The following is a 57,671-nucleotide window of genomic DNA, read 5'->3' on the forward strand; positions in this document are numbered from 1 at the left end:
GGGTTTTGATGCCCGTTTGCTTGATGCCCGCCTCGGTATAACCTTCGATTACTACCGCAAGAAAACTCGCGACATGCTCTTGCCTGTGCAAATCCCCATCTTCTTGGGTTACGAAAACCCCGACGTTAACGCTGGCGACATGCACACTAACGGCTTCGACCTGGAGCTAAGATGGCGACATAGCATAGGAAAGGTGGACTATTGGGCCGCACTTAACCTCTCTGACTATACCTCGACTATGGGTAACATGCGCGGAACCGAGTTTACCGGCGTGAAAATAAACCGCGAAGGCAGTGAGTTTATGAACTGGTACGGATACGTTTGCGATGGAATTTACCAGACGCAAGAGGAGGTTGACAACTCGCCGAAGCTTAACAACAACGTAACGGTTGGTGATTTGAAGTATCGCGACATATCGGGTCCCGATGGAAAGCCCGACGGAAAGATCTCGGCAGAGTACGACCGCGTACCGCTTAAAGGTTCGTTGCCCCACTTTATCTATGGCCTTAACCTCGGCGCAGCCTATAATGGTTTCGACTTTAACGTAAGTTTCCAAGGCGTGGGCAAACAATGGAGCCGCAAAACGCCTGTGATGGTAGAAGGATTGGTGAACAACTGGACCAACTTCCCCGAACTAATCGACGGCCGTTATTGGAGCAAATACAACACACCAGAGCAAAACGCCGCGGCCGAATATCCTCGATTGACCGACACGAGCCGTGCAAACAACTACACCATGAGCGATTTTTGGCTGTTCAATGGTTGGTATCTGCGTTGCAAGAACATCACGCTGGGCTACACCCTGCCCAAGAACATCACCCAGAAGGCACTGCTTAAGCAAGTGCGCGTGTATCTCTCGGCCAACGACCTCTTTGCTATCAGCAACTATCCAAAGGGCTGGGACCCCGAAGTAACCGACAACGGTTACCCCATCATGCGTTCGCTGATGTTCGGACTTAACGTAAACTTCTAAACAATCGACAGAAAAATGAAACGCAATTTCATCAGAAACATATTCGCGGCAGCACTTATCTTCGCAGCCACCGCTTGCCACGACCTCGATCTTAACCCGCTTTCGTCGGCCGCTTCGGGTAACTGGTATCGCGACCTACAGCAGATTGAGATGGCACTTAACACCTTAGACTCGGCCAAATTCTGGCGAGCCGATGGCGATAACCAAACCGATTGGAGTGACGATGCTGTGTATCGTAACGCGCTTACCGAGATGGAGAACGCCACGCTGACCAGTAGTTATCACCTGGTTCAAACCTATTGGCGACTGAACTATCAGATGATTTCCTACGCCAACACCATCCTTAACCGCTACGAAACGGCTTTGCACAATGGTGCCAACAAGGAAAAGCTGATGCAATATGTGGGCGAGGCACACTTTTATAGGGCTGTTGCCTACGGCCGCTTGCTGTGTAAGTATGGCGATGTGCCGTATGTAACCAACGAAATAAGCATTGACGAAGCCTTGAATAAAACCCGCGACAGTAAGGAAATGGTGCTAAAGCATGCCTACGAAGACTTCGATAAGGCCATCGAATTACTGCCTAACTCGTATTCGGGTCTGCAACGCATCACCAAAGGGGCAGCTCTAGCCCTCAAGGCACGTACTGCACTCTACCTGTCCGACTATAAAACGGCGGCCGAAGCAGCTAAGGCGGTGATGGATCTTGGTGTGTATCAACTGCACCCAAGCTATTCCGACCTCTTCTTGCAGAAGACTCGCACCTCCACGGAGTTCATTTTTACGCTCTCCCGTTCGCTCTCGCTCGATTATAACGTGCTTAAAGGCAACGGCGTTTACCACAGGCTGCCCCGTAATGCAGGAGGTTGGGCTGGTCGCGAACCCTCTTGGCAACTGCTGGCGGCATATACCTGCACCGACGGATTGCCCATAGACAAGTCGCCGTTGTTCAATCCGCGTAAGCCATTCCTCAATCGCGACCCGCGTTGTACGGCCACCATCGTGCCCTTCGACTCTGTTTTCCTGGGCTATGTATATAGTCCTTCGCCTGCCGATTCATTGGTATTGAACGTCGGTACGGGTAAAATGGTGCGCAATCAAGATACGCGCATTGTTGCAACCCATGCTCCTTACAACGGCTTGGTTTGGAAAAAAGGTATCGACGAGAGCTGGATTGCCAACAAATACATCGTTGAAAGTCCACAAATCATTGTGCGCTATGCCGACGTGTTGTTGATGTACGCCGAAGCAAAGATTGAGTTGGGCGAGATAGACCAAAGCGTTGTAGATGCCATGAATGCCGTTAGGGCTCGCGCCTACGGCGTGTCGGCTGCCGAAACAACCAAATATCCCGCCTTTACCATTAAGGGACAAGACGAGATGCGCCTTGACTTGCGCACGGAAAGACGCATGGAATTGGCGGGCGAAGACCTGCGATTTGCCGACCTTGTGCGTTGGAGATTGGCCGAAGTGGCACTCAACCGCAAACAATATGGCATACTCGACCCCGCCAAAGAGTGTCTGGAAAAACTGGTACATGCCAACAAATGGTTCTGGCCCACAACGCCTAAGATAGACCAATATGGACTGCCCGACTTCGCAGAGATGGAAGCCACGGGCTTGATACGCGTGCTTTCGGAACGCAAGTGGGATAACCGACAATACCTTTGGCCGCTTCCCGAGAAGGAAGTGAAGATTGGAAAGGTTACCCAAAACCCTGGATATTAAGCCTAGTTTTAAGTTATTGAGTTTTGAGTAGGTAAGTTATGGAGTTTATGGGTTGGTAAGTTCTTTGGGTTATTGGGTTTATGAGCTTTCGAATGCTTGTGTTCGCATACCGAGTGTATTCATCTCATACAGCCCACAGACCAAAAGTCTACGTCCTGAGATTCAAAGGATGTTAGATGTTTGAAGCGCTTACCAATTCATAAACTTACCAACTCAAAGCTCAATAACTTACCAACTCACAAGCTGATAAGCTCCCCAACTCACAAACTCAATAACTTCCCAACTTATAAACTCCTCAACTCCCCAGCTCGATAACTTATCCACTCATAAACTCAACATACATGAGAGCAACACGATTTCTTGCCCTTGCGCTGCTTGTTGCAGCGTGGTTGGCCAAGCCCCTTGCCGCCGCTAACATTTGGATTGAGGCCGAAAGCTTCGAACAAAAAGGCGGATGGCAGGTAGACCAACAAATGATTGAGGGGATGGGGTCGCCTTATCTCATCGCCCACGGACTGGGAACGCCCGTAAAAGACGCCCTCACGAACGTGAGAATTGATACTGCGGCAACCTACAACGTGTATGTTCGAACCTACAATTGGACTGCGCCATGGCACGCTGCAACGGGTCCTGGCGGGTTCAAAGTGGCCATTAATGGCAAACGCTTGCCTGTAACCGTAGGCCAAACGGGCGACCGATGGCAATGGCAAAAGGCCGGAACGGTGAACCTTAAACGAGGTATGGCCACACTGGCGCTATGCGATCTCACTGGCTTCGATGGTCGGTGCGACGCCATTTGCCTCAGCTCATCACCCGTTGCACCACCTGAGGGGCACGAAGACCTAAGAAGGTACCGCGACAAGATGTTGAAAACAGGCCAACGTATGCGTTCGGCAGGCGTGTTCGACCTCGTTGTTGTGGGTGGCGGAGTCGCAGGGATGAGTGCCGCCGTGGCTGCTGCAAGGCTTGGTTTGAAGGTGGCATTGGTGCAAGATCGCCCTGTTTTGGGCGGCAATAACAGTTCGGAGGTGCGCGTGCATCTTGGCGGACGCATCAACACTGGCAAGTATCCGCGGTTGGGCGACCTGCAAAAAGAGTTCGGTCCCACGCTGGAAGGAAACGCCATGCCTGCCGAAAATTATGCCGACGACCGCAAGTTGAAGTTCGTGAAGGCCGAACCCAACGTCTCGCTTTTCCTCAATCACCATGTCTGTGGTGTCCAAATGCAGGGTCAACACATACCCATGACTAAGCTTTTGCCCGCATTACAGCCCTCGACAATACCGCCCAAGTCTGGTCAAAATGCCTCTTCCATCTCCGATTTTGCCCCAAATGTAACCGAAACTAGCGCAAAATGCGAGGGAGAAATGCAGCCGTTGGCAGCTAACGAAGCCAACAAGCCCGAAGCAAATAGGCTGATTAACCGCGACAACACCATTGCAGCCGTGATCGCGAAGAATGTACTTACGGGCGAAGAACTGCGCTTCGAGGCGCCGCTCTTTGCCGATTGCACGGGTGATGCCACACTTGGTGTGCTGGCAGGGGCGATGTATACCATCGGTCGAGAATCGAAATCGGACTTTGGAGAAGACCTTGCACCGCAGCAAGCAGACGATATGACGATGGGCGTTTCAATGCAATGGTACGCCAAGAAAAAAGATAAGGCCACGACATTCCCCCTCTTCGAATACGGCATTAGCTTTAACGAGCAAACCGCCGAGAAGCGTTTGAAGGGCGAATGGACATGGGAAACGGGACTGAACAGTCGCATCGTGGATAATTTGGAACGTGTGCGCGACTATGGTATGCTGGTGGTTTACTCCAATTGGAGCTTCCTCAAGAACCGTAGTAAAGACCGTCGACGCTACGAACGACAACAACTGGATTGGCTGGCATACGTGGCTGGCAAGCGCGAATCGCGTCGATTGCTGGGCGATTACGTGTTGAGCGAACAAGACATCGTGAAGAATATGCCCCACGAAGATGCTACCTTCACCACCACTTGGAGCATAGACCTGCACTATCCCGATACGATTAACGCTCGAAACTTCGCTACTGGTCCTTTCAAAGCCATCTCGCGACAGCGCGTAATCTATCCTTACGCCGTGCCATACCGCTGTCTTTACTCGCGCAATGTAAGCAACCTCTTCATGGCTGGACGAAATATCAGCGTTACACATGTGGCTCTTGGTTCGGTGCGCGTTATGCGAACAACGGGCATGATGGGCGAAGTGGTGGGTATGGCAGCTTCTGTTTGCCATGTCAACAGGGCTTACCCGCGTCAGGTTTACACCCATTTCTTGCCCCAACTGCAAGCCCTCATGGAGCGCGGAGTGGGTAATGCCAACCTGCCCAACAACCAAAACTACAACGAAGGATGGGTGCTTGAACAACCGCCACGGATCGAAAGCAAACACGTAGACCAAGAACAGGATGAATAAAGCCTCACCCCCCAGCCCCTCTCCAAGAGGCGAGGGGAGTGATGTGTCTTGTGAATTTGATGCCAAACAACCAGCTGAAAAAGTGGAAGGGTGAAAGAATGGAAAGGTGAAAAGATGGCCAAGGCTGGCCAACTTGTAAACTCGTGAACTTGGAAAAAGGTGAAACGTCTGTTTTCCTTTCTTCACGTGTTTCCCCTTTAAAAGCCTGTTCTTCTGTCAAAGAGCTCAATATAAATTATATAATGCAATGAAAAAACTAGTTATTGCCCTGCTGCTGGCCGCCTTTGCCTGCACGGCCACAGCACAAAAGACTGCGCAAAGCGCAACAAAGCGGGCCGTTCAGTTCACCGTTCTGCAATGGAATATCTGGCAGGAAGGCACGCTCATACCAGGCGGTTTTGAAGCCATCGTGAACGAATTGGCACATTTGCAGCCCGATTTCGTTACGCTTAGCGAGGTGCGCAACTACAATGATGTGGACTTTACGCACATGCTGTGTCAGGCATTGAAAGAGAAAGGTCTCACCTATTATTCGTTCCGCAGCAAGGATTCGGGACTGCTTAGCAAGCATCCCATCATCGATTGGACACCCGTTTTCCCCGAAAACCGCGACCATGGAAGCATCTATAAGCTCGTGTCGAAGGTTCAAGGCGTTGAAGTGGCCGTATATACGGGTCACCTAGACTATCTTGACTGTGCCTATTATAACGTGCGTGGCTACGACGGCAACACCTTTAAGGAGACCAAGAAGCCCGAAACCATCGAAGAGGTGTTGCGCCTTAACGACCTGTCTTGGCGCGATAACGCCGTGCAGATATTCCTTAACGAGGCTCGCCACGATATTGCAGCAGGACGCTGCGTGGTGTTTGGTGGCGACTTCAACGAACCCTCGCACCTCGATTGGATACATGCCACGGCCAATCTTTACGACCACAACGGCATGGCCATTCCTTGGACGGTGTCGACTATGCTGCACAGAGAGGGCTTTAAGGATAGCTATCGAGAACTATACCCCAACCCCGTAACCCATCCAGGCTTCACCTATCCTTGCTTTAACATAGCGGCCGACATCTCAAAGCTTACTTGGGCGCCCAAGGCAGACGAACGTGAGCGCATAGACCTTATATATTTTAAGGGCAATGGCATGCAAGTAGACCAAGCACAGGTATTCGGTCCCAACGTCTGCGTATGCCGCTCGCAACCCGTTCAAGACAAATGGGACGACCCCATCTTGCTTCCCAAAGGCGGAACATGGCCCACCGACCACCGCGGATTATTGGTTAAGTTTGTGGTGCAATAGGCTCGTCAATGAAGTTTGATGGCTAGCATGAGTACGTGTAAATAATTTTGTATATTGTGCTACTACGTGTTCGTGCTGCACACCATCATCTAATCATATCCCTTCGGCTGCCATCCTGCAACTGTTTTAGCAACAAAGGGCAGGCAGTAGGAAGCCTAGTGTTTATAAAGTGGCATCATTATGTATGATGCCACTTCTTTTTTTATGTTACGCGAGTTCGGGATAAGAGCCACTTGTTATGCCAACTACCGCGTAGCGGTTGGTCCGTTGGTAGGGCAGCGTTGGGAGCAATAGCGACCTACACTGCCTAAGCCGTACGTGGGAAAAGCTAGGCCGAAGGCCTTGGTCTTTTTACATTTGGACTATCTGTTTAGTGAAACCAATGGATAAAACAATGCCCTTTGTCAATAGCATTTACCCCTATATATCCGTATATCGACTAGACCATAGATGCGGTAAACGTAAAAAAGACCAAGACCTACGGCCTTGAAGGATTAAATGCACCGCTTAGGCAGGGTAGCTTACTTCGTTCGCAACCTTGCCCTACCAACGGACCAACCGCTACGCGGTAGTTGGTGAGATAGTCATTCGTTTTTTATCTAATCTTGTTTAAAAAGCATCGTGTCTTATCCCGAACTCGCGTTATGTTGTAGTTTCTCTGCATGCCTGACGGTAGAACCACTTGAATGACTTGAGGAGTGTGGTTAGGCATACTGTGCTTTGGCGTTAATCGGCATGAAAGAAAATACGCGAGTTTGGGATAAGACACAATCGTTATGTCTGCTATAGCGTGGCGTTAGCTGGCGAGATAGCTATTTTGTTACTAGTTGATTCTTGTTTAAAAGGCATGGTCTTTTATCCCGCACTCGGCAATTAACCATTCCGTCGTTCGCATTTTCATCATTCAGGAAATGCGCTTGCTATGCCCTGATAATGCATTATTACATTAACCGCCGTGCTATATCTGTTTTGGACGGTTGTTCCATGTCATCTGGACGGCTGTTCCATTTCAACTGGAACCCCGTTCCAGCTTATCTGGAACAGGCTTCCATCTTAGCTGTAACAATGTGGGATGTTAAAAACCTCACTTCAAAGGCTTATAGGGTAGGGAACGAAAGGTGACATTTGGAGAGCGGAAGGGTGGGTGGTTGGTGGTGATAGGCTGTGGAACGAACCATCTAGATGGTGTCAAGCTAGTGTCAAACGTTACGCGAATTCGGGATAAGGCACGATGCTTTCTTGAGCAAGATTAGAGAAAAAACGAATGGTTATCATACCAACTGGCGCCACCCGATACGCCACATAACGATTGTGTTTTATCCTGAACTTGCGTAAGAAAATATAAGTTGGTGCGCTACAAGCCTTTTGTAGTGTGGCTACAATTGGTTGGTAGTGGCACTACCGATGAGTTGTAGTGTGACTACAAGCGACTTGTAGTGGCCCTACAAAGGGTTTTGTACTGACCAGTTGATGATAAAATGGGTGTTTTGTTTTGATTGATGGGTGTGCGATGGGGGGCTTTTCACGCGGCCTTATGCCAAGAAAAACATCACCATCATTTGCACGATAATCACGCGGAGGAACATTCCTAGGGGGTAAACAGTGGCATAGGTAACGGCGGGCGTATCGCCTTCGAGCGTCTCGCTGGCGTAAGTGAGGGCCATGGGGTTGGCCATCGACCCGCAAAGAATGCCACAAATAGACCCGAAATCGAGTCGTTTGGTGCGCAGGGCGATGTAACCTACCAGCAAAACGGGTACAACTGTGAGTACGAAACCTAATCCAACCCAGAGCAATCCCTCGGGGCGTATCACCGTTTCGAAGAAGTCTTGACCCGCATCTAGTCCTAAACAGGCTAGATAGAGCGACAAGCCCAACTGTCGGAGCATGAGTGATGCGCTGCGTGTGGTGTATGAAACAAGGCGGAAACGCGGTCCAATGCTGCCCACAAGTATGCCCATCACGATGGGACCTCCTGCCAATCCCATGCGCACAGGACCACTCATGCCAGGCAGCATGATGGGAATTGTGCCGATGGCAAGACCTAGAAGCATGCCTAGGAAGATGGCACCAAGGTTAGGTTCGTTAAGCGTTTGTACAGCGTTACCCAAGTATTGCTCCACGTTTTCCAAAGCATCGTGCTCGCCAACCACCGTAACGCGGTCGCCGTATTGTAGGCGTAAGTCGTTTGTTCCTAGAAGTTTGGTGTCGCCACGGGTAACACGACTGACGTTCACTCCGTATGTATTGCGCAGCTGTAGGCTGCCAAGCTTCTTGCCATTGAGCATCGGACGGGTGATAACCACCACCTTCGATTCCACCGTCTTGTCGATGTGGTTCCAGTCTATCTTGTCTTTGTTCCAGTCTTTATCCACCTTTTTGCCCAGAAGTAGCTCCATTCCACCCACCTCGTCATCGGTAGTGACCACCAGAACATTATCTCCTAGTTTTAGTTTGGTGGTAGAAATGGGCACGATAACCTGCTCGTTGCGCCATATTCGCGAAACGATGAAGCGAATATGAGCCATCTGTGAGATTTCGGCCAGTGTTTTGCCGTCGATAGCCTGATTAACGACTTCGTATTGCGCCACGTAAGTGTGGTCTTCGTCTTGTGGTGAACGTGGTATTAGGTCTTCGGGTTTTACAAATAACTTGCGGAGTAATATCATGGCGAAAATAACGCCTAAAACGCCAAGGGGATAAGCCACGGCGCAGCCAAGTGCCGCACTGCGGGTGGAGAATCCGAAGTTTTCGAGGGCCTGTTGGGCGGCTCCGAGGGCGGGCGTGTTGGTAACGGCACCGCAAAGAATACCCACCATGGTTTGCAATGGCACGCTGGTGAGTTGCGAAAGTGCAAGGGCAAGGATGGTGCCCACGGCGATAACGGCAAATCCCCAAAGGTTGAGTGAGATGCCTTCTTTACGCAACGACCCGAAGAAGTTTGGTCCGACGTGCAACCCCAGTGTGTAAACGAAGAGCACAAGACCGAAGGTTTCGGCGTATTCAAGCACCTTTGGGTCGATGTCTAGTCCCCAATGGCCTGCGATGATGCCTATAAAGAATACGAATGCCACGCCAAGCGAAATGCCCTTGACGCGTATCTTACCCAGAATTAGGCCTAAATAGCATATCAGCGACAGCACTACTACGGTCTGTATGGCTGAATGCACCGTGAATAGGCCGTTAATCCAATCCATTGTTTATATTTATTTTGATATTCTTTGCAAAGGTAGTGCAAAGACGGGGAATGGCAAAATGTTGAGAGAGAAAAAGGTGGAAAGGGTGAAAAGGTGAAAGAGTGAAAAGGTGAAAAGATGGCTTCGCCTTTGGAAAGGTGAAAAAGTGAAAGGGTGAAGGGATGGATAAAGCCAATTAAAGGGGAAAAAGTGAAAAGGGGAAAGGGTGAAAAGATGGCTTCGCCTATTAACTTAGATGCTTAGTTGTATTAGGTAATTGGTTATTTTAGGTAATCCTGGCTTTCTAGATAAAATAGGCTTTATAGATTAACTAGGTTTTCTTGCTTAACCGCTCATCCCTTTACAACTTCCTACTTTACTCCTTACTACCTCCTACTTACGACTTTACTACCTCCTACTAACCATCCTACTATTCCCTACTTTACTCCTTACTACTTCCTACTTACTACCTAACTCCTTCCTACTTACTCCTTCCTACCCAACTCCTTACTCCTCACTTCTAGGCCTTTTGCTTACCTAAACCCTTCTTCTGTCAGTATGCTTTCAAGTTCTTCTGCCGAAAGGCGCAGGCGGAATTTACCTTCGATGGCCACCGATATGTTACCCGTCTCCTCGGAAACGATAACGGCCATGGCGTCGCTACTCTGACTTATGCCCATGGCGGCACGGTGGCGAAGGCCCAGAGAACGAGGAATGTCTTGGTTATGAGATACGGGAAGGATGCAGCCCGCAGCCTTAATGCGTTTTTTGGAAATAACCATTGCGCCATCGTGAAGGGGCGAATTCTTGAAGAAAATATTCTCGATGAGGCGCTGGTTGATACGTGCGTCGATGAGGTCGCCCGTGTCTACGATGTCGTCTAGCGGTTCGCCGCGCTCGATAACGATGAGTGCGCCCACCTTTCCGCGTGCCATCGACATACAAGCCATTACGATCGGGATGATGGTTTCTTTGTCTTCCTTGTCCTTGTTGTCGTTCTTATAGAAGAAATTCATCACGCCACGCACACGCTGATGTGCCCCTAGGGAATAGAGAAACTTGCGTATCTCTTCTTGAAAGAGGATGATGAGGGTTATCACGCCCACGCTAATCAACTTGTCGAGAATACCGCCAAGGAGACGCATCTCGAACACTTGGCTCACCATCAGCCATATCAGCACGAAGAACATGATGCCGATGAAGATGTTGAGCGAACGCGACTCTTTCATCAAACGATAGAGATAATAGAGCATCAGTGCCACGAGCACGATGTCGATGATGTCTTTTATTCCGAAGTTGAAGAACATAATGGCTTGTTATAAAAAGGCCCGAATGCTAGTGATACATGGCGTTCGGGCTGTGGGGTGAATGTTTATGGAGTTGTTGAGGACATTGTTCGGGTGAAAAGCGTAACCGCTTCCACTGCCTCTTTCACGTCGTGCACGCGCAGGATGTTAGCTCCTTTCATCAGTGCCATGGTGTGTAGCACGGTTGTTCCGTTGAGAGCGGTGTCGGCATTGCCACCAATGGTTTTGTATATCATCGACTTTCGCGACACGCCCACCAGCGTAGGGAGGTCTAGCACCTGCATTTTCTCCATCTCGTTAAGCAGCAGGAAGTTTTGTTCTACGGTCTTCCCAAAGCCGTATCCGGGGTCTAAGATGATGTCTTTAACGCCCAGCGTGCGCAGCTGCGACACCTTTCGGGCAAATCCCAACAACACTTCGCGCAGCGTTGGTTGTACCGACATGAGGATGTAAGGCACCCCCAAGCGCGCCACCGTGTGAAAGATTTGGGGCAGTTCGCCCGTTTCGGGCTCGAGCGGAACATTGGCCACGCCCGTCAGTCCACCCTCCGACACGTCGTTAATGATGTCTGCCCCATATTCTTCTACGCACATCTGTGCCACTTCGGGGCGAAAGGTATCTACCGAAATCACCACGTCGGGCAGTTCTTTTCGCACCACGGTCAAAGCCTTGCGCAGGCGTTTCATCTCTTCGCTTTGGCTCACTTGCTCGGCACCTGGTCGTGTAGAGAATGCCCCCACGTCTATCATCGTGGCTCCTTCTTCTATTATTTGGTTGGCGCGACGCGCTATTTCTTTTTCTGTTCGCGCACGACTACCTGTGTAAAACGAATCGGGTGTGGCGTTGAGAATGCCCATCACGCGAGGTGTGGAGAGGTCGAAAAGTTTTTGTTTGACTGTGATTGAGAACGACATGTGTTAAGGGTTTATGCTTGTTCGTGGCGTTTTTGGCAAGCCCTATGCCTGTGGCGTGAGGGCATGGGGGATGAGTTGTTGAACTTGCCAAACGTGTTTCCAAGCCTCCGACTTATTGGGGAGAGGACTTGAAAACACGTGGTTTTGCGGCTTGAGGCATGGGGTGGGGCGTGCGTCGTTTGCTTTAAGTGGTTTGCTATACCACCAACCTTGGCCCGTTCGCTATGTTTTTTCGCTGGGGTAGAGGCTTATTTGCCTTTACCGAATAGCTCGTCGAGCAGGGTATAGAAGGCCGGATCTTCGCCAACGATGGTTTTAATGATCTTACCATCAGGACCAACGATGATCTTCGTGGGGAACCCTTGGATGGCATAATCTGACAAAACCTTGCTCTCGCGTGGGTTATACACGTTCAGCCAAGGCAGTTCGTGCTTCTTAACGGCAGCCTTCCACTTCTCGGGAGTGTCGTTGCAGTCAACGCCTAGAATTTCAAACTTACCCTTATACTTTTGATAATATTCCTTCATTTTTGGGAAACCCTTGATGCACCAGCCACACCACGAACCCCAGAAGTCGAGTACCACGTACTTGCCTTTAAGGCTCGACATCTTAAATGGCTTGCCATTGATGTTGTTTAGCGTGAAGTCGGGAGCCACAACGCCAGCTGCTTGCATCTTGGCAGCTTTCTCTCTGATTTCTTTTTCGGCTTTCTGTTGGTTGATGCTAGCCATGTAGAAGTCTTTCATACGTCCTTCCCTAACGGCGGGCGACATCATGTTGGCGGCTTCTTCCATTTCTTCCAGCGTTTCGAGGCTGGTTACGATAATGGCGTTAGCTTCGTAATCGGGGTGCGCCTTGATAAAATCCTTGTATGCCACACTGGCCTTAGCTTGTAAGGCAGGTGCTTTTTCTTGATACTCTTTCATCAAGTCTTCTTGCTTTTCGCCCTTTTCCATGCGTTCGTTCAGCGACTTAATGTAGGCCTGCAGTTCGGCTTGACTGTTCTCAAGAGCATTTTTCATCTCGGCGAACTCTTTGTAAAACTTGGTTCCTCCGTAGGTGTATTTGTTGTCTGTTTCGGCATTCAGTTCGATCGTTTCACCAGGAACGCCCACGAAAGCCACGTATTGCTGCGATTTTCCTCTTGCTGCTTCGGGTGTAGCCAACGTCACTTCAGCCACCTTTGGCAGCTTAATTTCGAAATCGAAGGCACCGTTTTTCAGCACGATGGTGTTTTGAACGTTGGGCCTTTGTCCAGGTTCAGCAACGTAAACCAGTAGCGAGTCGCCGAAGTTTTTCAGCATACCCTTCACTTTCAGCACGCCTTCCGCGGGGTTGGCAGCATTGGCAGATAACATGACAGCCGTTGCCAAGACGGTAAAAAGTATTCTTCTCATTGTTTTAATATGTGTATTTGGTGTCTATTTAATACGCAAAAATACATTAAGAAAATGGTTTTTCACCGCATTTTACATTTTTTATCGCTATTAAAGGGTGTTTTTTATGTTGTCGGAGGTGTGAAGTGGGTATTTTTTAGCGAGTTCCATCAGTTAAATTCCGTCTTAAACGGATGGAATTTTCTACGAAATGGCTAACTTTGCACATTATTATAATAATATAAACGAACAGAAATGATTAATTCGCAAGAAATCAAGATTGGCACATGCATCCGTCTTGACAACCAAATTTTCACTTGTATCGACTTCCAGCATGTAAAGCCGGGTAAGGGAAACACCGTGATGCGCACCAAGTTGAAGAACGTTACCACGGGTCGTGTGCTCGACCGTACGTTCCAGGTGGGCTTCAAATTGGAAGACGTTCGCATTGAGCGTCGCCCCTACCAGTACCTTTATCAGGATGGTGGCGAATATATCTTCATGAACCAAGAAACATTCGAGCAAGCCCCCATAGCCAAAGAGGCCATCACTGGTGTTGAGTTTATGAAGGAGAACGACGTGGTGGAAGTGGTTACAGATACCACCGACGGCACCGTGTTGTTTGCCGAAATGCCCGTGAAGACGGTGCTACGCATCACCCATAGCGAACCCGGCATCAAGGGCGATACCGCTACCAACGCCACAAAACCTGCCACTTTGGAAACGGGTGTGGTTGTACGCGTGCCCCTCTTCATCAACGAAGGCGAACTGATTCAGGTTGACACGCGCGACGGGTCGTACCTGCAAAGAGTGAAAGAATAAAACAACGAGGACCAGCTTCCACCTCCAACACTTCCTTGGAGGTGGGCTCGGTCCCTTCGCCCTTTCGCTACGAACGCTCTAAAAACCTACTTCGCACCACGACTAAAACATGCAACCGGATGAAATACTCGTTCATCGTACCCGTTTATAACCGTCCTGATGAGGTGGACGAACTGCTGGAAAGCCTAACCCGACAAGCCATAACCGACTTTGAAGTGATAGTGGTTGAAGATGGGTCGGCCATTCCTTGCCACGACGTATGCGAGAAATACCGCGGCTTGCTCAACCTACATTATTTTTATAAGGAAAACTCTGGCCCAGGACAGAGCCGTAATTACGGTGTGGAAAGGGCCAAGGGCGACTACGTTTTGATACTGGATAGCGACGTGGTGGTGCCTCCTGGCTACCTGCAAGCCGTTGAAGACGAGCTGAACGCTCATGAAGCCGACGCCTTTGGCGGGCCAGATGCAGCCCATCCTTCGTTTACGCCCAAGCAAAAAGCCATTTCTTACTCGATGACAGCTTTCCTTACCACGGGCGGAATACGTGGTGGAAAGAAGAAAATGGATAAGTTTTACCCGCGCTCGTTTAACATGGGCGTGCGACGTAGCGTGTATTCGCAGCTAGGCGGCTTCTCAAAGATGCGCTTTGGCGAAGATATCGACTTTTCGATACGTATATTTAAGGCACAACTTAGATGCCGACTGTTCCCCGAGGCATGGGTGTGGCACAAGCGTCGAACCGATTTTCGCAAGTTCTTCCGTCAGGTATATAACAGCGGTATCGCCCGAATTAACCTCTATAAGAAGTATCCCGAATCGCTAAAACTGGTGCATCTGCTACCCATGGTGTTCACCCTTGGGGTGCTTTTGCTTGGTGCAGTGGCTTTGGCAGGTGTCGTAGCCATGTTGTTAGGCTGTATGGCATTGGGTCAATGCCTTGTTATTGCAGGTGTTGCGCCCTTGTTGCTCTACTCGTTAGCTCTCTTCGTGCATGCGCTCACTATGTTTGGCAGTTTGCATATCGCCTTGCTTAGTGTGGCTGCAGCCTTTACCCAACTGATGGGTTATGGCTTCGGATTCCTTCAAGCATGGTGGCGACGTTGCGTAAAAGGTAAAGATGAATTCAGCGCCTTTGAGAAAACGTTTTATAAGTAAGGAGTAAGTAGAGGAGTAGTAAGGAGTAAGTAGGGGAGTAGTAAGGAGTAAGTAGGGGAGTAGTAAGGAGTAAGTGGGTGAGTAGTAAGGAGTAAGTAGGAAGTAGTAGGATGGTAAGTAGGAGGTAATAAGGAGTAAAGTAGGAAGTAGCAAAGGGATGAGCGGTTAAACAAGAAAACCTAGTTAATTTATAAAGCCTATTTTATCTAGAAAGCTAGGATTACCTAAAATAACCAGTTACCTAATACAACTAAGCATCCAAGCTAATAGGCGAAGCCATCTTTTCACCCCTTCACCTTTTCACTTTTCCACCTTTTCACTTTTAAACACTTTGACCATGAAAATCATTGATTGGGCGGAAGAAGACCGTCCACGAGAAAAGATGGCGCGCATTGGCGCCGAAAACCTCACCAACGCCGAACTCTTGGCCATCCTTATTGGGTCGGGTTCGGTAAACGAAACAGCCGTCGACTTGATGAAACGCATGCTTAACGACTGCGGCAACAGTCTTAAAAGTCTTGGCCGACGCTCGTTTAACGAGCTGATGGCTTATCGCGGAATAGGCGAAGCCAAGGCCATTACCATCATGGCAGCATGCGAATTGGGCAAACGTAGGCAGCAAGAACAAGCCGAAGAACGACAAGACCTAGGTTCGGCAACGGCCATCTACAACTTTATGCACGCCCGAATGCAAGACCTTGACGTGGAAGAGGCGTGGGCTTTGCTGATGAATCAGAACTACAAGTTGATAAAGGCCTTTCGCGTTTCGCATGGCGGCATCAGCGAAACGGCCGTCGACGTACGCGTAATTATGCGCGAAGCGCTGCTCAACAACACTACCATTTTGGCCCTTTGTCATAACCATCCCAGCAACAACGCTTCGCCTAGCGCAGCCGACGACCGACTAACCCAAACCGTAAAGAACGCTTGCGAAACCATGCGCATCCACTTCTTAGACCACATCATCGTTACCGATGGCAGCTATTATAGCTACCACGAGGCGGGCAGACTTACTTTGCGCATGGAATAAAGAATGCAAAACACGCCCCGTCGTGTTAAACTCAGCCTTATCCCCACTGGATACGCTAACACCGTAGGCAATGTTTTCTCGCCTACGGCATGTATCTCTAAGCTTTAAAAGTTCGAAAAGCAACTTTAAACAATCCACCCTTCGTGCCGTTGTCAGCGATAAAATGCGGCTCGATTATTTCGAGGTTAAGCACTGAGTTTTTCAAAGGTTGTGTGCCTTTCCATATCGACTGTTGCAGGATTATACCATTTTTTCGCCTCGCATTCATCGCCGTTCGATATTTTTCATTAACTTTGTTGGAAGAACAATAAAGGACATAGCTATGACACAAGAAGAGAAATTGAAGATAGAAGAACGGATTATTGATGTGCTAAAAACGGTTTACGACCCCGAAATACCCGTTAATATATACGACTTAGGACTGATTTACAAGGTTGACTTGCAAGAAGACGGCACGCTAGACCTTGATATGACCTTCACTGCACCTGCCTGTCCGGCTGCCGATTTCATTCTCGAAGACGTGCGCACAAAGGTGGAAAGCATCGAGGGGGTTACCTCTTCGAACATCGAATTGGTGTTCGAACCCGCTTGGGACCAAAGCATGATGAGCTACGAGGCCCGCGTGGAACTGGGATTTGAATAAGCAAAGACCTCTAAAACCCTTGGTTATGAAGAATGTTTATTTCCTTTCAGACGCGCATCTGGGCTCGCTGGCCATCGAACATGGCCGTATGCACGAGCGGAGAATTGTGCGTTTCTTGGACAGCATCAAGCACAAGGCCGAGGCAATATATTTGCTTGGCGACCTCTTCGACTTCTGGAACGAGTACAAGATGGTTGTGCCCAAGGGCTATACGCGCTTCTTAGGTAAGCTGTCTGAACTGACGGACATGGGCGTTGAGGTGCATTTCTTTGTGGGAAACCACGACCTTTGGACATACGGATATCTTGAAGAGGAGTGCGGACTGATAGTTCATAAGAAGCCACTTACCACCGAGATATACGGAAAAGTGTTTTACCTAGCGCACGGTGATGGACTGGGCGACCCCAACAATTCGTTCAAGCTGTTGCGAAAGGTGTTTCACAACCGCTTCTGCCAAGTGCTTTTCAATGCCCTTCACCCTCGTTGGGGTATGGCTTTTGGACTTAATTGGGCCAAGCATAGCCGTATGAAGCGAGCCGAAGGCAAAGAGCCGCCATACATGGGCGAAGATAAAGAATATCTTGTGCTGTACACCAAGGCTTATATGAAAGACCATGACAACATCGATTTCTTTCTATATGGGCATCGCCACATAGAACTCGACCTGATGTTGTCGAAGAAAACGCGCATGATGATTTTAGGCGATTGGATATGGCAATTTACATACGCCGTGTTCGATGGTGAGCACATGTTTATGGAACAATATGTGGAGGGCGAATCGCAGCCCTAACATCACAAAGCATAAAGGGAGAACCTTCACCCCATACACGTCCTTTTTTGGTCGTGTGGGGTGAAGGTTTTTTGGTTTAAGTCAGGTTCTAAAAGTTTCTTTTAATGTGCCTGTTTGGGATAGAAACAAGTAGTATGGGCTTGCGAATAGATGCAAGGTGTTAGCGCCAACTACTATGTAGCGGTTTACACAATATAAATCTCTTACATTTTGTATTGCTCGTTGTGGATGCCGTTTTGCCCAAGTTCACTAAGAAAACTTATTCTTCTACCCGCTATTGGTCATCAATCACTCAAGGGCTTTTTAGTATTTGGAGTACCTTTGATGAGGTTTTAAACTGAGCCTTTATAGCTGATGCCGTGTTATTAATGGTTTGTACTCTTGTTCCATGTTAGCTGGAATCCTGTTCCATATCAACTGGAATGCTGTTCCATGTTACATGGAATTGTGTTCCAGTTGATATGGAACACTACGGGAGCTTTAAAAGCTTATTGTAAGAGCTTATGGATTAAGGGGGTAAAGGTGAAAAAGTGGAAGGTTGAAAGAGTGAAAAGATGGCTTCGCCTTTGTGAAGTTGAAAAGTTGAAAAGATGAAAAGGTGGTTGAGCTTGTTAGTTTGTAAATGGGTAAACTTGTAAATTCGTCTACTGGTAGACAGGTAAACTACGCGAGTTTGGGATAAGATAAGGCTCGTTATGTCAACAACCGCTACGCGGTAGTTGGTGAGACAGGTATTCGTTTTTTATCCAATCTTTCTAAAAATGCGCAGTATATTATCCCGAATTCACATTAAACTCGTTAACCAGTCTACTTGTTAACGAGTTTGTTGAAGACTCTTTTAATAACTTCACCCCATCTTTCTCTCGGTAGGGAGGAAGATGGGGTGAGGCCTAATGTTTGCACAATAAGTGCGTTTTATAAGTTAGCGGCTTGGTGGCAGCCTGATTTAATCGTTCAATCAGCACTACCTGCCCAACCATGTTTCGGGGTTGAGCTTCGCCGTCTCTTTGCGCAACTGGAATTGGAGAATGTTGTCGGCGCCAACCGTGCCAAGCGTTTGACGGGTGCTTACACGCTGACCGCGTGTTACGCTGGCAGAACGGAGGTTGGCATAAACGGAGATATAGGCGCCGTGGCGCACCATAACGACCATCGAACCGCCGTAACCGAACACGGCGCTAACCTCTCCATCGTAGATGCTTCGGGCCTGACAGCCGCTGCTACCCAAGATATTGATACCCTTGTTGTCGAGTTTCACATTCTTAAGTCCTTCTACATTATACTGGCCAAAGTGGCTCACGATGCGGTAGGTGCCTGTGATGGGCATGGGTAAACGGCCTTTGTTGGCTTCGAAACCACCGCTCACCATGCGGTCTACTGTGCTAAGCTTGCGCGTTTCCTCCACTTCCTTCTTGCTTTCGGCAATCGCCTTTTCGCTCCTTGCTCGTTCGGCTTCGGCCTTTCGCTCAGCAGCCCTGCGCGCAGCCTCAGCTTCACGCGCCGCTTGTTGAACTCTGGCTTGCCTTTCAGCCGACTCTCGTGCGGCCTGATCTGCTCTAGCCTTGCGTTCGGCAGCTTCTCTTGCCTCGCGTTCGGCACGTGCTTTCTTGTCGGCCGTTTCTCTTTCAGCTTGTGCCCTGCGTTCTTCGGCTTCGCGTGCAGCCTTCTCAGCCTCTATGCGTCTTGCCCTTTCGGCCTCCTCGGCCACTCTGGCTTCGGCCCTAAGTCGTTCTTCGCGCGCCTTAGCTTCAGCAATACGACGTTGGTTTTCACGTGCAGCCGCTTCAGCTTCAGCCTTCTTTCGTGCTAGTTCTTCGGCCTTACGCTTGGCAGCTTCAGCCGCTTCGGCCTTTCGTTTAGCCTCGGCAATGGCCCTTTGTCTGGCCTTTTCCACTTCGATAGCTATAAGGCGGTCTATCTCGGCATTTAAGGCAGCATCTTTCTTCTTCTGCTCGGTAATGATATCTTGTATCGTTTTCTGTTGCCGTTGCAGTCCGTCTACCGCCTTTTGCTGCTCTCCTTGTTTGGTTTGCAATGCGGCATGCTCTTTTCGTCCCTTATATAATAAGGAGTTTTTTTGGCCCTTCACCTCCTCCAATTGGATGTGCTTCTCGGTCACTTGTTGCTGTTTGGCCCTTACGAGTTCGCCTTGCGCCTTTTGATATGAGGCATATTCGCGCACAAATCGCAAGCGGCGATAAACCTGCGCTAAGCTTTTGGCCGAGAAAACGAACATGAGATTATCCTGTGCAGAACGATGACGCGCCATATAACGCACCGAACGGATGTACTTGGCTTTGCGATCGGCCAACTGTTCTTCAAGTGTGGTGAGCTGCGAGTTAAGTATGCCGATGTTGCCGTTGATGTGCTTGATGTCTTTTTGTATGTCGTCGATGTTCTTCTGACGTTCGTCAATCTCACTATTGATGACCATCAGCTCTTGCAACCTTTTCTTCACGTCGGCCTGATTGGCTTTAAGGGCAGCCTCTTGTTGCTCTATCTTCTTCTTTAAAGCCTCCCTTTGGCCCTGCAAACCCTTAATGGCCTTGTCGGTTGCAGCCTGCGTGCTTTTGCCGCGCGCAGTGCTCCCGCGTTTGGTTGTGGCCTTTGCGCCCTTCTTGGGAGCGGGCTTTACTACTTTCTTAGCTGGTGCCTTCGTGGCCTTTACACCTTTTTTGGCAGGCTGTTCAGCCTTGGCTTTAGCGGTGCTTTTAGGCTTAGCTTGCGTACGTTTTTGTGTGGTGGCGGCTGGATGCGACTTCTTTGCGGAACGCTTTTTCTGCGCACCGAGCGGGAAAGCCACCATAAGGGCAAGGAGGATGGTGAGAACCTGTTTCATTTACATGTCGAGTATTTTGTTGAAGACGTCTTGTGCCTTCACGCGCTTATATTTGGGCGACACCGTTGTTTGTGTTTCCCAATTGTCGTCGGTTTTTATCTCGTTCATCTTGATGGTCACTTGCATGGTTTGACCGCCTTTAACGGCCGACGAACTCATGCTGAACACCTGCGATGCAGGGAACATCTTGACACCGACACTCTTGAAATCGCCGTACTTCCATATAAGTCTCGACGTGCCCTGTGAGGGCGATTGATAGCTGATATCGGTTTGGCGAATACGTCCGTTGTCGGCATCGGCGAGCCAAGAGTAGATGAAATTGCCTGCCGAATAGGTTACGGGGTTGCTAGAACCACCCTTAAAGGTGACGCTAAACTGGTTGAGGTCGCTCTCGGTGATGCGTGGACGGTCGGGTAGGAGCAGTTGGTTCCAGAACAAAGCTTGAAGACTGTAGAAGTTAAGTCCGTTCTTTCTTAGGAAATCCATCTGGTTATAGTCGGCCTTGATGTATTCTTTATGAATGCGGTCGATCACCAACACGTAGTCGGGAGTGAACTCCACGCGCCCCACTTCGGTGCCAAGCAGTGGCACAAAGGCTTGCAGACGTATCACCACGTCTTTGCGCATGCGCAGCTGTCCTGGTACGGTGACGTCTTTTCCTGCACCTCTCACGTTGAGCGAGATGTTTCCTACGATGTTCTTAGCGTACACTTGGTTGTCGTTTACGCGTTGCATGAAGGCCAATTGGTTGTTGGCCAGCACCTCGCGGTCGCGTGCAGCCTTATGTTTAGGCGTCGATTCACTCGACACCACAGACGATTTGGTTTTGCAAGAGGTCCATATCAGTGGTGTAAGTGTTACCGCGAGAGCCAAGCTCACCATCCTTACAGTCGATTTCAGACCTGTTATGCGTTGCAACCCGTTGAGGGCGCATGCGATTGTTGTTCTTTTCTTTTTCATCATAACTGTATGTTTTTTGGTGGTAAATGCAGTGATAATTGAGGGTGTTGATGAGTTGACGAGCGATCAAGACTTACTAAAGGTGAAAAGGAGAAAGGTTGAAAGGGCGAAAAGATGGTTTTGGATGGTGTCGAATGAGCCATGTGTTTCGTAGCTTTGCCGTAAAGCACGCGACTTAATTTCTTAACTCCTTTTTCCCTTTACTTCTAACTTCTTTTCTCTTTTACTGCTTACTCTTCTTCTCGTTACTCCTCGCCTCTTCTTAGAAAGGCTTTTTAAGCTTTATCTTCCTGTTAATAACCGCCTTGTCGGCACCCTCTTTCAAGGCCATCTTCCAATACTCAATAGCCTTTTCGGCATTGCCGTTCATGGCGTGGATGTCGCCTGCATGCTCTAACACCACCTTGCTTTTAAGACTTGTTGAGTCGTTTTTGAGGGCTTGGTCGATGTAGACCTGCGCCTCGGCATAGCGCTTTTTGAGGAAGAGCAGCCAAGCGTAGGTGTCGAGATAGGTGCCGTTGTTGGGCTGATCTTTAATTACGCGGTAGCTCATTGCCTCAGCCTTGTCGAGGTCTTTACCCTGTTCGCCCAAGTAATAGGCATAGTTGTTGAGGCACCCAATATTATCGGGCTTCCATTGCAGACAACTGTCGTAAGCGGCGAAAGCCTCGTTTACGCGCCCCTTTTGGTAGAGAATCTCGCCCATCAACTCGTAAAAATCAGACACGATATCCTTGTTGCTGTTGGCGTTTATTTGCGTTACGCCCCTTCGGAAGGCGTCGAGGGCCTGGTCTTTTTGGTCTTTCTGATAGCAAGCGATACCTTCGAAGTAGTAAAACACCATCTCTTCGGGGTTGTAAGCTTGTGCGGGCTTGCTAAGCGCTAAGATATCGTCCCAGCGTTGTTGCTTCCACAGGTTCTGAATGAGCTGCAATCGCGCGCCGGTATTGTCGGGTGCGATGTCGATAACTCGTCTCAGGGCGTTGTTGATAAGGCTGTCGGGCATCTTTTTCACCGACATATAGGCTGCTTTTAGTTCGGCCATGTCGGCGTCGTTAGGGTTGGCTGTCGTTATTCTGTCGAAAAGTGCGAGCACCTTTGTACTGTCGCCGCCCTCGCGTTCGTTGTCTTGCACCACCTGTCGCATAATAGATAGCTTCGTTTCGGCCTCTGTCTTGGGGCTGATAAGCATCTTGTCGCGCACTTGGATGGCCATAGCCTCATCGTTTTTGGCACGGTAATAGTCGTAGAGAGATGCTTGTGCGAAGCTGTTGTCAGGGTCTTCGGCCAGCACTTCGGTAAAAATCTTGTGTGCTGCGCTTTCCTTTTGGTTCTGCATGAGCCAGTTTCCGAGCATCAGACGATAGTTCACGTCGTTGGGATGGTCGTCGCTGAGTTGCTTCAAGGCCTTATATGCAGCGTTTTTATTGTCTAGCATCTCGTAGGCACGTACCTTCGAGAGGGTTGTTTCTTCTGTAACGCCGTTGATTTGTTCCAATCGCTCGAGCGTTCGAAGCACACCGTGAAAGTCTTTCTTCCTATTATATAGCTGTCCGAGGATGTTCAGGGCATCGTCGTTATCTCTGTCTTTGCTGTTCGACGTGAGCCTTTCGTAGGTCTCGATAGCCTTGTCGAAGTTGCCACTATTGATGTAAAATTGCCCTAGGCGTTCGGTAAATGTGGCGTTGTCGGGCCGTAACGAGGCTGCCTTTTGAAGGCAAGCGAGTGCCAGCGAGTCGTTTTTGAGCTGTGCATAGTAAGGCGCCTGCATGTAATACACCTCTGCCGCGTTGGGGTTTATTTCAAGACAGTGGTTCATAAGGGCAAGTGCCGAGGCGTAACGGCCAGCGTTTTCTTGCTTAACGGCTTCGAGAAAGAAGTAGTCGAAGCGACGTTGGTCGTTGTAAGATAAGGTCGATGCGGGCGCAATATGGGTTTGTTGCACCTTTTTCTTTGCCCAAAGCGTGGGCGTGACCATGGCGAACGCCACGATGCAAGTGACCATCGCGGCTGTGGTGTGTATCAGATTTCGTTTCATCAGTTGTGTTATTTCAGTCCCGTATGTCCGTATCCGCCCGTTCCCCTTTCAGTCTCGTCGAGCGTATCTACCAGCTCAAAGTCTACCTTTTCGTGCTTGGCGATAACCATTTGGGCAATTCGTTCGCCGTCTTTCACGGTGAACGGCTCGTTGGAGAAGTTCACCAACAGCACCATTATCTCGCCACGATAGTCGGCGTCCACGGTTCCTGGGGTATTAAGCACGGTGATTCCGTGTTTCAAAGCCAGTCCGCTGCGTGGCCTAATCTGTGCTTCATAGCCTTCGGGCAGTGCAATGTGCAATCCCGTTGGCACCAGTTGGCGTTGCAAGGGCAGAAGTGTGATATCTTCTTCGATGTTGGCTCGCAGGTCCATTCCTGCGCTAAGAGCCGTGGCGTATGTGGGTAGCGGTTGCCGTCCACGGTTGTTTATCTTTACTTTGAGCATCTCTTTATCTTTTAGTTGCGCATCGCGCATCACCTGCAAAAATACGGAATTATCTTGATATAAGGGCAAAACGCTTACTTAAAATACACAAAAATGGACAAATAGAGGGTAATGTGGGGATGAAAAAGACGAAAAAGGGGAGGCGAAAGTGCCGATTATGAACCAAAGGTTAGATAGAGAGGCTTGAGTATGTTCTGTTTAAGGCGTGTGTTAAAATCACCAACTATGGACGCAAGCCCTATTTTATTGATAAGCTCTTCAATGGTTGGTGACGTGCAGAAGTGGAGGTTTCCTAGTGCCTATTTCGTTCTAATACATGGTTAAACAAACTTATTTTGCTACTTTCAAATTAAGGCACGCCTTGTAAACAATCCCTTAAGAGGCAGGTGCCCTTTACCTTTTGTCCTTCGATCGCTTATGGTTATCAGGAAGTATCTTTTGCCTACTCCTCGCATTCGGGATTGTCTGCTGTAGCCGCTATAAGCAGGTAGAAGATACTTTGCTAAAACAAGAGAGATCTAAATTGGTAACCTATGGTCTTAGTCTTATTTGGAAAACTCTTCAAGGAATTGTAAGTACAAAGGCACGCTTTGTTCAATCCATTCAGGAGTGCTGTTCAGTTCGATGCCGTAGTAAGCAAAGAAGGGTTGATAGTCGGCATGAATGTATTCGAAAGTAAGTTCAAAAGGCCGCAGCAGCTCCTTAAGAGTATATTTATACTTCTCGTTATGTGCATATTCGCGTTCGTCAATGCCTGCAGAAACAGCAAGTGTCACTTTCTTTCCACCTACTTTATAGCCACTCTTACTTCCGTAAGCCCAACCATAGGTAAGAACTTCGTCCTGCCATTTCTTTAGGAGCGGTGGACAGGCGAACCAATACAAAGGGAACTGAAACACAATGTGGTCGTGTCGTTCAATTAATTGTTGTTCTGCCAGGACATCAATTTGTTCATCAGGGTACACCTTGTGCAACTGGTGTACGGTGTATTGTTCCGGGAATTTCTCAAGCTCTTCAATCCAGCGTTTATTGATGAGCGAATCCTCGATGTGAGGATGTGTGACAATAATTAACGTTCTCATATCTATTTGTAATAATTAAAATCTTGATGAAAGTGAAAGTAAATGGCTCGGTTTTGTCTGTCACTCCGCTGCTTTTAGCAACACTGTTGCGTTTGTCATGAATATGACGTGATGTTGATTATGAGCCATCTACACCATAATGAGGTGTCTTTCTGTTATCCTTTTTTATAATGTTAAATGCTATACCATGTTGTCGATGCCTACGCAAAATTATTTGTGGACACAAAACAGGGCAAATGGGAGGTGTGGTAAGAGGCGTGGATTTGCCTATGAAGGAGGTGTTTTGCTTATCCTTTCTATAACTTCGAAGATCGTGTTACGAACGAAATCGGGGACGCAAGGCAATCTGCCCGCGCCCCCGAAAGAATACAGAAGAATGTTATTTTTTCGCCTTAGGCTGCGTTGCCTTTGGTTGTGGCTTCAGCAAGTCGGTATATCTCTTGGTGTCTGCCAGCAGCTTGAGGGCTTCTTTCATTTGCTTGTCGTTTACGAGCGAATGCCTGATGCGCCCCTTTTGAAAGTAGTATGAGGGGATGATACCATCAATGATAAGCCTTTTTACTGCCTCCTTGTGTATGTCGAGGTCTTTGGCGATGTTATGGCTTAGTTTCTTTTCCAGTGCCTCGAACTCGGTTTTGGCATCGTCGTAATAGCCTTCGAACTTAGACAGCTTAACCAATTCTTTCAAGAACTTTTCGCTTTCGCGGTCGTAAGTGAACTTCGAGTTGAGCACGCGCTGCTTAAATTCGGCATAATCGGCATCGGTAAGGTCGAAGTCTTCGGGCTGGGCGATGGTGGGATGCTTGGCGATATAGTCCAATTGATAGTTTAGCAACAGCTCGTTAGAGTCTCTTACGCCAGCGAGATAGAAAGCGATGTTGGGTAGCGAGTCGGCTTTTACCTCTACGTCGGGCATAATTCCGCCACCGTCGCGCACAGGTCTACCGTTGGCGGTATGGAACAATTTGGTGAGCGAATCAGGTACAAGCTCTTTCGTTCCACCATTGCCGTGCTTGTAGTTGATGGCTTGGATGCATCGGCCACTAGGTATATAGTATTTGGCAGTTGTGAGTTTGAGGGCCGTGTTGTAAGGTAGGTCCATCGTCATTTGCACCAAACCCTTGCCAAAAGTTCGTGTTCCCAGCACCACGGCACGGTCCAGGTCTTGCAGCGCACCACTGGTGATCTCACTTGCACTGGCCGAATTGCCGTCTACCAGTACCACAATGGGCATCACCGTATCAATAGGCTCAACCGTTGTGCGGTATTCGTGGTTGGAGCGTTGCATCTTTCCGCGGTTCGAAACAATGAGTTTACCCTTCGGTACGAACATGTTGACGATGCTGACGGCCTCTGATTCCGAGCCGCCACCATTGCCGCGAAGGTCGAAAACGAGGCTTTTTATACCCTTTTGTTTAAGGTCGAGGAAAGCACGACGCACTTCGCGCGAACAGTTTTCGGTAAATCCGGAGAGGTTGATGTAACCCACGCCATTGGGCTGCATGCCATAATAGGGAACGGCAGGCGACTGAATGGCCTTTCTTACAATCTTAAACTTCATGGTTTTGCCCGTTGATGGACGTTTAATTTGCAAGATAAAGCTTGTTGCGGGGTCTCCTCTGAGGTGGTCGCTTACGTATGCTTGGTCTTTCTTGGTCATGTCTTCGTTGTCGATGGCCAAGATAATGTCACCCTTTTTCAGTCCCACTTCGGCAGCGGGCATGTTTTCGTAAGGCTCTTCAATCGTTACGCGCTTCAGTTGGCTGTTGTATTTGATGAGCGCGCCAATACCTCCGTATTTGCCCGTAATCATGAATTTAAGGTCTTTCACCTTATCTTCGGGGTAGTAAACGGTGTAAGGGTCAAGTGCCTTGAGCATGGCATTGACGCCAGTTCCTACGGTTTGGTTAGCGTCTAGCGTGTCAACGTACATCATGTCAAGGTTCTTGTAGATAGCGTTAAAAATGTTAAGGTTCTTGGCCACATTGAAATTGTGGTCGCCTTCTTTTTGGGCCGCTGCCGTGTAGGTAAAGGCGGCAAAGCATAATGCGATGAATGTCTTCCTCATTGTAAATAGGTTTGTTCTGTTTCACAAAATTACGACATAAAGATTAGCTAGCGTTCACTTTGTCTTTATTTTATTATAAAATCACGTAAAATCGATTTTTTTTGCCAAAACATTTGGTTGTTTCACCAAAACGATATACCTTTGCAACCGCAAACAAGCAAAAATGCTTCAATAGCTCAGTTGGTTAGAGCACCTGACTGTTAATCAGGGGGTCGTTGGTTCAAGCCCATCTTGAAGCGCAAAGGGGATTACTTCGGTAGTCCCCTTTTTTCATGCCCATTGCTGAAAGCGTGCTATGGGCGGGGTTTAAGGCCCTGCGAACGGAGAGAAAACGGAACGCATGTGATGGGCAAGAGATGTTGGGCGAATGCGTTTTTTGTCTATCTATTGGTTAGGTAATGGCTATAACTTTCTGCATAAGCTACGCGAGTTTGGAATAAAACACAATCGTTATGCCAACCATCGCGTGGGGCTAGCTGGCGAGATAGCTATTTCTTTACCTGCTTTGTCTTGTTCAAAATGACATGTTATCTTATCCCGAATGGGCCAATTAACCCCTCTCTCGTTCGCATTTTCATAGTTCCGAAAATGCGCCATCTAAGCCCCGATGATGCATTATTACTTTAACCGCCGTGTTATATACGTTTTGGACGGTTGTTCCATGTCATCCGGAATGCTGTTCCAGTTGAATTGGAACCCTGTTCCAACTTAGCTGGAACAAGGTTCCATCTAAGCTGTAACAAGGCGGGAACTTTAAAAGCCCGCTACAAACGCTTATAGGGTGAGGAGTGTATGATGGCGTTTGGAGGTGGGAAGGGTCAGTTGTTGGTGGTGATAGGCTGTGGGATGAATGGCCTAGAACGTTCCAAGCTCGTGCCGAATGTTCTGTGAATTCGGGATAAGATATGGTGCTTTTTTGAGCAAGATTAGATAAAAAACGAATGGTTATCTCACCAACTAGGTCCCACGCGATGGTTGACATAACGATTATGTTTTATCCCAAACTCGCGTATAAGCTAGAAAAACGGTTGCCTTATCAACCCAAAAGCTTGTGTGTAAATCCTCGCTTTGTCAGCAAATAACCTACGTTCTGGAAACAACAACGCACCTACGAGCAAAGACCCGAGGTGCGATAGAAGTTTTAAAAGGTAGAATTTAAAGGGCCGCGACACCGTCAGGGTGCGATGGGAGCTTCTTAATAGTAAAAAGAAACGAGGTTGTCCCATGCGTGGCCTTTGTGCCGCGCCCCTTCTTCAAACAACAGTATGTAACACTAAATTAGTTGCGACAGTCTATCATGATTGTACCGGCATAACACCGATACACTTGCTTCACTCGTCCATCTTCGGAGTAGTGAGAAGCCAAGGCTTGTCGCAATTGCTCGTAGTCGTCGTCGGAGGCCATGCTGTCGATTTTCACATTGATGAGCCTTCCCATGGGAAAAACTTGGTAAAGCCCATCTCTAGTGTATCGAATCTTGTCTACGCCCCCAAGTAGACCGTAGCTCTGGTAGTCCGTTTCAAGGCTTGAGACGAACTCGTCAGCCAAGCTTAGTACTTCTCTGTACTTCACCTGTCCGCACGCCCATAGCTGCAGTAACATAAAAACAAACAATACTACCTTCTTCATACAACATCAGTTTAGATTATTTACATATACATATCAGGTTTTCCGCACACTCTGCGGTACATTGAGAGGTATTAGCAATTGAGAAAAACGTCGTTCGTGGTATTGCATGAAAGGAAAAGGGAAAGGGGCAACCCTTACGAAACAGGGCTTCGATGGTTGTTCGACCACTCGAAGTGGATCGTTTTCAGGTCGTTTTCTCTAATCCTTCATTTGAATAGTTGTTGAACTGACGCTACTCTTCTTCTGGTGTCTACGATATCGCCAAACGCTTTTTGGCGGGTGTTAGGGTGAGGCGTGATACCCTACATGATGATTCGCGATTGTTAAGAACGCGAACTGCAAGTTAATCTTACGTTTCTATTCGCAAAGATTACTAAGTACTTCGCAAAGATAGACATTTAACAAATAACTTCCAAATGTTTTCTCCTTTTTTTTTCGTAAAATATGAAAATAGTTTGTCCAACAACATAAAAGAAGTGTAAATATCAAATAAATATGTCAAAATTTCCTACAGGCGAGGATGAATAATGCTGCCAATGAGAGCGATAGCACAAGTAGATAAAATGGGATAGGGGTGAAGAATGTAGACAAATTTCTGTTTGATAAAATACCGTTTATTGTGTTTGTTGTCATTTTGATGGAATTAATGATGCCCATTTTACCCTTATCCTCGCCTTCGCCCTACCTAAAACAAGGTATTTTGACTTATCGGTCGCATTTGTTACTTTTACTTATTGCTCGCCAATTTAACTTTGCGCACAAAATAAGATATACATGGAAACCCGTTTGAAGGTTGGTTTGGCACTTTGGTTTACTGTGGTTGGCATAACGGCAAAGCCCTTATGCGGGTCCTGTTACACCCTGCCAGAACCTACCGATAACGATAGTGTGCAGGCGCAGAAAGGACGAAACACTCTGCCACGTGTGATAAACCTCAAAGAGGTGAATGTGCTTGCGCCTCGACAGCTCACACAACCAACCATGGCACAAGCCCTAAACGAGCAGCGACTTGTGGCAGGAAGCACCTCGTTGGTTCAGATGTCGCCCCTTCGCCAACGGCTTTCTACTCTCAAAGATGCGCTGGCCATGCAGCCAGGCGTTATTATTCAAGAGTTCTTCGGACTGAACGACCAACCTCGCCTAAATATTCGTGGCTCGGGCATACAAAGCAACCCGCAACGTCGAGGCGTTTATCTGCTGCAAGACGGTATACCCGTGAACTTCGCGGACGGCTCTTATATAATAGGAGTGATGGACCCTATGACTGCACATTATGTTGAAGTGTTCAAGGGGGCAAATGCCCTAACCTTTGGAGCAAGCACCCTTGGTGGGGCCATCAACTTTGTTTCGCCAACGGCCGACAAGCAACAAGGGGTGGGAATGCTTATAAAGGCCGAGGGCGGAAGTTATGGTTATAGGGCCGTGGCGGCTAATATGGCCTATCGCTGGCAGACGAGCGACGCCCATGTAAGCCTTTCGTACAGCGCACAAGACGGCTATCGGCTTTACAATCGTAACACCCGATGGAGCATTGGGGCCAACTATGGACTGCAAAACCACAGCGGAAGTCTTGCCAATCGCACTTACCTGCACTTCACTTGGCTGAAATTCCAGTTCCCTGGACCGCTAAATATGCAGCAGTTGATGGACAATCCCAAACAAGTGAATGCTGGTGTAGACCTGCCTTTTAGCATGGGGCCTAACGTTTTGCGCGATAAGCCACGCCGTTTTGCACGTATGTTGCGCGTGGCCAATCGCACGGGCATTCGTATAAGCGCCAATAGCGACCTTGTGGCTGCGGTGTATTACCAATACGCCGACGATCAATTTGTGTTCCCCATCACCATTTCGATCCCTCATTCGTACCACCACGATGGCGGATTAACCCTCAACTACCGCCTCGCCACAGGCAATCATCGCCTTCGCGGAGGACTCGTGGCCTCGGTAGGGCAGATAGATCGCCGTACTTACATCAACAAAGATGGGTTGGAATCGTTTATGTTTGCCCACGACGACTTGCAAGCGCGCAACCTAACTCTCTTTGCCGAAGACCTGATTAGGCTGTCGTCGAAACTTAATCTCGTTGTCGATGCCCACTTAGTATATAATGAACGCAACAGCCATGACCGCTTTCCGCAGCCCGACCTTCGTCCTTGGTACAGTCATATGTCGAAAAAGTACCGCTATTTTCGCTCGCAAAGCACGTCGCTCAACCAGCATTTTTCAGCCTTTAACCCGCGTGTTGGGCTGATATATAGTCCCTTTAAAGGTGAAGACGTGCAGTTGTTTGGTAACCTAAGCCGAAGTTATGAGCCGCCAACCTTCGACGAACTGGTAGGCACAGAGGTAACGACAAACATCAATACCAGTCCCAAGCGCCTCTTCGCCATTACCTTAGATAAGCAAACGGCTACCACGCTAGAAGTGGGGAGCAAAGGTCGCCTGGCGCGCTTTTCGTGGAACGTGGCTGCATATCGTTCTTGGGTGCGCAACGAGATACTTGAAGTGAAAGACTATGTTCGTGGCATTAAGCGTACCGAAAACTATCCGCAAACCCTACATCAAGGTGTGGAAGTAGGACTGAACGCCGTTGTGGCCGATCGTCCTTGGGGCATCAACGTCGGCAAACTTACCCTTGGTGGGGTATATAATTATAGCGACTTTCGTTTTAGTGGTGGCAAATACGAGGGCAAACGCCTTGCGGGTATTCCCCAACATTACGTCAACGCCTCGGCCGAATTCGAACATCCGTGCGGTCTTAGTCTTGCAGCGCAATTGGAATGGAAACCTGGCGACACGCCCATCGACCATACCAACACCATGTTTCAACCTGCTTATCGCGTGTGGAACCTACGTGCCGCCTACGCCCTAAGCAAGAAGCTGAACCTGTATGTAGAGATGAAGAATGTAGCCAACAGTCGTTACGCCTCCAGTTATGTCATTAGCGATGAGATACATAATCCGCCCATACCTTTCCCCAACTTCTCTGCCAGGCAGATGGCGTTCTTTATTCCCGCCCAGCCACGCTGTGTTTTTGGGGGTATAACGTGGCAATTATGATGTTCTCAACTCAAGATACAACATTCTTTCAACACCGTTAAACTTAAAATATAACCATTATGACAGAGAAAAGAATGAACATGGAGCAAGGCCATTGGGTGCTTGCCAAGCTGGGAAAACGGGTGCTTAGGCCCGGTGGAATGGAACTAACCACCCAAATGTTGGATGCAATGAACATCAGTCAGGCTGACGACGTGGTTGAATTCGCTCCGGGATTGGGACAGACGGCACGACTAACCGTAGCCCATAAGCCCCATTCGTACACCGCCGTAGAACTGAACGAAGAGGCGGCCGAACGTGTTCGGCGCAACGTGAACTATCCCGGCATGCGCGTGGTGGCTGCCGACGCTGCGCGAACGGGCCTTCCCGACGCTTGCGCAACAAAGGTTTACGGTGAAGCGATGTTAACGATGCAGAGCGCGCAACAAAAGAATGCCATTGTGAAAGAGGCTGCACGATTGCTAAGAACAGGTGGATTGTATGCCATCCACGAGATAGTGATTTGTCCAGACAATGCTGACAGCGAGTTGCAACGTGCCATTGAGAAAGACCTTGCATATAGCATCAAGACCAATGTACGCCCCCTTACGCTCTCGGCATGGCGTGCTGTGCTCGAAGAAAACGGTTTTGAAGTGGTGTGGACAATGCAAAACCCCATGCATCTGCTGGAATGGCGCCGTGTGGTAGCCGATGAGGGGTGGGGTGGTTTCCTACGAATTGTATGGCGTATGCTACGCAACCCCACAGCTCGAAAGCGTGTATTGCAGATGCGCAGCATATTTAGGAAGCACGCCGATAACATCAACGCCATCTCGATTGTGGCGCAGAAAAGGGCTTAGTCATGACAGTGCGCAACATCTTTCGCCTACGTGGGGTGGCTGTTTGGGCGGCACTTGGCTTCCTTGCTGCTACTTTTGTGGGAGCGTGTAGCGACGATATGCGCTCGCCCGACCAAGAGCGGGCTGCCCAATTGCTGCCCAACCGCAACGAATATGCCGACTCCAACCTGCATACCCATGAACAGGCACGACTCGTTGCTGGTAAATACGCCTCGCGGCTCGACCTCATTTACTACGATGCCGACCGTACAACGCCTCGCCTTTACTTTACGGGTGGCGATGCAATAGTGCCTCTTACCACTAACACTAACGGCTCGTTGCAGCTTCGCGTGGTAGATTTTCACACCCAGTTTATGCCTCTCTACATGACGATAGACATGAACCTGTTGCTCACCGATACCCCTAACGACACCATTCGCTTAGCGGGTAAAGACGGATCGGTGCACACTAGTGACCATGGAGAAACCATCGGACTGCCTCTTCCCGAAAGTGACGATGCCGAAATGGAGGGCTTTTACGTCAAGTCGAAAGGTGAAATATACGCTGTTATCGACTTGATGCTACCCGTTCCGATGAAAATCAGGTGGCACGGTAAGAAGCAAATACCAACGCCATAACCTCTTATCGGCGCACGGAAAACGGCTGTGCCTACGCCGAAAACACGTGGCAAACAATATGTTTGTCCATACGTCAGCCAATATTATTCACCTTGCTCCATCTTATGTTGGGGCTAAAAACCTATAGATAAATGAGAATTACAAGTTTAAGAAATCTTTCTGCGCTGTTCATCATGTTCGCCCTGGCCATGAGTTTAACCACAGCTTGTAGCAAATCAGACGACAATGAAGGTGTAAGCGAAGCAGTTGTCAATAGCATGGCAGGTACATACAAGGCCACCATAGCTCCCACAATGGGTAACAAGAAAATGGCCGAAGGTACACACACCATATATATAGAGCGTGTGGCAGGTACGCAACAAGTGCGCATGCACTACGAGAACTTCAACGCGCCTTTCCTTGATGGAAATGGCAAACCTAGCGAAACGGCACGCATGCCTTTCGACATGACCGTCGATTTTACTTTCGTTGCCACCCCAGGAGAGAACGGAGCTGTTGCACTTAAGTCGATAAAGGGGTATTTTAAGGCTGCGCCTCACAACGGGAATTCGGTAGATCCAAAGCAGTTGCCTGGTGGAATAGCCATACCAAACCCCAATGGGTTTGAGACCGACAAAGCTACTGCCGAAGGAACATGGAAGGACAATAAGCTTGTTCTACGTATCCTGCCCAACATCTTGCCCGTGGTGGTAAACGTTGAAGCGGCAAAATGAATGACGAGCAGACAAGTAGTTGAGTAGGGAAAACGTCTTCCGACATGCCTAAGTCCCAATGCTTAACATCTTAACGCTTTGGGATGCCATGGTAAAGGATACTTGTTTTTGGAGCGATTTGCCTTTAAGTCATGAAGCCTATGATGGTGCACGCGTCAGTACTAACGGCTAGTAGCCACGCTACCGACCATTTGTAGTCGCACTACTGATGGTTTGTAGTCACACTACTAACGGCTTGTAGTGGCTGTACCAGGGCCTTAGTACTGCTCCATTGATGATAAAGTGATGTTGAAAGACAAAGTTAGAAGGAGTTATGGAGCAAGAAATCAGAGGAGTAAGACTGCATGCTTTATGGCCATATTCACTTGCTTGCAAGCCTTGTCAGTCTGTTAACAGGTTAACTTGTTCGCTTGTTAACTTGTCAACCAGTCCGCTTGTCTACTCGTCTACTTGTTAACTCGTCCACAATATTCTCATAAACTAAATCAACAAAAGAACAACCATGTCAAATTTAAAGAATGCTATCACCCTGCGCTTACGTTGGTTTACCCTCACGTTTGCTGCATTTTTCGCTTTCTTCCTTGTGGGTTGCACCACGTCGGAGCTAGACGAAAGCGAACGCGCACTTGTGGCTAAGCAGCAGTTGGCCGATAAGTTCGACCGCCTTTTCAACCTGGCCTTCGAGTCGCCACAGCAAGCCGAAGAACAGTTTAACCAACTTGTGTTCAGCGATCTCGTTACCGACGACCACAACCTACTGGCCGACGACGATGTGCGAGCTTTCCAAACGTTGGTGCAAATTGCCGTTAGGCTCAACCGCGACATACGCGATGTGCCTTCAAAGATGAACCAAAGTACGCTGTTCGATATGTACATTGCTCGCAACCAGTTGCTTATCTCGAGTGGGAGCACACTCTACGAGTTGCCTTATCGCCTTCGTAGTGGCGAGAGATACGAGCGACTTAAAGCCCTTGTGGCACAGGTAGACAAAGAAACACAAAAGTATGTAGACCAATTGAGCAGCAAAACGCAAGCTCCACCCAAAGACATCACCGGCACACAATGGACCTGGACGTTCGACATAGACAGCATTCGCGAAGATGTTGCCGACCTGAACGAGGGCGTGTACAAGTCGATGAAAGAATTCGCCTTCGACTTTACGCTTAATGCCGACAATACTGTGAAGGCTCATCGCTTCTTTCTTTTGCCTGCCGTTGAGGAATACAGCAAACGCTTCAACGGCGATGGCGACTGGCTCGAAGCTAACATGAGCGAAACGCCCATGCGCTACGCCACCTACGGCAACAAGATATTCTTCCGCATCCCAATGAAGAATACTTCCAACTTCTCTGATGGGTATGGTGATGTGAAGCGCGAATGGTACTACGAGTTTACCTACCAACGTAATGGCAGGAACCTCGTTTTGAGCCAGCCCCGCATCGGGTTGTTCGTTCAAATCAAGCAATTCCTAACCTCGTATGCCGACAAAACGTTCGACACAAGCTATCCCGAGCCCTTTAAGCAAATAACCCTAACCCCGAAAGAATGAGCCCTATGCCACACTTTAAGTTGCTAGCCATATTGCTCTCGCTATTGTTTTCTCTTTCGGGGTGCATCGGTCGGGAGCTAGACGACAACGACACTTTCCAACAGGCGCAACCCTCTGAGATGGATGCCGACAACGCTTTGCTGCTTTCGAAGATATTCGTGATAGACGAAAGCAACACCTACCTGTGGTTCGACCTGCACAACGAGGTGGCCAATTTCTCACAACCCGAACTGCTCCTGCCCACAGACAACGGTGGGACGGAGGGCACTTTGCGCATTCCCCTGCGCGGTCTGCTTTACGAATACCGCGCCAATGAGCACACGCTAACGTTTAAGCGCGTGCCGCCAAGGTTCCTAAATTGGGGCGAAACAACGGTTTCGTTCGTCTTCAACCTCACGCAAACCGATGGCGGCAGCATATTGTTGCCCGGTGGAAAAACGCAGAAAGGGTCGAAACCCACGTTCGAACTTGCCCTCAAGTCTATCCTCATAGACGGCGCGCAAGCACCCATAGCGGTGGGAACGCCTTTCAATGCCGACGGGAGAACCATCAAGATGAAGCCCTACACCAAGAAACTAACGCTGATAAACGGATGAAAAGACATTCACATACAACTGCCGATGCCCTTAGTGGGCAAACCATCCGCGCCGCGTTGGCGCACCGCGAGCTGGGCCTTTGGGTTGTGTTACCACTCTTGTTTGCGTGCTTCATGCCCGCAACAATCTGCGCGCAAGCCGTTGTTAACGACACCACACGTGCGCACAACATTAAGGAAGTGGTGGTGAAAGCCAATCGCGGAGCGCGTGCCGTGGGTATGATTAAGCAAACGGCAGAACAGCTTAAGGTGGAAATGCCTGCCGACATGACCGACCTTGTGCGCTACATGCCCTCCGTGGGCGTGTCGATATCGGGGTCGCGCGGCGGCATGCGGGGCTTCGCCATGCGCGGTGTAGAGGCCAACAGGGTGGCAATAAGCGTAGACGGGATATTACAACCCGACATCCAAGACAATGTCGTGTTCAGCTCGTATGGCCTTTCCAACGCCTCGCGGATAGACTTCGACCCCTATCTGGCCTCATCGGTAGAGATACAAAGGGGTGCAAACTCGTTCGTATCTGGCAACGGTGCGCTGGGCGGAACGGTGAACTACAACACCAAAAACGCACGCGACCTGATAACGAAAGGCCAATGGGGAGGGTTCGCCCACGCAGGCTATAACGGCAAAGACAACCTACGGACGTTCATCGGAGGGGCAGCAGCTCTGTGGAAACAATGGGAAGCGTTGCTCATGGTTACCCGCCGCGACGGCAACGAGTTGCGAAACTTCGCCCACGGAGCGCGAACCCGCAACATCACCTCTACCCAAACAGACCCCACCTCCTTTGCACAACACGCCTGGTTGGCCAAACTTGCCTATGCGCCCAACGAGCACCACCGCATTGATGCGGCCTTCTACGCGATGAACCGAAAGGCAGATGCCGAGGTTTGGACACTCGAACCCATAGACGCTTTCACGGCAGAAGGCAAGCCTTATTATTATTCGCACGACCAATCGCTCACCCGACAGGCTTCTGCCGGCTACCGCTTCACGTCAGACGAAGCACTGGTTAAGAAGTTCGCTGTCAGGCTACACTATCAGGTTTCGTATCTCGACGCCACTACGTGGACAGATTATTACCGTCCAAACTTCGACAAGCACAACGGCAACATGACCCTGTTGCACGAGGGCAAGCGCGACAAATACCGCGCACAAGAGATTGGCGACGCCCTGTTACGCCTCTCGGCCGACACCCGTAAGCTGCCCCTTGGCGCGCTAGGCCAACACAGCCTAAACCTAACTGCCACCACTTTGCTGCGCAATTACAACTCGCGCAACGTGGATGTGGAAAATCCCGTAGCCGCAAACAACGTAGACGGCTACACCGTTAGGCACGGAAAGGTGTACCTTTTGGGCGAGAACATGGGCACCACGGCCGAAGCTTACGCCTTTGTAAACCCCATCAAGCGGTTCAACTTGGCCCTGTCGCTGCTAGACGAAGCCACGCTTTCGCCCGTGCTGAACCTTAAACTGGGCGTGCGTTACGACTTTTTCCGCACAACCGACGATGCCGATACGCAGGCGCGCAACACGGGCTACATTGCCTACCTGCTGCAAAACGTGCAGGGAGCGAACATGGATTTCAGTCCGATACGCAACACCCAGGGTGGCTTTTCGGCACTGGCCGTGCTGGCATACACGCCCAAGCCGTGGATCAACTTGGCCTACAAGTTCTCCACTGGCTATCGAGTACCCAACATCGAAGAGCAATATTTCCAGTTCTATAGCACGTGGCCATCGTTCCTTGTGATGGCAAACCGCGACCTGAAGCCCGAAAAATCCATCAATCACGAGTTGGAAATAACAGGCAAAACCAATGCCCTGGGCTACATGTTCAGTGCCTATTACAACCATTACTCCGACTTTATCGAGCTTCGGCAAGGCCTGCTCACGGTGAGCCAGCCACTTATGCCGCAAGAAAAACGCCTGGCCTACGTAACCAACGTTAACCGCGACCGCGCCCATCTTGTAGGTTTCGATGCCGCACTGCAACTGTATCCAGATGCTTGGTGGCCCGTCTTGCGTGGCATTTCGCTGTCGTCGGCGTGGAGTTACGCACAGGGCGAGTCGTCCTCGGGCATGAGCATGCTCAGCGTTCAGCCGCTTGCCGGAAACCTTGGGCTAGCCTACACCAGTGCAAATAAGCGTTGGGAGGTTAACGCCAAGATGAATTTCCACTTCGCCAAGCCCATTTCGCAAACCACATTCTGGGACCGCGACGCCTCCGGACGCGACATCATTCGCCGTTTTCCTGCCGCATTTTTAGAGAACGCATACACCTTCGACCTCTATGCCTATTATAAAATAGGTGGCCACATCACGCTGAGGGCGGGCGTGTACAATCTCTTCGACACCCAATATCACCGTTGGGACGACCTGCGGCAGCTCACCAACCCCGCCCTGCTGGGCAACATCAACCTCTTCTTTAAAGACGGGCGCAAGTCGCTCGCACGCTTCACACAGCCTCGCCGTTATCTATCGGCGGCCATAGAAATTAACATTTAAAACCCCGCATATAATGAAACACATCGTTTTGGCGGCCTTGTCGCTCGCCACTTTGTTCGCAGCATGCGACCAACGCAACATTATAGACGTACACCAAGAGGCCGCCGTGCCCGACCTGAACAACCCCGTGGTGCAGAAACTCACCTCCACCACATGGTTTAAAGACGTGAACATGAACATTCCCAACGAGTCGTGGAGCAGCACCAACTTCGGCAATAAGGCCTCTGCCCCATTCGAAGGCATGCTCTACTCGATGGCATGGCTGGGTATGGAGCTGCAAAGAGACGGCACCTCCACGCTCATCTTCTATCCACCGCTTACGAAATACCAATTCCTTCTTTGCAGGGGCAAGTGGAAAACATCGCCAACCGACCCCAACACCGTTATCATCGACACCAAAACACCCGTGGGATATGCCACCTTACGCGTGAAGGTGATGGACCTGCAAACCAAAGACAACGTGGCCATGATACGCACATACGTTGACGTAGGCGACCGCGTGATGATGATTGACTTCTTTAACGGAGGCTCGGTGCTCGAAGGCGGCTCGCCAACAGAGTTTCCCGACCTGCGCAACATGGGGCAAGCATGGTTCGACGGCATGCAAGTTAGCCGACAACCCATAGACAAAGGCCTGTTCAACAACACCGCTTGGGAGATGTCGCCCTATTCAAGCGAATCGGAAAGTAAATTCGAAATACCCCAATTGGCCATCCGAACAACTTTCGTTAACGACTTCCTCACCAAGACACCATCTCTTGTTTACGGGGCGAAATTCAACTTCGCACAAGACGGCAACGTGTACATAGACATCCCCTCGGTGGTAAAACAAACGGCGTTTCGCCCTTGGGCATCGCAGGTTGAAGACAAGAACATCATGGTAAAAGGCACTTGGCGCACGCAAGGCAACCGCATTATCGTCGAAACAAACGAGCTTCCGTTCATCAGTGTGGGCGAAGCACTCTTCCGTGTTCCAACAGACCAACGCCCGCTCGACGTGCTACTCAGCAACGACAACGGCGATGCCGTGAAGGTTTGGAAAAACTATTACTACATCATCGAGTACATCAAGCCCACAAACACGGGCGCATGGTTCCGCATTTCATCGCCACAAGAAACCTATTATCTCTTCATGCTCAAGCAGCCCATCGCCACTTTAACCGATGTTAAAGGCGTTAGAGAAACCGCAAAAACGTTGAAACAACCCTAACACAAAGCTACAATGAACAAAACATATATCACACTGGCCGCCACAACGGCCCTGGCACTTGCCCTGAACTCGTGCCAAAAGGGCGACTTGCTCAACGTCGTTCAAGACGATGTAGAGCTGAACGAGAACACCGCCCAATACCAGGATTTCATCAAAGAGCGCGTTACCGACTACGCCCGAGCTTACCGCTTTGAGCAGGCCCGCGCCAATTTGCCCAAGCTTACCGACGAGGCTAACCGCAAAGAGGGCGAACGCATCATCAACTTCTACCACGCAAAAGCCCTCAAAGACGGCTTCGCATACCTTTTGCCCAACGGCGACTCGCTCTTCTTAAAGATGAAAAACGAAGAGAACCTGCCGCCGGAAAAGATAGAGTATATCTCGCTATCCAACCAGTATGCCGAGTTTAAAGGCCTGGGACAAGACGTTACGTTGTGGGGAGCGGCCAACTTTCCAAACACGAAAGGCATTTACATAGACGAGGCGCAAATAACAAAAATGCTCGACCTAGACAAGCTTACAAAGCTAGAAGAGGTGCGACTAATCTTTGAAGCCGGCAACTTCGATTACACGCTTTGGTTTCCCAACCGCCCCTTTAAGCGCATAGACGTAAGCGGATACGACTTCTCGAAGAACGACAAGATAACATGGATGGAGTTTAAGAATTGCGATCTCACGGCAATAAAAGCGCCCACAAACGTGTTCCCTATGTTTAAAGCAAGTTATTGCGAATACAACGCAAACACCATCAACACCCCGAGGGCGCGCAAAATGCAGTTCGAGGATTGCAACATCCTAGAACCCGACATAAAAGTTACCAATCCCCACGTGCGCAGTTTAACCATCACTGCCTATCCTGATGCAAACAACAGGGGTTTACGCACGTTCGACATTAGTGCTAGCCGCATTAACTATTTCTCTATTTATCAGCCAGACAGCAAGCAACATGAAGTAGAGGAGGTTAAGCTCAATCAGTATCTAGACACCCTCGAGATACTGTCCCTGGGCAATAGGCAGAAAAAAGCGAAAATAGTGGGCCTAGACAAGATTAACAAGCTGAAACGACTGGCATACAACTTTAACACGTGGCCCATGTTGCCCCAAGACATACCCTGCGCCGTTACGTCTCTGAGCCTGCCTGCCAGCAGCCCGCCAGACATCAAGGTAGGAACGCAGATAGACTATACCAAAGTGCAAGGCCTGCGAGAGCTAGAAGTCCAACAATTCATAACAGACAACACCATTTACCCCGAAAACTTGGACTCGCTTGTTCTCAAACCCCACAGCTATATCGACCCCGTTAAGACGTTAGACCTTAGCCGTACCAAGCTAAAAAGGTGTGAGTTGTATTTTGGATGGACAAGAGGCATGGAAGAAAGTAGGCCGGACATGCCCCGAATTAAACTTATAAAGATGCCAACCACGATAGAAAAGCTAGATTTAAGCTCGATAGAAACCGATGTTCTAGACCTTACGGGCTTAGACAATCTTAGGTTTTTAAGGATAAATGATGATCTTGTCAACCCAATTAAGCGGATTATCTTCCCCAAGAACCTTAAACGAAGCAACTTTAAGGGCGAATTCGACTTCTTTCTAAGTGTGGATAAAACCAAAACAGAATTGGTAAACTACCCCAAATGGGTTAAAACAAACGAGAATGGCTATGAAGTTGCGAGGTAAAATCGAATATATTCTGGCGAAATGGTAATAAAACGAACAAGATAACCACTCCCTTCCCCGCTCTCCCACCAAGGGAGGGGGGCGAAGGGGCTTGTGGAACGAGGGGGAAGTAAGCCAACTGTAAGCTGACATGCCAACGCACTGGCAAGCAAACAAGCAGCCAAACAAACCCATTTCTGCACAAACCCACATCTTCGTAACCCCGTAAAACCACGTTCGTACAAAGCCACAAACCCATATCCTCATCAACACATAAACTCATAAACTCACAAACTAAAATCTCATAAACCAACACAACATTATGCAGAAAAAAGCAATTCGCTCCCTACTATGGATGCAGGCGCTACTTTGCGCCATGTTATTATTCGCGTGTTCTAACGACGACGACAACAGCAACGCCCCCCTACCAAAACCCGACCCCAAGGAGTTGAAGGTGCAAGTGGCCGCAGACACCAAGACCAACACCGCCACCGTAAACGTGGCCAACGCCCCAGCCGAGGCCTCGCTAAGCCTGGTTTTAGACGTTGAAAGGGGTAAAGCACTAGACCAAGCCACAGCAGACAAGAACGGTACACATACCTTTAAGCTGCCCCTGCTGGCCGGCTATGAACAAAAACTGAAACTGATAGTGAAAAGCGGAGCCACCAGTGCCGAGGTGAACAACCTGACTTTACCCGCTGCCGAAGAGCAATACTCCGACGAACAAATTGCACAGGGCTTGCAAAAACACAAGTGGCTGTCTGACCAAGAGCGTTCGCGCATCATCGTAGACCACACTAGCTCAAACCCCTACCACATGTTTGTCAACAAGGCCGTAAAGCATTTCGAGTTCCTGCCCAACTCCAAGTTCACCTTTACGGTAACCTCCCCGATGTCGATGACCTTCCCCGACGGCAAGTGGAGCGTTAAAAACAAGCGCGTAGACATAGACACCCGAATACCCCTAGGCCCGATGCTCCTACGCAACTCGCGCATACAAACCCTCACAGAGAAAGAGATGGTGATGCTAACCGAGGTAGACGGCGGTCTCTTCCTCCTTACTTTCGAAGCCCAATAACGACATAGGCCTAGGCACACCATATTATAATAAGTTTAAGTTACTGAGTTAGTGAGTTCATTCGTTAATGACTTTTTGGCTCTCCAAACCATTCACAAACAGCATGTTCGTTAGCCTTTGGGTTGGGGCAGCATGTCATAAACTTCATAAATAACGAAACTCAAAAACTCAAGAACTGCCATAACAAGATGTTTGCCAAGGCAAGATGCCCGCCCTTTGGTATTTAAAAGGTAAGTAAAAACAAGACGTACACGATAAAATGACCATCATAACGCGCTGGCGTTAAGGTCGTTTTATCGTGTACGTCTTTATTTTTAAAGGTCTTGGCATCGTGATTCAAAGTTGTGTTCTCTTGTACATATCTCCTTAAACATTATCCCTACGTTCCGCGTTTTCTCATCTCCTAAATCACGAAAAAAGAGCTTTAAAGGTGTGCTTTTACAATTCCCGTTCTGTTCCAGCTAAGATGGAATACTGTTCCAAGTCACATGGAACAGTGTTCCAGTTGATATGGAACAAGGTTCCAGTTAACCTGGAACAGCAGTACCAAATGTTGGGAGCACAACGCGTACCATGAAAACGTTGCTTGATACTTTGTCAAACGCATTCTGAACACATAAAGATATTACACGAGTTCGGGACAAGAGAAACTCTTTATGCCAACTACCGCTACGCTGTAGTTGGCGAGATTGCCATTCGTTTTTATCTAATCTTGCTCTAAAAGCATCGTCTTTTATCCTGAACTCACGTAAAGATATTAGGCGGTTGACGATAAATCACGAATAGAAGAACGGGGAAACATTGCGATGAACTTTAATGGTTGTGTGTCTAACAAGAAACTTAATCTTATCGATTGCTACGCCCTATATATATAAGGTGTGCATTTATACCTTATGGTTAACAAGTAGACGAGTTGACAAGTAGGCGAGTTAACGAGTAAACGTGTTGATAAGGTTACGCGTTTACAAGTTAACAAATTAACAAGCGAAACCCTCTTTTCATCCTTTCACCTTTTCGCTTGCTCACCTTTTCTAAGGCGAAGCTGTCTTTTCTCTTTTTCCCTTCCACCCGCGCAAAGGTTTAATCACCATCAATATGTGTTTATAAATATTAAAAGAAAACGTGGTTATTACGCAATATTCCAAATAGTTTATAAATTTACAATCACTTTTTGACAATTAAATTCTAACTTTAAATAAAACATCAGTAATATGAAAGTACGCCATGAAGTAAAGTACTGTCTGTCTGCATTGTTTTTAGCAAGCAGTGCTGGGCTGTGTTTGCCTCTTCGTGCAAGTGCCGAAAGCCACGTTGTGGCCACTTCGAAGCAACTTGCGCCAGTGCAAACCATCGACGTTACGGGTTATGTTCACGATGCCAACGGCGAGCCCGTCATTGGCGCCGGTGTTCAGGTGGTGGGTTCGAAGCTGGCCACCGTAACCGACATCAACGGCCAATTCTCGCTCACGGTACCAGTGGGCAGTAGTCTAACCATCTCGTACATTGGTTTCACATCCCAAGAAGTGAAGGCCAAAGCTACGCTCGACATCACCCTAAGCGAAGATAGTCGTTCGCTAGACGAGGTTGTTGTGGTGGGCTATGGCAAGATGAAGAAGCGCGATCTGACGGGTGCCATCTCCTCGGTAAAGGGTTCTGATGTGGCCTTGGCTGGCGTTGCGTCGGCCGCTCACGCCCTAGCGGGTAAGGCAGCAGGACTATATGTGCGCCAAAATTCGGCTCAACCCGGTGGCGGACTTGACATCTTGGTGCGCGGAGCAGGATCGGTGAATGCCAAAAACGACCCACTTTACATCGTAGACGGTTTTCCTATTGCGAAGATAGACCAACCTAGAGGCGTTAACGACCGTATGGATCCAGGTACGCAAGGCGTGCTCAACTTCCTTAATCCCAACGACATTGAACGCGTTGAGGTATTGAAAGACGCCTCGGCCACAGCCATATATGGAGCCCGCGCTGCAAACGGCGTGGTTATCGTAACCACTAAACGCGGTGCAGAGGGTAAGCCACAGGTAGACTATTCGTATAATTACTCCTTCCAAAAGTATTCTGACAACTACGACATGCTTTCGCTAAAAGAGTGGATGGTAGAAAAGAATAAGTCGACTTGGGAGAACTGGGTGTGGGAGAATGGTGTGGGTCCGTGGGGCGGAAAAACGCTTGAAGAGGCGCTAAAATCACCCAAAAACGGATTGGCTTATACGCAACCGTTCACCGAAGCACAAATTGCAGCGGCAGGCGAAGGCACCGATTGGCTGGGACTTATCACCCGCAACGGCCAAGTGCAGGAGCATAACCTAAGCGTGCGCGGTGGTTCGAAAGGCACGCAATACATGCTTTCGCTCAACTACTTTGACAACCAAGGTATCATTCGCAATTCGGGAATGACGCGTTACACCCTTAAAACCAACATCGACCAAAAGTTCCTCGATATCTTTAAGCTTGGTCTTAACCTCACACTGACGCGTATCGACAACGCCAACACGCAGCTTGGCGGCGAGCGATGGGAAAAATCGGGTATGATAAGGGCAGCTGTACAGATGGGGCCGCACATCAAAGCGTTCGACCCCGCTACGGGAACGTACCCCATTAACCCGCTTCTTGGAACGCAACCCAACCCCTATTCGCTGCTCAACAACACCGATGAGGCACGCACCGACCGTCTGCTGGGCAACATCTTCCTTGAAGCCAACCCCTTGGAAGGTCTTACCTTGAAGCTAAACGCAGGTATCGACCGCGCCAATATCTTCCGTGGCACTTACGAACCCAAAACAACACTTGCAGGAAGAAACGCTAATGGCAACGCCGACGTTTACAACAACGACAACAACCAGTATCTGCTTGAAGCCACGGCAAACTACACCCGCACTTTCAACGACGTGCACAAGCTGTCGTTGTTGGCAGGAACATCGTACGAACAGTTTGAATTGAAAACCTCGAGAGCAGGCAACAACGACTTCCTTACCGATGCCTTTGGCTATCACAACCTAGATGCGGGCACGGGACAGAAGCGCGTTGGTTCGGGATATAGCAAAAACAAGATGGAGAGCTACTTCTTCCGCGCCAGCTATATATTGAAAGACCGCTACTATCTAACGGCTACGATGCGCGCGGATGGTGCTAGCGTGTTTGCCCGCAACCACAAATGGGGTTACTTCCCATCAGTAGCCTTGGGCTGGACCATGAGCGAAGAGCCTTTCATGAAGAGTGCTGAGTGGATCAGCATGCTGAAATGGCGATTGAGTTGGGGACAAACGGGTAACTCGGACATCGGTACTAATGCCTTCGCCACCTATGCAACGCAGGCCGCTTTCAACAAGGAGAACAACTCGCAGGTGATGGGCGTGTATCGGTCGCGCCTTGAAAATCCCGACCTGAAATGGGAAACAACCACCGAATGGAACGTCGGTTTGGATATGGGATTCCTGAACAACCGCATTCTTGCCAGTGTGGAATTCTATCATAAGGTGATTTCCGACCTGCTGAACTATAAGCCCCTGAACGTATATCAAGAGATAACGAGCGTGATGGCCAATGTGGGCAAGACCCAAAGCACGGGTGTAGAGGTGACCATCAACACCAAAAACATCGACACACGCGACTTTAAGTGGAGCACCGACTTTACTTTCACCGCCTATAAGGACCGTTGGAAGGAGCGCACACCCGACTGGAAGCCTGGCATTTACGAGCGCGTGGACGACCCGATAAGGCCAATCTATGCACGTTTGGCCGACCACATCATGCAGATTGGCGAAAAAGCGCCCAAGGCGCAGCCCGACTTGCGCCCTGGAGAAATCGTCATCAAGGACATCAACGGCTACGCACGCGACAAGAACAATCAGCCCATCGTAGATGAAAACGGACGATTTGTACTCACAGGAGAGCCCGATGGCATCATCGATGACGCCGATAACGTGCTGTTGGGTTCGCAAGATCCAGGTTGGTTGGCAGGTATCACCAATACCCTGCGTTATAAAGACTTCGACCTGAGCATACAGTTTAACGGCATGTTCGACCGCCGTATGCAAGACCCCACAGAGATGGCGTACGGTCTTGGTGGAGGAGATTTGGCGCGTTATGGCTACAATGCCTTGCGAAAGATTAAGGACCGCTGGACTTGGGACAATCCCTCGACCACGCAACCCACATCGTTTAACGGATGGAACAACAACTACACTTCGGGCGACTGGTATTACCAAAAGGCTTGGTTTATTCGTCTAACCAACATCAGCCTTGGCTGGACGCTGCCTCGCACGTTGATTTCGCGCACCAAGGTGCTGTCGCGCGTGCGCCTATCGCTCAGCGCCAGCAACCTGTTCTGCATCACTCCGTATAAAGGATTGGACCCCGAAACCGACTATTATGCGGCTGCTTATCCCAACGCCCGTACTTACAGCATGGGCATAAACGTAACATTCTAACCGCTAAATCCCTGAAATGATGAAAAGAATTAAAAGCTTATCCATACTGTTGGGCACGGCTTTGTTCGGCCTCGTGTCTGCCTGCTCGGACCTAACGCCCATAGACTATTCGGAGATTAATCCCAACAACTTCCCCAAGAACGAGGAAGACGTGCAAGCTTTGGTGATGAACTGCTATCGCCCACTGCGTGGCAACTGGTGGGATGGTATCTTTACGCCCTCCGAAAAGGGTGTGATGTTTGTCAACGATTGCACCACGGGCATTATCACTGGCGATTTTGGCGTGCAGAAAATGGCCTCCGAACTCAACTTTTTCCCAACGAGCACAGAGATAACTTGGTTTTATTATACCCGCCCTAATAGTGATTACAGCGATGGCTACTTAAATAAGATCAGCACTTGCACGCTTACACTCGACGATATAGCCAATGCACCCATCGCCGAAAGCAAAAAACAGGCTTACGAAGCCGAAGTGCGTTGCGCCCGAGCATTTCTCGCCTACACACTCTACGACATGTATGGCCCGCTGGTTATTGCTCCATTAGACGTGTTGAAGAATCCTTTGAAAGAACGACCTTTGGGTAGACTCACGCGAGAAGAGCAAGTGAAGTTCATAGAAGACGACCTGCTGTTTGCCGCCGAGCATCTACCCATGCCCGATAAGGCTGAATATGGTCGATTCAGCAAGGGCTTTGCCAAGATGCTGCTCATACGTTTGTACCTGCACGAAACACCTATAAGCAAAGACTATTTTAATAAGGTGGAGACGCTGGCACGCGAATTGATGGCCCCGCAGTATGGTTATCAGTTGCAAAGAGACTATGTGAAGATGTTCGAATTGGGTGGACAGGGTTCGGCCAATAAGGAAATCATCTACGCTTTGCCGTGTTCGTACGAAGGACCGAGTATCAACCAGTGGCACATGATGGTGCTTCCCACCGATTTTGAACAAGGCGACATGACTGGCGGATGGGGAACCGTTACCAGCACATGGGCCTTTTACGACTCGTTCGATGCGAAAGACGTGCGCCGAACAAAGCTTCTGACTACTTATAAAAGCTCTACGGGCGTAGTGAAAGACCGTACCACGCCCGATTCGAAGCTTGCAGTTGGTCCTATAGCACTGAAAATGGGCTACGATCCACGTGTGAAAGCGTCGAGCGGAGCATCTGATATCGATCTCATTCTCTATCGTTACGCCGACGTTTACTTGTCGTTGGCCGAGGCTTTGTCGCAAAAGACAGGCGCAACGGGCAACGATTTGAAGGAAGCAGTTGACCTTATCAACGTTGTTAGGCATCGTGCCGGCATCAATAACCTTTCTGCCGCCGCGCTTGATACACCCGAAAAGGTTCTCGACGCTATACTAACCGAACGTTGGCACGAGTTCTGGTGCGAGAACGGACAGTTCCGTGCCGACCTTATTCGTCATCATAAGTTCATCCCTTGGGTAAAGAAAATCTACAATTCACCATACGCCGAGGAGTATAAAGAGGTGTATCCATTGCCCCTTTCGGCCATCAACGACGGCAAGGGAGCAGTGAAACAGAACCCTGGTTATCAATAAAAACATGCTTGGCCGAGGCTTTTGGTGCTTCGGCCAAGCCCAAAATATCAATACGACATGAAGAAAATACATTGTACTTTGCTTGCGGCCTTGGCACTTTTGGCCGTAGCTTGCGGGAGTGACACCAATGGGAACAACCCCGATAACGGACCGAAGAAAGACCCTGAGACAGGTTTGAAAACCGTAACATATCAACTAAGCAACGACGAAATAGCCAATCCTGAACGTGGATTGTTCACCCAATACGAATCCAACGCTAAGGACTATGTGGCCCTAAGCTACCTCAGGAAGCTAAGGAGTGAGGGTAAAACGTTGGTGCAATTGATGTATTACCTGGACGATTACCGCGACAAAGACCTCCCCGAAGGCTTTGCAACGAAGTTGGAAGTGGACTTAGACCAAGTGCGTGAAGCGGGAATGAAGGCCATTTTGCGTTTCGCCTACACCGCTAAGCAAGATGGAGCCGATGCCCCCATGCACATCATCAAGCGTCATCTCGACCAAATAAAACCTACATTGCACAAGCAAGTGGGTGTAATTGCTTGTGTTCAGGCAGGCTTTATCGGTGCATGGGGCGAGTGGTATTACTCTACCAACGGGCTAAAAAACGCTACGGCTTATCGCGAGTTGTTGAATAAATGGCTCGAAGTGTTGCCTGCCGAGCGATGCATACAGGTTCGTACGCCCAAATATAAGCAAGATTTCGTGGGTAACGCCACACCTCTTAACGACAATACGGCCTTTAAAAATACGCCTGCCGCACGTATCGCCCATCACAACGACGCCTTTATGACAGACAGAACGAACATGGGCACGTATGTGGATATTGATAAAGACAAGAGCTATATTGCGCAAGATGCACTGTATGTGCCACTTGGAGGAGAGACAGCAGTTCCGCCATCGGGCGTGAAATGGGCAACTGGCGAAGAGGCATGGAACGAAGTTAGCTACCTGCATTGGTCGTTCTTGAACGACGCTTACTACAAGGAACTACTCAAAACGTGGAATACAGGTGGCTATTTCAATAAAATCAAGAAGTTCCTTGGCTATCGCTTAGCATTGACAAAGGTCGAATATTCGGAGCAAAACGCACCTGGAAGCGATCTAACGGTTAACCTTTTGGTAAACAATTACGGTACGGCTTGCATGTACAATCCCCGTTTGGCCATCCTTGTTCTTAGTCCTGCAGACGGTGGCAGAGAGTATATTGTCTCTACGGGATTGGATTTCCGCATGGTAAAACCTGGTAAACCCACCAACATGCAGACAAAGCTAAAGCTTCCTGAAAACATGCCTGAGGGTAAGTATAAGCTTTTATTGTGGCTTCCCGACAAAGATAAGAAGTTGCAAGAAAATCCTAAATACGCTGTACAACTTGCCAACACCACGACCTGGGGAGAACTAACGGGTTACAACGACCTAAATATCACCCTGAATGTGGCCAAAGACAAGAATGCCAAACCTGGTACTTCATTTCTTGTCTTCTCAAAGAAGGAAAGGCCGTAGTAGACCTTTGAGCAATCGTATGAAGCGAGAAAACCTCTTTTCAACACAATAAGTATAATCCTCAAACAGGCAAATGACTTATCCAACCACACCTTTTAATGGTGCACCATCGCCTCAAAACGGCAGTGGCGAACAAGCCCAACCCACACCTACACCTACCCATGGAACTGCTGGTGCTGCAAAACCAACGCGCCTATTGTCGCTCGACCTCTTGCGCGGAATGGACTTGGCCTTCCTTGTTCTTTTCCAACCAGTGGTATATCAGTGGTTAGAGGCCTGCCAGCCCGCAGCTGGCACGTTCGGCGCAGCCGTTTATGGTCAGATAACCCATGTGCCTTGGCAGGGCTTTTGCTTCTGGGACATCATCATGCCCTTATTCATGTTCATGTCGGGAATTACCATTCCCTTCTCCATGGCCAAGTATCAGCGTGGTGAAAGCAAGGCAGGCGTGGGGTTCTTGCTCCGTCTGCTCAAGCGATTTGTGGTACTTTGGGTACTTGGTATGGTGGTTCAGGGCAACCTGCTTGCCCTTGATGCACGCCAACTTCACCTTTACAGCAACACGTTGCAGAGCATTGCCGTGGGCTATGTGGTGGTTGCCTTGCTTTTCATTTACACCTCTTGGCGCACTCAGTTGGCTGTTGTGGCGAGCTGTATGGTGGCTTATGTGGCCGTGTTTGCCATTTGGGGGCAGATGGATTTTACCATCGACGCTAACATTTGTGAAGAGATAGATCGGCAGGTGTTGGGTCGTTGGCGCGATGGAGTTATATGGAACGGCGACCAATGGCAATGGGATGCCACCTATCACTACACTTGGATACTCTCGTCGCTCAACTTCGTGGGCACCGTTTACCTGGGTTACTTGGCAGGTGTGGTGCTACGCACGAGCCAATCGGGAACAAGCAAGCTGCGCATCCTACTGCTTTCGGGTGTCGGCCTCATTGTTTTGGCCTTCGCGTTAAGTCCTATTGTTCCTATTATCAAGCACATTTGGTCTACCTCGATGACCTTCCTTGCAGGCGGAATCTGTTTCCTGCTCATGGCTACAGCATATTATTGGGTTGACCTCAAAGGTCATACGCGCGGTCTAATGTGGCTACGCTTCTACGGAACCAACTCGCTCGTGGCCTATGTGCTAGGCGAATACGTGAACTTCTCTTCGCTCACCGACTCGCTCTTCTATGGTTTCAAACCCCTGCTTGGCGTCTTCTATCCCGTGCTAGGCGCAACCATGCAGGGTATTTTCGTACTCCTCGTGTTACGATGGATGTACAAGTCAAACATATTCGTAAAAGCCTAACTTAAATTATAACATTATGTTCAAACCTATCTATTGTGCATTCGTGCTGCCATTGGCCTTCGCGCTGGTGGGATGTAGCGATAACGACAACGCTATAAGCATGGAGAAAAACGGTCCGAAACCTGCCATGGAACTACAAGTGACGCCCCAAGACGGACTGTTGTATGGCGATAAGGTAAACGTTTCGGGACTGATGACCGACGAACGCAACCTGGAACAATACGTGATGACCATCACCAACGGCGCTGGCGACACCCTCGTGCGCAAGCAACAAAGTCTGTTGGGCGATACGTTTCACGTAAATACCGACCTGCTTGTGGCCTTGCCCAAGAACGCTAAGACCGAAAATCTGAAGCTGCAAGTGCGTCTGGACAATACACGCAACGGCGAATTGGTGCAGACTTTCGACCTAACCAACGTCTCTGCGCCCGTGTTCACCAACCTATACCTTTTCCTTTCTACGGGTGAAATGTATCCCCTGACGAAGAACGGAGATGAATTTTCGGTGGCCGACGATATATTCTTCCCCGCTAATACCAAAGGTATCGTGGCAGCAACGCCCGATAATTCGGGTATCTACTGGGGCATGAAAGACGGCGAAATCACTACGATGGCCAAAGATTCGATTGTGATTGGCGCCGACGTTGACGCATCGTTTAAGGTGTCTTTCAACCCCGTTACCTTCGAGTTGACCAAGGGCGAGAAGCATTTCTGGGCACCATTGGGCGACGCCGAGAACTATTACATCCTCGGAACGATATCCGGCCACTGGAAAGATGGCGAGATAAAAGAACCTAAAGCCAAGATGGGCATGAAGGGATTTGGCTACGAAGGTGCACAATACTTTACGTGGACGGCTCCCGAAGGCGAAGATCCCGAAGTGGGAATGTGGGGTAGCACCGCGCCTGGAGCATTCCGTTTGAAGCAGCCCTCCACAGGAAACTACATCCTTTGGGACGGTAAGAATATCGTGATGAGCAAGACCGACGATAAGAATAAGAGCTTCCCCGTTACCGATAAGGGCCACTTTACCATCCGCGCCGAGTTCGAAAAGGGCGTCTGCATCATGGTGAAGATAAGTGGCGATGGTAAGTCGCTCACTTTCGCCAACGGCAAAGTAACGGTCAATGGACAAGAGATGCAGTCCACGATCACCCTCAATGGTCAGAAGCTCAACATCAAATCGGGTAACAGCTACGTTTACGAGGGTGTACTCGACATGAAGAAGGGTCAAACCATCTCGGCTCCATTCAGTCTTGCTTCCTTTAAAGGCAGCACCGACTTGTTTGATGGCGTGGGTAACGACACATGGACATTGAAGACCGCTAGCGATAAATACTACACACGTATTGATCTCTTTAACGGTGAATTCTACGCCTGTCCAACCTCCGCTTATCCCCAATTCATCTATATGGATGGTTGGAGTTTGGCTCCGAGAGAAGATGCAACCGACATCGTTTGGAATGCCGAGAAGGTGATACCTTTGGCTCGCACAGACAAGGGAACATACGAAGGCACGTTCTATAACTTTGGTTGGGGTGGCGATGTGGCCTTCTACGTAACCTATCCACGTAGTGGAAAATCACTGCGATTGCCTAGCGCAGCCTTCAATACCACGTATGCCAACACCGGAAATGGGCCTGGTAGCTTCAACATTCCCAAAGAAGCGGGATATTATAAGGTGGTAATCGACCTGAAAGACGGTATCGAAATAACGCCAAAAGACGAGGTTGTGCGCAAGGGATCAACGCCCTTCACCCTCGAATATGTAACGAAGTAGAAGATAAAGCCTCAACCTCTCGCCCACAATCGGCCTCACCCCCAGCCCCTCTCCAAGGGGAGAGTGGAGTGAGATGCCTTGTGAGTTTATAGATAAAGCCTCACCCCCAAACCCCTCTCTAAGGGGAGAGGGGAGTGAGATGCTTTGTGAATTATGAGACTAAAAAGCAAAAGAAACCCCAACGTCTTCAAAGCATTTAGCTTAACTCCTTAACTTCATCCTTAGTTGACAAGTTAACAAGTAAACGAGTTAGCCAAGTGGTTAGCCTCTCTGCAACAATGCATTTGGCTTAACTCCTTAGCTTCATCCTTAGTAGACAAGTTGATAAGTAAACGAGTTAACAAGGTAGTTAGCCTCTCTGCAACAAAGCATTTGGCTTAACTCCTTAACTTCCTAACTCCTTAACTCCTCAAAAAGAATATGCACCATCGCACCCTTTCCCTCCTTTTTGCCCTCGCTTTCGCCCTTGTTTTGCATGCGCAACACACCACACACATACCTTCGCTGCCAGGCGAACGTTGGTGGGGTGGGGCGACGGCCTTAGGTTCGAAGATGCCATTTGGTAAAGAACTGCCATCGTTCAACCTCTTTAACCGTAACGACAACAACCAAGTGTCGCCCCTGCTCATCTCTAACAAGGGTCGATATCTATGGAGCGATCGCCCATTTACATTCAGTGTGCGCCAAGGCGACCTGCATGTAGATTCGCCTTTCGCACCCGTTGCCGCTCAAAAGGTTGGTTCTACCCTGCGCGAGGCTTATCTCGCAGCTATGCACGCCCACTTCCCACCCAGCGGGAAGTTGCCCGACAGCCTGTTTTTCACCATGCCCCAATACAACACTTGGATTGAACTGATGTACAACCAAAACCAAAAAGACGTATTGGCATACGCCGAAGACATTGTGAAAAACGGCTTCCCGCCTGGCATCATCATGATAGACGATAACTGGCAACGGCATTACGGCAACTTCGAGTTTAAACCTGACCGCTTCCCAGACCCTGAAGGCATGGTGAAACGTCTGCATCAGATGGGCTTTAAGGTGATGTTATGGGTCTGTCCCTTTGTTTCTGCCGACAGTCCAGAGTATCGTGAGCTTGCCGAAAAAGGCTATTTGCTGGCCGATACTACTTCGCAGCCAGCCATTATCAAATGGTGGAACGGGCAAAGTGCCGTCTACGACTTCACCAACTCTGATGCCCGCAATCATTTTATCGGCCTTTTGCGCCACGTTCAACAACGTTACGGCATCGACGGCTTTAAGTTCGATGGTGGCGACAACCACTTTTACCACCGTACCGACCTAGTTTCGCATGGTGGAAAGGATATCGTTTCGGTAGACCATACACGTGCTTGGGCCGAACTGGGACTTGCTTTCCCCTTCAACGAATATCGTGCAGGCTGGCAGATGGGTGGCAAAGAGCTGGTTCAACGCTTAGGTGACAAAGACTATTCATGGCAAGCCGTGCGCCTACTTATCCCCGACATGATTGCGGCAGGTCTGCTTGGATACGCCTACGCTTGTCCCGACATGATTGGTGGCGGATCGTTCGCCACCTTCCTAGGTATCGATGCCAGTCAGTTCGACCAACAACTCATCGTTCGTTCGGCGCAAGTTCATGCCCTTATGCCCATGATGCAGTTCTCGGTAGCACCTTGGCGCATCCTCGATGCCCAACATCTGCAAGCCGTTAAGGCAATGGCCAACCTCCATGCCACCTTTGGGCACTACATATTGCAGTGTGCACGTCAGTCGGCTACAACGGGCGAGCCCATCGTTCAAAGTCTCGAATACGCCTATCCCAATCGTGGTTATGCCGAGATAGCTGACCAATGGATGCTCGGCCCGCGATATATGGTGGCGCCGATGGTAAATGCAGGCACCAGCCGAAGCGTAGTTCTTCCTCCTGGGAAATGGAAAGACGACCGCGGACGCGTGCTTAAAGGTGGCCGAACGATAACCATTGACGTGCCGCTGAACCGACTGCCTTACTACGAAAGGCTCTAACAGGCGCAGCGTGTAAACAACCAACCGCACCCCACTAGTCAACACTGGCGGGGTGTTGGGGTGTATAGGTTAAATCGTCGGTTGTGTGTTGGTAAGTGTAGGGAAAGTGTTTTTCCTAACATTTCCTATGCGTTCACAGTATATTTTACTACCTTTGTTGCCAACAATCAGGCCTTTCGAATCACGCCATCATATTGTTCGTTCGACTTTAACATTAAAAATAAACAGCATATATGTTACGTAAAAACCTACTATTACAACTGTCGCTCGCAGCACTCGCACTGATGCCGCAAGCGATGAAAGCACAGTTTAACTGGCCTTACAAAAACGTTAACGGCACGTTGGTTACCGATGTACCCCAACGCGACGCAGGACAGCAATCGGCCCTCAACCTCGTTACGCCCAAAATAAAGGTCGTACGCGTGGCCTTCGTTGGTCTTGGCATGCGTGGCCCTGGTGCTGTTGAACGCTGGACGCACATCCCCGGCATCGAGATTAAGGCTCTTTGCGACTACGAAAAGAGCCGTGCCGAGGGCTGCCAAAAGTTCTTGAAGCAAGCCAGTATGCCTGCCGCAGACATCTATTACGGTGAAAACGGCTACAAGGAACTGTGCAAACGCCCCGATATCGACCTCGTTTACATCGCAACCGACTGGGATCACCACTTCCCCGTTGCCAAAGAGGCCATGACGAACGGTAAGCATGCGGCCATAGAAGTGCCTTCGGCTATGAACATGCACGAGATTTGGGAACTTATCAACTTGTCCGAGAAGAAACGTCTGCACTGCATCATGCTTGAAAACTGTTGCTACGACTTCTTCGAACTCAACTCGCTGCACATGGCACAAGAGGGTCTTTTCGGCGACGTAATTTATGCGCAAGGTGCTTATCGACACGAGTTGTCGCCCTTCTGGAAGCACTATTGGAAGAAAGGACCCGACGACAAGCTGGGCTGGCGCCTACGTTACAACAAGGAATTTCGTGGCGACGTGTATGCCACACACGGACTTGGCCCCATCGCACAGGTGCTTAACATCCACCGTGGCGACCGCATGCGCACCCTCATCGCTATGGATACACACTCGTTTAACGGTAAAAAGCAAGTGGAGAAATTCACTGGCCAGCCTTGCGACACTTTCCGTAATGGCGACCAAACCACAACGCTTATCCGCACAGAACAAGGTAAGATGATGGAAATTATCCACAACGTGATGACGCCACAGCCATATAATCGCATGTATCAGCTAACGGGCACCAAGGGATTTGCCAACAAATACCCCGTGGAAGGTTACGCCGTGTCGGCCAAAGACATGAAAGAGGCTGGCGTTACACCATCAAATGACGACCTTTCGGGACACGAATACCTCAAAGAAGCCGACATGAAGGCGCTGGTAGAACGCTACACCAGTCCGATTGTGAAGAAATATGGCGACGAGGCCAAAGAAGTGGGCGGTCACGGAGGTATGGACTTCATCATGGATAGCCGCTTGGTGTACTGTCTGCAAAATGGTTTGCCACTCGATATGGACGTTTACGACTTGGCCGAGTGGTGCTGTTTGGCTGAACTAGGCTCTATCTCGATGGACAACGGCTTTATGCCTGTAGAAGTTCCTGATTTCACTCGCGGTCATTGGAACGAGGTTAAGGGCTACAAGCACGCTTACGCTTCGCCCGAAGATGAGGCTAAAACCCTTACCGAAGCCAAGGCATTCACGGCTCAACTGAAAGCTAAAGGCGCAAAATATTGGGCTGCTGCCGACAAGAAAGCGGGTAAGAAGAAAGGTAAGAAGTAAGCTTGCCCACGCTTCACCGTGCTTTCACGCCATGCAATTCGGCTTTTCGAAAGCTCGAATTGCACACTTAGCTTGCAGCTTGCAAGCGATATCTGCGTGAAAGGTTCGTAGACTTGGCAACCTGTCTACTTGTTAACTTGTCAACTAACAATTGAATATACCCCAAAAGATACCGAGCAATTTTGAGTAATTGCTCGGTATCTTTTTGTAATAAAACAAGCTTGTTTGCGTTGTTGATAATAGTAAAGCCTCTCGTGCGCAAAATCCTCCGACCCCGGGAGAGAAACAAAGGAGGAACTGCTCAAAATGAAACAACAAATAGTAAGGCTTCTTTTGCTGCTTTCTGTGTTCGTGTCTATTCCGTTGCACGCGCAAGAAAGTTATGCTGAGTTAACGCAAGCAGCTTTGGAAACCATGTGGAAGTCGGTAGACAGCGTAACTTACAGAAAATCGCTTGCCATGTACGAGCATGCCTTTGCCCTTTTCCCCGACAGCATAGAAGATATAGGGCTATACAAGGCGTCTGTTCTTGCTGGCTACCTGAACGAGAAAGATAAGGCATTTAATTATTTAAACCGCCTATTTCAATTGTCTTCAAAACTCCCACAGTTGACCACTTGGGAACTTATAATTGGCAAGTATGCCCAAGACGAGTATGCAAACCTGCTTTCTGACCCAAGGTGGGACGACTTGAAAAGCAAAGCCTTGAAAGCCAAACAAACTTTTTAC

General features: G+C 49.2%; 38 protein-coding genes and 1 tRNA gene (2 of these 39 running past the window's edge). 28 read left to right on the forward strand and 11 right to left on the reverse strand.

Features of this window, described 5'->3' with window-relative positions:
- The 4 genes from F453_RS0103340 to F453_RS0103355 all read left to right on the forward strand — a co-directional run.
- Positions 1-973, forward strand: the 3' end of a protein-coding gene (locus F453_RS0103340; RefSeq protein WP_018966732.1) for a SusC/RagA family TonB-linked outer membrane protein. It extends 2,183 nt beyond the left edge of the window; the window shows 973 of its 3,156 coding nt (coding positions 2,184-3,156); the start codon falls outside the window, past its left edge; the stop codon is at positions 971-973.
- A gap of 15 nt (positions 974-988) precedes the next feature.
- The gene (locus F453_RS0103345; RefSeq protein ID WP_018966733.1) at positions 989-2,701 is read left to right on the forward strand and encodes a RagB/SusD family nutrient uptake outer membrane protein; all 1,713 of its coding nucleotides are present in this window, start codon (positions 989-991) and stop codon (positions 2,699-2,701) included.
- A gap of 341 nt (positions 2,702-3,042) precedes the next feature.
- Positions 3,043-5,142: an FAD-dependent oxidoreductase gene (locus F453_RS0103350; RefSeq protein ID WP_018966734.1), complete on the forward strand. Its 2,100-nt coding sequence runs from the start codon at positions 3,043-3,045 to the stop codon at positions 5,140-5,142.
- 247 nt (positions 5,143-5,389) lie between these two features.
- On the forward strand, positions 5,390-6,442 hold the full coding sequence (locus F453_RS0103355; protein WP_009237188.1) for an endonuclease/exonuclease/phosphatase family protein: 1,053 nt from the start codon (positions 5,390-5,392) through the stop codon (positions 6,440-6,442).
- 1,532 nt (positions 6,443-7,974) lie between these two features.
- On the opposite strand, the gene F453_RS0103360 is transcribed toward F453_RS0103355, so the two are convergent.
- From F453_RS0103360 to F453_RS0103375, 4 genes are all read right to left on the reverse strand, one after another.
- Positions 7,975-9,639: a putative transporter gene (locus tag F453_RS0103360; protein WP_018966735.1), complete on the reverse strand. Its 1,665-nt coding sequence runs from the start codon at positions 9,637-9,639 to the stop codon at positions 7,975-7,977.
- A 512-nt stretch (positions 9,640-10,151) separates the two neighbouring features.
- On the reverse strand, positions 10,152-10,925 hold the full coding sequence (gene cdaA, locus F453_RS0103365) for a diadenylate cyclase CdaA (RefSeq protein ID WP_009237192.1): 774 nt from the start codon (positions 10,923-10,925) through the stop codon (positions 10,152-10,154).
- Positions 10,926-10,990: 65 nt separating this feature from the next.
- Complete coding sequence (folP, locus tag F453_RS0103370; protein WP_018966736.1) at positions 10,991-11,839, reverse strand: dihydropteroate synthase; 849 nt, start codon at positions 11,837-11,839, stop codon at positions 10,991-10,993.
- 248 nt (positions 11,840-12,087) lie between these two features.
- Complete coding sequence (locus tag F453_RS0103375) at positions 12,088-13,236, reverse strand: redoxin domain-containing protein (protein WP_025789930.1); 1,149 nt, start codon at positions 13,234-13,236, stop codon at positions 12,088-12,090.
- A 234-nt stretch (positions 13,237-13,470) separates the two neighbouring features.
- Here F453_RS0103375 and efp point away from each other — a divergent pair, with 234 nt between their 5' ends.
- From efp to F453_RS0103410, 5 genes are all read left to right on the forward strand, one after another.
- A complete protein-coding gene (efp, locus tag F453_RS0103380; protein ID WP_009237195.1) occupies positions 13,471-14,037 on the forward strand; it encodes an elongation factor P in 567 nt (188 codons plus the stop codon).
- A gap of 119 nt (positions 14,038-14,156) precedes the next feature.
- Complete coding sequence (locus tag F453_RS0103385; protein WP_018966738.1) at positions 14,157-15,194, forward strand: glycosyltransferase family 2 protein; 1,038 nt, start codon at positions 14,157-14,159, stop codon at positions 15,192-15,194.
- A gap of 337 nt (positions 15,195-15,531) precedes the next feature.
- Complete coding sequence (radC, locus tag F453_RS0103390) at positions 15,532-16,224, forward strand: RadC family protein (protein WP_018966739.1); 693 nt, start codon at positions 15,532-15,534, stop codon at positions 16,222-16,224.
- Positions 16,225-16,546: 322 nt separating this feature from the next.
- The gene (locus F453_RS0103405; protein ID WP_009237199.1) at positions 16,547-16,867 is read left to right on the forward strand and encodes a metal-sulfur cluster assembly factor; all 321 of its coding nucleotides are present in this window, start codon (positions 16,547-16,549) and stop codon (positions 16,865-16,867) included.
- Positions 16,868-16,892: 25 nt separating this feature from the next.
- Positions 16,893-17,657: a UDP-2,3-diacylglucosamine diphosphatase gene (locus tag F453_RS0103410; protein ID WP_018966741.1), complete on the forward strand. Its 765-nt coding sequence runs from the start codon at positions 16,893-16,895 to the stop codon at positions 17,655-17,657.
- 964 nt (positions 17,658-18,621) lie between these two features.
- Here the strand turns inward: F453_RS0103410 and F453_RS0103415 are convergent.
- The 6 genes from F453_RS0103415 to F453_RS0103445 form a co-directional block, all read right to left on the reverse strand.
- Entirely contained in the window at positions 18,622-20,496 is a 1,875-nt protein-coding gene (locus F453_RS0103415; RefSeq protein WP_018966742.1) for a peptidoglycan DD-metalloendopeptidase family protein, read from the reverse strand.
- Positions 20,497-21,459, reverse strand: a complete 963-nt coding sequence (gene lolB1, locus F453_RS0103420; RefSeq protein WP_234398385.1) for a lipoprotein insertase outer membrane protein LolB1 — start codon at positions 21,457-21,459, stop codon at positions 20,497-20,499.
- 259 nt (positions 21,460-21,718) lie between these two features.
- Complete coding sequence (locus F453_RS0103430; RefSeq protein WP_025789931.1) at positions 21,719-23,494, reverse strand: tetratricopeptide repeat protein; 1,776 nt, start codon at positions 23,492-23,494, stop codon at positions 21,719-21,721.
- An 8-nt stretch (positions 23,495-23,502) separates the two neighbouring features.
- Positions 23,503-23,940, reverse strand: a complete 438-nt coding sequence (gene dut, locus F453_RS0103435; protein WP_025789932.1) for a dUTP diphosphatase — start codon at positions 23,938-23,940, stop codon at positions 23,503-23,505.
- A 545-nt stretch (positions 23,941-24,485) separates the two neighbouring features.
- Positions 24,486-25,022: an NAD(P)H-dependent oxidoreductase gene (locus F453_RS0103440; protein ID WP_018966747.1), complete on the reverse strand. Its 537-nt coding sequence runs from the start codon at positions 25,020-25,022 to the stop codon at positions 24,486-24,488.
- Between the two features lie 379 nt (positions 25,023-25,401).
- A complete protein-coding gene (locus tag F453_RS0103445; RefSeq protein ID WP_018966748.1) occupies positions 25,402-27,090 on the reverse strand; it encodes a S41 family peptidase in 1,689 nt (562 codons plus the stop codon).
- Between the two features lie 165 nt (positions 27,091-27,255).
- Here F453_RS0103445 and F453_RS0103450 point away from each other — a divergent pair.
- Positions 27,256-27,329, forward strand: a tRNA-Asn gene (locus F453_RS0103450).
- A 1,039-nt stretch (positions 27,330-28,368) separates the two neighbouring features.
- Here the strand turns inward: F453_RS0103450 and F453_RS0103455 are convergent.
- Entirely contained in the window at positions 28,369-28,719 is a 351-nt protein-coding gene (locus F453_RS0103455) for an ABC transporter (RefSeq protein WP_009237209.1), read from the reverse strand.
- Between the two features lie 774 nt (positions 28,720-29,493).
- Between F453_RS0103455 and F453_RS0103460 the strand changes: the two genes are divergently transcribed.
- The 18 genes from F453_RS0103460 to F453_RS0103545 all read left to right on the forward strand — a co-directional run.
- Positions 29,494-31,779, forward strand: coding sequence for a TonB-dependent receptor family protein (locus F453_RS0103460; RefSeq protein WP_018966749.1), 2,286 nt, complete (start codon positions 29,494-29,496; stop codon positions 31,777-31,779).
- Between the two features lie 59 nt (positions 31,780-31,838).
- A complete protein-coding gene (locus F453_RS0103465; protein WP_018966750.1) occupies positions 31,839-32,618 on the forward strand; it encodes a class I SAM-dependent methyltransferase in 780 nt (259 codons plus the stop codon).
- A gap of 2 nt (positions 32,619-32,620) precedes the next feature.
- Positions 32,621-33,235 carry a hypothetical protein gene (locus F453_RS0103470; protein ID WP_018966751.1) on the forward strand — a complete coding sequence of 205 codons (615 nt, stop codon included), beginning with the start codon at positions 32,621-32,623 and terminating at the stop codon, positions 33,233-33,235.
- Positions 33,236-33,366: 131 nt separating this feature from the next.
- Positions 33,367-33,948: a hypothetical protein gene (locus F453_RS0103475; RefSeq protein ID WP_025789933.1), complete on the forward strand. Its 582-nt coding sequence runs from the start codon at positions 33,367-33,369 to the stop codon at positions 33,946-33,948.
- A 502-nt stretch (positions 33,949-34,450) separates the two neighbouring features.
- A complete protein-coding gene (locus F453_RS0103480) occupies positions 34,451-35,497 on the forward strand; it encodes a hypothetical protein (protein ID WP_018966753.1) in 1,047 nt (348 codons plus the stop codon).
- A 5-nt stretch (positions 35,498-35,502) separates the two neighbouring features.
- Complete coding sequence (locus F453_RS0103485) at positions 35,503-36,093, forward strand: hypothetical protein (protein ID WP_234398391.1); 591 nt, start codon at positions 35,503-35,505, stop codon at positions 36,091-36,093.
- Positions 36,090-38,600: a TonB-dependent hemoglobin/transferrin/lactoferrin family receptor gene (locus F453_RS0103490; RefSeq protein WP_018966755.1), complete on the forward strand. Its 2,511-nt coding sequence runs from the start codon at positions 36,090-36,092 to the stop codon at positions 38,598-38,600. Before F453_RS0103485 ends, F453_RS0103490 begins: the two co-directional genes overlap by 4 nt.
- A 13-nt stretch (positions 38,601-38,613) precedes the next feature.
- Positions 38,614-39,810: a hypothetical protein gene (locus tag F453_RS0103495; RefSeq protein ID WP_018966756.1), complete on the forward strand. Its 1,197-nt coding sequence runs from the start codon at positions 38,614-38,616 to the stop codon at positions 39,808-39,810.
- A gap of 12 nt (positions 39,811-39,822) precedes the next feature.
- Positions 39,823-41,490: a hypothetical protein gene (locus F453_RS0103500; RefSeq protein WP_018966757.1), complete on the forward strand. Its 1,668-nt coding sequence runs from the start codon at positions 39,823-39,825 to the stop codon at positions 41,488-41,490.
- A 301-nt stretch (positions 41,491-41,791) separates the two neighbouring features.
- Positions 41,792-42,547: a hypothetical protein gene (locus F453_RS0103505; protein WP_025789934.1), complete on the forward strand. Its 756-nt coding sequence runs from the start codon at positions 41,792-41,794 to the stop codon at positions 42,545-42,547.
- Between the two features lie 1,211 nt (positions 42,548-43,758).
- A complete protein-coding gene (locus F453_RS0103510; RefSeq protein WP_026292434.1) occupies positions 43,759-46,986 on the forward strand; it encodes a SusC/RagA family TonB-linked outer membrane protein in 3,228 nt (1,075 codons plus the stop codon).
- 16 nt (positions 46,987-47,002) lie between these two features.
- Positions 47,003-48,553 carry a RagB/SusD family nutrient uptake outer membrane protein gene (locus F453_RS0103515; protein WP_018966760.1) on the forward strand — a complete coding sequence of 517 codons (1,551 nt, stop codon included), beginning with the start codon at positions 47,003-47,005 and terminating at the stop codon, positions 48,551-48,553.
- Between the two features lie 57 nt (positions 48,554-48,610).
- Positions 48,611-50,059, forward strand: coding sequence for a DUF4832 domain-containing protein (locus F453_RS0103520; protein ID WP_018966761.1), 1,449 nt, complete (start codon positions 48,611-48,613; stop codon positions 50,057-50,059).
- A 73-nt stretch (positions 50,060-50,132) separates the two neighbouring features.
- Positions 50,133-51,362 carry an acyltransferase family protein gene (locus tag F453_RS0103525; protein WP_018966762.1) on the forward strand — a complete coding sequence of 410 codons (1,230 nt, stop codon included), beginning with the start codon at positions 50,133-50,135 and terminating at the stop codon, positions 51,360-51,362.
- A 16-nt stretch (positions 51,363-51,378) separates the two neighbouring features.
- Complete coding sequence (locus F453_RS0103530) at positions 51,379-53,142, forward strand: hypothetical protein (protein ID WP_018966763.1); 1,764 nt, start codon at positions 51,379-51,381, stop codon at positions 53,140-53,142.
- Positions 53,143-53,562: 420 nt separating this feature from the next.
- Positions 53,563-55,149, forward strand: a complete 1,587-nt coding sequence (locus F453_RS0103535; RefSeq protein WP_018966764.1) for a glycoside hydrolase family 31 protein — start codon at positions 53,563-53,565, stop codon at positions 55,147-55,149.
- Between the two features lie 233 nt (positions 55,150-55,382).
- Positions 55,383-56,942 (forward strand): Gfo/Idh/MocA family protein, encoded by a 1,560-nt coding sequence (locus tag F453_RS0103540; protein WP_018966765.1) that lies wholly within the window; start codon positions 55,383-55,385, stop codon positions 56,940-56,942.
- Positions 56,943-57,248: 306 nt separating this feature from the next.
- Positions 57,249-57,671, forward strand: the start of a protein-coding gene (locus F453_RS0103545; protein ID WP_025789935.1) for an alpha/beta hydrolase-fold protein. The gene runs 1,263 nt beyond the window's last position; only the first 423 of its 1,686 coding nucleotides appear in the window; it begins with the start codon at positions 57,249-57,251; its stop codon lies off the right edge, out of view.

Origin of the sequence: Hoylesella loescheii DSM 19665 = JCM 12249 = ATCC 15930, assembly GCF_000378085.1 — a bacterium.
Classification (GTDB): domain Bacteria; phylum Bacteroidota; class Bacteroidia; order Bacteroidales; family Bacteroidaceae; genus Prevotella; species Prevotella loescheii.

Excerpts from the sequence above, each read along its gene's own strand:
- F453_RS0103430 (WP_025789931.1), bottom strand. The coding sequence starts at position 23,494 with ATGAAACGAAATCTGATACACACCACAGCCGCGATGGTCACTTGCATC.
- F453_RS0103480 (WP_018966753.1), top strand. The coding sequence starts at position 34,451 with ATGTCAAATTTAAAGAATGCTATCACCCTGCGCTTACGTTGGTTTACC.
- cdaA (WP_009237192.1), bottom strand. The coding sequence starts at position 10,925 with ATGTTCTTCAACTTCGGAATAAAAGACATCATCGACATCGTGCTCGTG.
- F453_RS0103500 (WP_018966757.1), top strand. The coding sequence starts at position 39,823 with ATGAACAAAACATATATCACACTGGCCGCCACAACGGCCCTGGCACTT.
- efp (WP_009237195.1), top strand. The coding sequence starts at position 13,471 with ATGATTAATTCGCAAGAAATCAAGATTGGCACATGCATCCGTCTTGAC.
- F453_RS0103530 (WP_018966763.1), top strand. The coding sequence starts at position 51,379 with ATGTTCAAACCTATCTATTGTGCATTCGTGCTGCCATTGGCCTTCGCG.
- F453_RS0103465 (WP_018966750.1), top strand. The coding sequence starts at position 31,839 with ATGACAGAGAAAAGAATGAACATGGAGCAAGGCCATTGGGTGCTTGCC.
- F453_RS0103410 (WP_018966741.1), top strand. The coding sequence starts at position 16,893 with ATGAAGAATGTTTATTTCCTTTCAGACGCGCATCTGGGCTCGCTGGCC.
- F453_RS0103375 (WP_025789930.1), bottom strand. The coding sequence starts at position 13,236 with ATGAGAAGAATACTTTTTACCGTCTTGGCAACGGCTGTCATGTTATCT.
- F453_RS0103510 (WP_026292434.1), top strand. The coding sequence starts at position 43,759 with ATGAAAGTACGCCATGAAGTAAAGTACTGTCTGTCTGCATTGTTTTTA.
- F453_RS0103490 (WP_018966755.1), top strand. The coding sequence starts at position 36,090 with ATGAAAAGACATTCACATACAACTGCCGATGCCCTTAGTGGGCAAACC.
- lolB1 (WP_234398385.1), bottom strand. The coding sequence starts at position 21,459 with ATGATGAAAAAGAAAAGAACAACAATCGCATGCGCCCTCAACGGGTTG.
- F453_RS0103495 (WP_018966756.1), top strand. The coding sequence starts at position 38,614 with ATGAAACACATCGTTTTGGCGGCCTTGTCGCTCGCCACTTTGTTCGCA.
- F453_RS0103445 (WP_018966748.1), bottom strand. The coding sequence starts at position 27,090 with ATGAGGAAGACATTCATCGCATTATGCTTTGCCGCCTTTACCTACACG.
- F453_RS0103485 (WP_234398391.1), top strand. The coding sequence starts at position 35,503 with ATGCCACACTTTAAGTTGCTAGCCATATTGCTCTCGCTATTGTTTTCT.
- F453_RS0103520 (WP_018966761.1), top strand. The coding sequence starts at position 48,611 with ATGAAGAAAATACATTGTACTTTGCTTGCGGCCTTGGCACTTTTGGCC.
- F453_RS0103360 (WP_018966735.1), bottom strand. The coding sequence starts at position 9,639 with ATGGATTGGATTAACGGCCTATTCACGGTGCATTCAGCCATACAGACC.
- F453_RS0103475 (WP_025789933.1), top strand. The coding sequence starts at position 33,367 with ATGAGAATTACAAGTTTAAGAAATCTTTCTGCGCTGTTCATCATGTTC.
- F453_RS0103525 (WP_018966762.1), top strand. The coding sequence starts at position 50,133 with ATGACTTATCCAACCACACCTTTTAATGGTGCACCATCGCCTCAAAAC.
- F453_RS0103385 (WP_018966738.1), top strand. The coding sequence starts at position 14,157 with ATGAAATACTCGTTCATCGTACCCGTTTATAACCGTCCTGATGAGGTG.
- F453_RS0103355 (WP_009237188.1), top strand. The coding sequence starts at position 5,390 with ATGAAAAAACTAGTTATTGCCCTGCTGCTGGCCGCCTTTGCCTGCACG.
- F453_RS0103455 (WP_009237209.1), bottom strand. The coding sequence starts at position 28,719 with ATGAAGAAGGTAGTATTGTTTGTTTTTATGTTACTGCAGCTATGGGCG.
- F453_RS0103505 (WP_025789934.1), top strand. The coding sequence starts at position 41,792 with ATGCAGAAAAAAGCAATTCGCTCCCTACTATGGATGCAGGCGCTACTT.
- F453_RS0103440 (WP_018966747.1), bottom strand. The coding sequence starts at position 25,022 with ATGAGAACGTTAATTATTGTCACACATCCTCACATCGAGGATTCGCTC.
- radC (WP_018966739.1), top strand. The coding sequence starts at position 15,532 with ATGAAAATCATTGATTGGGCGGAAGAAGACCGTCCACGAGAAAAGATG.
- folP (WP_018966736.1), bottom strand. The coding sequence starts at position 11,839 with ATGTCGTTCTCAATCACAGTCAAACAAAAACTTTTCGACCTCTCCACA.
- dut (WP_025789932.1), bottom strand. The coding sequence starts at position 23,940 with ATGCTCAAAGTAAAGATAAACAACCGTGGACGGCAACCGCTACCCACA.
- F453_RS0103350 (WP_018966734.1), top strand. The coding sequence starts at position 3,043 with ATGAGAGCAACACGATTTCTTGCCCTTGCGCTGCTTGTTGCAGCGTGG.
- F453_RS0103535 (WP_018966764.1), top strand. The coding sequence starts at position 53,563 with ATGCACCATCGCACCCTTTCCCTCCTTTTTGCCCTCGCTTTCGCCCTT.
- F453_RS0103470 (WP_018966751.1), top strand. The coding sequence starts at position 32,621 with ATGACAGTGCGCAACATCTTTCGCCTACGTGGGGTGGCTGTTTGGGCG.
- F453_RS0103540 (WP_018966765.1), top strand. The coding sequence starts at position 55,383 with ATGTTACGTAAAAACCTACTATTACAACTGTCGCTCGCAGCACTCGCA.
- F453_RS0103460 (WP_018966749.1), top strand. The coding sequence starts at position 29,494 with ATGGAAACCCGTTTGAAGGTTGGTTTGGCACTTTGGTTTACTGTGGTT.
- F453_RS0103515 (WP_018966760.1), top strand. The coding sequence starts at position 47,003 with ATGATGAAAAGAATTAAAAGCTTATCCATACTGTTGGGCACGGCTTTG.
- F453_RS0103405 (WP_009237199.1), top strand. The coding sequence starts at position 16,547 with ATGACACAAGAAGAGAAATTGAAGATAGAAGAACGGATTATTGATGTG.
- F453_RS0103345 (WP_018966733.1), top strand. The coding sequence starts at position 989 with ATGAAACGCAATTTCATCAGAAACATATTCGCGGCAGCACTTATCTTC.
- F453_RS0103415 (WP_018966742.1), bottom strand. The coding sequence starts at position 20,496 with ATGAAACAGGTTCTCACCATCCTCCTTGCCCTTATGGTGGCTTTCCCG.